The organism is Polaribacter reichenbachii (assembly GCF_001975665.1).
Taxonomy (GTDB): domain Bacteria; phylum Bacteroidota; class Bacteroidia; order Flavobacteriales; family Flavobacteriaceae; genus Polaribacter; species Polaribacter reichenbachii.
In genome coordinates, this window is sequence record NZ_CP019419.1 from 2,191,073 (window position 1) to 2,248,743 (window position 57,671).

Below are 57,671 nucleotides of genomic sequence, written 5' to 3' on the forward strand. Positions count from 1 at the left end.
ATTTTGATGATAAAAGTCAGATTAAAAAATCATTTTAAGAATGTCAGTAATAGTAAGGTTTTAAAGAGGTTATGTCTTTTAATTAATTGATAATCAGCCGTTAATAAAAAACGAAAAAATGGTAAGAATAGATAAAAAAAAACACTTTTGTTAAAAACTTCAAGGGTTTTGTGAATAAGTAGGTCTTTCATTTTTTAGATAAAAAACCAATCTTTGTAGAAGTCGTTCTTAACGATTAAATAACATTCATAAATATTCAAATTTCCCGAAAAAATGTCTAAACTAGAACCAATTTTACAACCAAATGATAGCAGATTTGTTATTTTTCCTATTCAACATAACGATTTATGGGAATGGTACAAAAAACAACAAGCGTGTTTTTGGACGGCAGAAGAAATCGATTTGCATTCTGATATTGTAGATTGGACAACTAAATTAACAGACGATGAACGTTATTTTATAAAACACATCTTAGCTTTTTTTGCAGCATCAGACGGAATTGTAAACGAAAACTTAGCAGAGAATTTTGTAAATGAAGTACAATATTCTGAAGCGAAATTTTTCTACGGATTTCAAATAATGATGGAAAACATTCACTCAGAAACTTATTCATTATTAATTGATACTTATGTAAAAGACGAAGTAGAAAAAGATCAATTATTTAGAGCGATAGAAGTTTTTCCTGCTATTAAGAAAAAAGCAGATTGGGCTTTAAAATGGATAGAATCAGACTCTTTTGCAGAGCGTTTAATTGCTTTTGCAGCAGTAGAAGGTATTTTCTTTTCAGGTGCATTTTGTTCAATTTTTTGGTTAAAGAAAAGAGGTCTATTACCAGGATTAACGTTTTCTAACGAGTTAATTTCTAGAGACGAAGGTATGCACTGTGATTTTGCTGTGCATTTACACAATAACCATATGGTTAATAGAGTAGCGCCAGAACGTATCAAAGAAATTATTGTTGATGCTTTAGATATAGAAAGAGAGTTTGTAACAGAGTCATTACCAGTAAGTTTAATTGGTATGAATGCACGTTTAATGACACAGTACTTAGAATTTGTAACAGATAGATTGTTGTTAGAATTCGGATGTGAAAAAGTGTATGATGCAACAAACCCATTTGATTTTATGGAAATGATTTCTTTAGAAGGAAAAACAAATTTCTTCGAGAAGAGAGTATCTGAATACCAAAAAGCAGGTGTAAAATCTGGTGGAACTGGAAGTATTAGCTTTGACTCTGATTTTTAGAGCTTTTGCATACCCTTTTCCCCCAACAAATAATAAATTAAAACTAAAAATAATATAGCCTTCCAAAATTTGGAGTTTTTGTTGGCTTTAATAACTAGTGAATAAATCGTAAACCTTTAAATCGTAAATCTAAATTATGTTTGTATTAAAAAGAGATGGCAAAAGAGAGCCAGTTATGTTTGACAAAATCACAGCTAGAGTAAAAAAGATGTGTTATGGATTAAACAAAATTGTTGACCCAGTAAAAGTAGCAATGCGTGTTATAGAAGGTCTTTATGATGGTGTAACAACATCAGAATTAGATAACTTAGCTGCAGAAACTGCTGCAACAATGACAACTGCTCACCCAGATTATGCAAGATTAGCTGCAAGAATTGCTGTTTCTAACTTACATAAAAACACAAAGAAATCTTTTTCTGATACTATGGATGATTTATATTTCTATGTAAATCCACGTACAGGAAAAAAAGCACCTTTATTGGCAGATGATGTATATAAAATTATACAAGACAATAAAGAAAAGTTAGATTCTACGATTATTTACAACAGAGATTTTAATTACGATTATTTTGGTTTTAAAACACTAGAACGTTCCTACTTATTAAAGTTAAATGGCCAAATCGCAGAACGACCACAACATATGTTAATGCGTGTTTCTATTGGTATTCATAAAAACGATATTGATGAAGCTATTGCTACTTACGAGTTAATGAGTAAAAAATACTTTACACACGCAACTCCAACTCTTTTTAATTCTGGTACTCCAAAACCACAAATGTCTTCTTGTTTTTTATTACAAATGCAAGATGATAGTATAGAAGGTATTTACGATACATTAAAACAAACCGCTAAAATTTCGCAATCTGCAGGTGGTATAGGTTTGTCTTTACATAACATTAGAGCTACAGGTAGTTATATTGCTGGTACAAATGGTACATCTAATGGTATTGTGCCAATGTTACGTGTTTTTAATGATACTGCACGTTATGTAGATCAAGGAGGAGGTAAGCGTAAAGGTTCTTTTGCAATGTATTTAGAGCCTTGGCATGCAGATATTTTCGATTTCTTAGATTTAAAGAAAAACCATGGTAAAGAAGAAATGCGTGCTAGAGATTTATTCTATGCAATGTGGATTTCAGATTTATTTATGGAACGTGTGCAAAATGATGCAGAATGGACCTTAATGTGCCCTCATGAATGCCCGCATTTATTCGATACTTATGGTGAAGAGTTTGAGCGTTTATACACAAGTTACGAAGCTGCAGGAAAAGGTAGAAAAACTATTAAAGCACGTGAATTATGGGAGAAAATCTTAGAATCTCAAATAGAGACTGGTACTCCTTATATGTTGTATAAAGATGCTGTAAATAGAAAAACAAACCAGAAAAATTTAGGTACAATTCGTTCATCAAACTTATGTACAGAAATTATGGAATACACTGCAAAAGATGAGGTTGCTGTTTGTAACTTAGCATCAATTGCATTGCCAATGTTTGTTTCTGAAAGAGAAAATGGAGAAAAGTATTTTAATCATAAAAAATTATATGATGTTACAAAAAAGGTAACTCGTAATTTAGATACGGTTATTGATGCAAACTTTTATCCTGTAAAAGAAGCAGAGAATTCTAACTTTAGACACAGACCTGTAGGTTTAGGTATACAAGGTTTAGCAGATACTTTTATCAATTTACGTTTACCATTTACTAGTGAAGAAGCAAAAAAGCTGAATCAAGATATTTTTGAAACAATGTATTTTGCAGCTGTAACATCATCAATGGAAATTGCAAAAGCAAAAGAACCATATTCGACATTTAAAGGATCTCCAATGTCTGAAGGAGAATTCCAATTTAATATGTGGGGAATTAAAGATGATGAATTAAGTGGAAATTGGGATTGGGCTAAATTGCGAACTCAAGTAATGAAACACGGAGTTAGAAACTCATTGTTAGTTGCACCAATGCCAACAGCATCTACATCTCAAATATTAGGAAACAATGAAGCTTTTGAGCCTTATACTTCTAATATTTATACAAGAAGAGTTTTGTCTGGTGAGTTTATTGTAGTTAATAAACATTTATTAGAAGACTTAGTAGAGTTAGGTTTGTGGGATAATGATATGAAAGAAAGTATTATGCGTGCAAACGGATCGATACAACATATAGAAGAAATTCCTGCGGATTTAAGAGAGTTATATAAAACAGTTTGGGAAATGAGTATGAAAGATATTATTGATATGTCTCGTCACAGAGGGTATTTCATAGATCAATCTCAGTCTTTAAACTTGTTTATGAAAGATCCAGATTATGGTAAATTAACTTCAATGCACTTTTATGCTTGGAAATCTGGCTTAAAAACAGGAATGTATTACTTAAGAACTAAATCTGCAGTAAATGCAATTCAGTTTACAATTTCTAAAGAAAAGAAAGCAGATTTAGCAGATAAGCCAATGAGCGCTGCAGAATTTAAAGCAATGGTAGATGCATCTAGAAATGCAGAACCAGATGATTGTGAAATGTGTGGTTCTTAAAAGTTGAAATAATTAAAAAAGAGAAGTCGAAAGACTTCTCTTTTTTATATTAATCATTAAAATTAAATGCTGAGGTAGAAAAAAAATATAAAAAAAAGGGACACTTGAAATATCCCCTTGGTTTTTTAATAAAATTTGGATTTCGACAGCCAATTATATTATAAATAGATGAAGAAGAGTTTACTTCAACTCCATTTTGTTACCTCAAAAGTACAAAACTAGAAGCTTCCTACCAAGTTAAATATTTCTAAGGTTATTGTAAATTTTAGAAACCCTTATATAAGTAGGGTTTTTAAGGTGTAATTTTTATCAACATAAAAAATATTGATGTTGATAACTTAATAATTATTATAAATGCATAGAAATTTATTTATCAGATCAATTAACGAAAAGTTAATTATAAAACTGACATTTAATTCAATTGAAAAAGGAATTTTAACTAGGAATTGTATTCCTTTTGATTTTGGACCAAGTAGAAGGTTTAGAGATAAATCTCAACGTTACCATTTTTTAGTTTTAGATGGAGCATCTGGAAGGCACAATCTTTCAATTTTGCCAATACAAATTGTAAAAATAGAATTGACTGAGAAACACTTTAGTCCTTCTGATTTTATTAAGTGGAAACCCAATTGGTTTATTAAAAGAAATTGGGGGGTCTATTCTTAATTAAATCAAAAGTAATTAAAAGAGAAGTAGCAATACTTCTCTTTTTTTGTATTTTCGAAAAATGAAAAAAATAATTTATCTCATTGCTTTTTTGTCTTTTTATTCTTGTAAAAAGAATGTTGAAAAGCAAAGCGACATTATATCAGAAAAAGAAAACAGTATTAATTGGAATCAAATAAATTTTGATAACTATTTGTTTAATACTCTAAATAATCAGCAAGATAAAATTGAATTAGAAAAAGGAAAGAATTATATTTTAGATTTCTGGTATTTAGAATGCCCTCCTTGCGTAAAACAACATCAAGAAATTAAAGAGCATCAAAATTTACTTACCAAAAACAATATAGAAATCATTGGTGTTTCTATTGATAGAAGTCTAGAAGATTGGAAATCTTATATAGACAAACATCAGTATAAATGGAAAAATTATAATCAGTATAATGTAGAAAATGAATTAAAATTCGATTATAAAATTAAACTTTTTCCTACTTATTTATACATAAATGATGAAGGAGTAATCTTAAAGAAGTTCAATTCTTTTCAAAAATTAATTACTGCTCTAAATTTAGAAAACAATAACAAATAAAATTAAATGTTGAATTTAAATTATGAGTTCAACATTCATAAATCAAGAAATAAATGAATTGGGAACAACTCCTTTCTTTAAAACGTTTTGGTGATACACAAAAACGACCAAGAATAGCACAAGATGAAACACGTTTAGGCTTTGAAGTAGATTTTGATAGAATTATATTTTCATCAGCATTTAGAAGTTTACAAGACAAAACGCAGGTAATTCCGTTATCTGAAACCGATTTTGTGCATACAAGATTAACACATAGTTTAGAAGTCTCTGTTGTGGGGAGAACTTTAGGTAGAAAAGTAGGTAAGGTATTATTAGAACGTCATCCTAATTTAGTTGATTTAGGTTACACATTTAATGATTTTGGGGCAATTGTAGCAGCAGCTTCTGTTACTCACGATATTGGGAATCCACCTTTTGGGCATTCAGGAGAAAAAGCAATTGGCGAGTATTTTAAAACAGGAAATGGAGTAAAATATAAAGACCAATTATCAGAAAAAGAATATCAAGATTTAATTGATTTTGAAGGGAATGCAAACGGATTTAAAATACTTACAGAATCTAGAGAAGGCATTTCTGGTGGCTTACGATTAAGTTATGCAACTTTGGGTGCGTTTTTAAAATATCCAAAAGAGAGTTTACCTAAAAAGCCAACCAATCATATATCAGATAAAAAATACGGATTTTTCCAATCAGAAAAAGAAGAATTTTTAGATGTAGTACAAGAATTGGGTATGCAGTCTAAATCAACAGAAAGTCATTCTTTTTTCAGACATCCTTTAGCTTATTTAGTAGAAGCTGCAGACGATATTTGCTATACAATCATCGATTTTGAAGATGGAATTAATTTAGGTCTAATTGATGAAGATTATGCTTTAGAATATATGTCTAAATTAATTCACGGTATTAATAGAGATAAATATTACGCTTTAAAACATACAAAAGATAGAACAGCATATTTAAGAGCAATTGCTATTAATTCTTTGATTGATGAAGCTGTTTCTATTTTCTTAAACAATGAAGAAGCAATTTTAAACGGTGATTTTGATAAGTCTTTGTTAGATAAATGTAAGTACGAAGCACAAATAAATGACATTATTAAAATAAGTATCGATAAAATTTACAGAAGCAAAGAAGTGATTGAAAAAGAAGTTGCCGGTTATAGAATAATTGCAGATTTACTTGATGTTTTTGTTACAGCTTTAAACAATAAATTTTCTGACTCGCAATCTAATTTCGATAAGCTAGTTTTGAATTTAATGCCTAAAGAATATCAAACAGAAACAGCAAACTTATATCATAGAATAATGCAAGTGTGTAGTTATGTTTCTAGAATGTCTGATAGTTATGCTATAAAAATGCATAAAAAAATAACTGGGAATATTATTTAATTCCTTTAATTTATTAACGAAACGTTAAAATTTAACATAATTATTAACTAATTATAGTTAATTTAGTGGTTCTATTTTAAATTTTTAAGACTTATGAAAAAAAAAATACTTGTTTTACTAACGTTAGTTTTAGCAGCTTTTGTTAGTGTAGTTTCATTAACAAACATTAATGAGGCTAAAAATGAAGTAGCTTCTTTAAAAAAGATAAAGAAGAAAAAGAAAACTATCGAAGAAAAAATGCTTTATGCCAAAGAAAGAGAATTGTACGAGTTAGGTTTTCAAATAAACCCACTAACTGGTAAAATTCCCTTAGAAGAAAAAGATCAAGAATATAAAACATCCATTAATTTAATTAATACAAAATCTAAAAGTAGTGCAGTAAGTAGATCATTTACATCTAGAGGGCCTTCTAATTTAGGTGGAAGAACAAGGGCTTTAAAATTGGATGTTTCAGATGCTACAGGAAACACAATTATTGCTGGTGGAGTAAGTAGTGGTGTTTTTAGAACAACAGATGGTGGTGCAAGTTGGATAAAAGTTTCTAGTAACGATGAAATTCATAATGTAACTGCAATTGCTCAAGATTCAAGACCAGATTCTCAAAATATTTGGTATTATGCAACAGGTGAGTGGTCTGGAAATAGTACTTCTTTAGGTTCTCCATACAGAGGTCAAGGTATTTGGAAATCTATTGATGGTGGATTGACTTGGTCACAAATTTCAATAACAGATTCAGATCATCACGTTTTTGATTCAGATTTCGATTATGTAAATACATTAGAAGTAAGCCCTCTTAATGGTGATTTATTTATTGCTGCTACTGGTAAAATTATTAGGTATGATGGTTCAACTATGAGTACAGAATTAGAAATCGCTGATGATGGTACTGGATGGACTGATGTTAAAATTGCAAGCGATGGTAGAGTTTTTGCTGCTGTAGAAGGTACATCTAGAGCTGGAGGTATTACTACTTCTGCAACAGGAAATGGTGGTTGGTCTGTTTTAGCAAAAAATGGTAATCCTTCTGGTTGGTCTGCTGCGGGTAGAATAGTATTAGGTGTTGCACCTAGCAATAGCAATATTCTATATGCGTTGTTTGAAAACGGAAAAAGATCTGATGCTGCATCTGACACCTATGAAATAGAAGCAGATTTATGGAAATATGATTTTGCAACTACATCTTGGACAAATTACTCAGATAAATTACCAGACGAATCTGGTGGAGATTCTGAAGGTAATGACCCTTTTGCTATTCAAGGGGGGTATGATTTAGTGGTTTCTGTAAAACCAGATAATGAAAACTTTGTTGTTGTTGGTGGTACAAATCCTTATAAAATAGAAGATATTACTTCAGATGTTATGTTTTCCAGAATTGGTGGTTATGTAAATAACTTAAGTTATGGTACATATAGTGTTGGTGGTACAGATCATCATCCAGACATACATCAACTATTCTTCGATCCTCAAAACCCAGGTACTCTTTATAGTGGTACTGATGGTGGTATTCATAAAGCAAATGTAGCAGTGCCAAGTGTTGCTTGGACAAGTTTAAATAATAACTATCAAACTTATCAATATTACCACGTTGCTATGGATCCGCAATCAGGTAAAGATATTGTATTAGGAGGTGCACAAGATAATGGAACAACTGTTGGTGGTTTAGATTACAGTACAAGTATTACAGATAAATCGACTATGGTAAGTATGGCTGGTGGAGATGGTGTGGCTGTTGGAATTGGTAGAAATGATGGTAGTTTAAGATATTATTTAGGCTTTCAAAACGGAACAATGTATCAAAGAAAAAGTGGTTTCTTAGAAATAACTCCAGATGAATCTTCTAGTCAATTTGTTACTTATTTTTACTTAGATCCAGATAATAACGAATCTTTATATTATGCTGGGCAATCAAATTTATTTGTAACTCACGATGCAGAAAATATTACAAGTGAAACATGGACTAATATAGGTACACTGTCAACAAACGAGTTTATAAGAACAATTGCTACTACAAGAGGTGCTTATAATGCAGCAACTAGTCAATTATTTATTGGTGGTCAAAGTGGAGGTGTTTTTAGAGTATCAGACCCTCAAAATGTTACTTCATTATCTACAGAAGCTGTAAATATAACACCTGCTAGTGCAACTAAATCTAGCAATACTATTGTTAGTGATATTGCTATACACCCAACAAATCCAGATATTGTTTTAGCGGTTTATGCAAATTATGGAATTAACAATATTTACCTAACAAAAAATGCAACGGCACCATCTCCTACTTGGCAGTTAGTAGAAAGAAATTTAGAAAACCATTCTATAAGATCTGCAGCAATTACACAAGTAGGTTCTGAAATAACATATTTTGTAGGTACAGCAAGAGGCTTATATAGTTCTACAGATCCAGCAAGTATAAACTGGACAATTGAAGGAGCTAACGATTTAGGTTTAGCCGTAATTAGTTCTTTAGTATATCGTCCTTCAGATAATAAACTATTAATTGGAACACATGGTAATGGTATGTTTGAAACTACAATAGAAGAAACACTTTCTGTGAGTTCTTTTAATGATGATTTAAAATTATCTATTTATCCTAACCCAACAGCAAATAATATTTTTCTAAAAAGTAGTTTGATTAATACCAACGATGATGTTACTTATGAGATTTATAATTTAATTGGTAAATCTGTTAAAAAAGGTCAGCTTAAAGATGCTCAAATTAATGTAGGAAATTTAACTGCAGGTGCTTATATTTTAAATGTTAAATCAAATGATTTAAAACAATCTGTTAAATTTATTAAAGAATAAAAATATGATAAAGAAGTTTTATAGCTTTTTTTTAACTTTTGCCTTTCTTTTTGGATGTGCTAGTGGTAAGATGAAATTAGAAGATAAACCTTTAGTGGAAATTAATGATGCTTACTTTTCTAAATATTCATCAGGAATAAAAGGAGGTGGTGCAGGTTTTAATATTCATATTTCTATTATTGATGAATTAGAACAAAATGAAAAACTTTCAGGTATATATTTTAAAGAAAAATTTGCTAATTTAAAGATTAACGAACCTAATGTCTATACAGCTTTTATAAGAACAAAAAAGCAAGAAGAAACAAATTTAGATGTTATAAACAGTTCTAAAGAGGACAAAAATGCATTAGAGATTTCTAAAGATGATTTTCCTTTTGAATTGAAATCAAATGAAGCTGTTTTGGTTTATCAAATTAAAGAAAAAAAGAAGTATTTTAAAATTCTTTTAAAGAAACGAAATGCTGGTATACCTCAGTAATTATTAAATAAAAAAGACGCAGAAATGCGTCTTTTTTTTTGTTTTATATCAATCTAGAAAAAACTTCAGATAGTGTTCTTGAATCTAGTCCGTTTTTTAAAAGCAACCTTTCTTTTGAGCCTTGCTCAATAAAATTATCAGGTAAACCTAAAGATTTAATTTTATTTTGATAACCATTTTCAGCAGCAAATTCTAAAATAGCAGAACCAAAACCACCTTTAATTACTCCGTCTTCAATTGTAATTATTACTGAATGTTTCTCAAAAACAGAATGCAATAAATTTTCATCTAAAGGCTTTACAAAACGCATATCATAATGCGCAATTAAAGAACTTGTATTTTCTTTTTCAAATATATCAATAGCTTTAGAAACCTTTTCTGCAACGGTTCCAATACTTAAAATGGCAATAGTATTACCTTCTTTTAAACAAATACCTTTACCAATTTCAATTTCCTGAAAAGGATTTTGCCAATCAATAATTTCTCCATAACCTCTTGGGTAACGAATTGCAATTGGTTGTTTTAAATCCAATTGGGCTGTATATAAAATATTACGTAGTTCAATTTCATTTCTTGGAGCAAAAATAATCAAGTTTGGTATGCATCGTAAATACGCTAAATCAAAAACCCCATGATGTGTAGCTCCATCTTCGCCCACTAAACCAGCTCTATCCAAACAAAAAATGACAGGTAAATTTTGCAAAGCCACATCATGAATAACTTGGTCGTATGCGCGTTGTAAAAAAGTGGAATAAATATTACAAAAAGGCACTAAACCTTGAGTAGCCATTCCTGCAGCTAAAGTAACTGCATGTTGTTCTGCAATACCAACATCAAAAGTTCTGTTAGGAAACTTTTTTAGCATCAAGTTTAAAGAGCTACCAGTTAACATAGCAGGTGTAATGGCTACAATTTTATCATTTTTTTCTGATAATTCAACTATGGTTTTACCAAAAACATCCTGGTATTTTGTAAATAAACTTGCTTCTTTTTTTATTCGTTCTCCAGAAATTTTATCGAACTTTCCAGGAGCATGATAGGTTATTTGGTCTTCTTCAGCCTTTTTTAAACCTTTACCTTTTGTGGTAATTATATGTAAGAATTTTGGACCTTTTACCGATTTTAATCGTTCTAATTCAGTTAATAATTTTGGTAAGTTATGACCATCAATAGGGCCAGAATAATTAAAATTTAAAGCTTTAATAATATTGTTTTGTGCGGCTAATTTTCTGTCGGATTTTACCTTTGTTAAGTATTCTTTTAAAGCACCAACAGCAGGATCAATTCCAATAGCATTATCATTTAAAATGATGAGTAAATTTGCTTTAGAAACACCTGCGTGATTCAAAGCTTCAAATGCCATTCCGCTTGCAATAGAAGCATCACCAATAACAGCAATATGTTGTTTCTCTTTTTCGCCTTTTAAGTTAGAGGCAATTGCCATACCTAAAGCAGCAGAGATAGAAGTAGAAGAATGCCCAACTCCAAAAGCATCAAATTCACTTTCTTTTCTTGATGGAAAACCAGAAATACCTCCAAATTGTCTATTGGTATGAAAAATGTCTTTTCTACCGGTTAAAATTTTATGGCCATAAGCTTGATGACCAACATCCCAAACTAATAAATCATTAGGAGTATCAAACAAAAAATGGAGGGCAATTGTTAATTCTACAACACCTAAACTAGCCCCTAAATGACCTTCTTTGGTTGATACAATATCAATTATAAATTCCCTTAAATTTTTGGCTAATTCAGGTAATTGCTCAGGATTTAATTTTCTTAAATCAGATGGATTTGATATGTTATCTAACAAATTTTTTGACATTCTACAAAAATACAATAATCCTTTTTTGTAATATTGATTTTTGTTTTCTTTAAATTATGATACAACCTTTTGATGATGCTTATTTTATGAGAAAAGCCTATCAAGAAGCAGAAATTGCTTTTGATAAAGGCGAGGTTCCTGTTGGTGCTGTAATTGTTTTAAATAATAGAATTATAGCAAGGGCACATAATTTAACAGAGACTTTAAATGATGTAACAGCGCATGCAGAAATGCAAGCATTTACTGCAGCAGCAGACTTTTTAGGAGGTAAGTATTTAAAAGATTGTATTTTGTATGTTACTTTAGAGCCCTGCCAAATGTGTGCAGGTGCAAGTTATTGGGCACAAATTGGTAAAATAGTTTACGGAGCTTCTGAGCCAGAAAGAGGTTTTGTGAATTTAAAGACTACTTTACATCCCAAGACAAAAGTTGTGTCAGGAATTTTAGAAAACGAATGTTCTCAAATTTTAAAACGTTTTTTTATCGAAAAACGCAATTTAAATTAAACGTAAACTGTTAAAATTTTAACAAACTCTTCTTAAAAAATTTGTAGTGTTATTTGTTTTAATCAACTTTATGGTTAATTCAAATCTAATCAAACACTACAAATGAAAAATTTCATCTTGTTTTTTGTGTTTTTATTGACTACTTCAATAAGTTTTGCACAAGAAACTCCAAAACCCAATTACAGAGCTGCAGCTAAATATTCGCCTAAAAATTTAGCAAAAATGGTACATTCTACGAGTGTAAATCCTCATTGGTTAAAAAAAGGAAATCGCTTTTGGTATGCTTACAAAACCTCAGAAGGTTCAAATCATTACATTGTAGATTTAGACAAAAAAACTAAAAAACTTTTGTTCGATAATGTAAAAATGGCAAAGTGGTTAACAGAAATTACTAAAGATCCTTATGATGCTAAACACTTGCCTCGTTTTAGTTTTAAGTTTAACAAAGCCGAAAATGCAATTCGTTTTAGAGTAACATCTACAGAAGAAGTTGAGGTTGTTGATGAAAAGAAAGAGGATAAAAAGGAAGAGAAAAAAGATTCAATATCAACAAAAAAAGATAAAAAAACGAAACCTAAAAAGCCTAAAATGGAGAAAAAGGTTTACCATTTAGAATATAAATTAGGTGGAAATGGGTTAACAATTATCGATACTAAAAAGAAAGAAAAAGAACCTTGGAAAAAATGGGCAAATATTGCTCCTGATAGTTCAATAGTATTGTATGGTAAAAATCATAATATCTATTGGATGGACAAAATTAACTTTAAAAAGTTTATAAAAGATGAAAAAGACACGACTGTTGTAGAAAACCAATGGACCAAAGATGGTGAAGAAAATTACGGTTACACTTGGGGTGGTAGAGGACAAGACAATGTTGATAAAGAAAAAAAGAAAGATGATAGAAAAGGCGTTTGGGGTACTTGGTCTCACGATTCTAAAAAGTTTGTTTTTCAAAAATCAGATTCTAGGCATATTAAAGATTTATGGGTAATTAATTCTACAGGTAAAAAAAGACCAACTTTAGAAACCTACAAATACCATATGCCAGGAGAACAAGAATATTACAAGTCAGAATTGTTAATTTTTGATATTCCTACAAAAACACATATTAAAGTGCCTTTAGACACAGTTCGTCAGCAAAGTATTTCTGTGTATAGAGCTCCAAGAAAACAGTCTGATAGAGATGACGATTTTAAACCAACCTTGCTTTTATCAAAAAAAGGAAAAGTATATTTTAGTGTAATTTCTAGAGATAGAAAAAAGTTAGATATTAATGTTGCTGATATTAATACTGGTGAATATAAAACCTTGATAGAAGAGCGTTTTAATACTTATATAGAATCTAGACCTTTGGTTTTGTTTAATAATGAAACAGAAATGTTGCATTGGGCAGAACGTGATGGTTGGGCACATTTTTATTTGTATGATGCTAATGGTAAATTAAAAAACCAAGTTACAGAAGGCGATTATCACGTTGCTAATTTCGAAGGTTTAAACGAGAAAACAAGAACTTTATATTTTTCTGCAAACGGTGTAAACAAAGAGCAAGATCCTTATTATGCACATTCTTATAGCATCAATTTAAATGGTACAGGATTAAAAACTTTAAATCCTGGTGATTTTACAGCAAGAACAAGTATGTCTGATTCTAATCAGTATTTTGTGAGTAATTTTTCTAGAGTTAATACAGTGCCAAAATCGGAAGTTAGAGATGCAAACGGTCGTAAAGTAATGGATTTAGAAACTGCAGATTTATCGCAATTATTTGCATCAGGATATAAATTTCCAGAACCTTTTAAAGTAAAAGCAGATGATGGAATTACAGATATTTACGGGGTTATGTACAAGCCTTTTGATATGGACTCTACAAAAGTTTATCCGCTTTTAGAATACGTTTATCCTGGGCCACAAACAGAAGCTGTAAACAAATCTTTTTCTTACAGAATGGATAGAGTGGATAGAATGGCGCAAGTTGGTTTTATTGTAATTACGTTAGGAAACAGAGGTGGGCATCCAGACAGATCTAAATGGTATCATAATTATGGTTATGGTAATTTACGTGATTATGGATTGGCTGATAAAAAATATGCAGCACAACAATTGGCAAACAAACACAAATTTATTGATATCGAAAAAGTAGGAATTTACGGTCATTCTGGAGGTGGATTTATGTCTACAGCAGCAATGTTAGTGTATCCAGATTTCTTTAAAGCTGCAGTTTCATCCGCAGGAAATCACGATAATAATGTGTATAATTCTTGGTGGAGTGAAACGCATCATGGAGTTAAAGAAGAAATTGATGCTAAAGGAAAGGTTTCTTATAAATACAAAATTGATAACAATCAATCTTTGGCAAAAAACTTAAAAGGACATTTAATGTTAATTCACGGAGATATGGACAATAACGTAAATCCTGCAGGAACCATTAGAATGGCAAACGAATTAATTAAAGCAAATAAACGTTTTAAATTTATGGTAATGCCAGGACAAAGACACGGTTTTGGAAGTATGACTGAATATTCTTTTTGGCTAAGAGCAGATCATTTTAGTAAATATCTATTGGGTGAAGAAAATACAAGTGCAGATTTTATGTTTATGAATTTAGATAAACCTTTAAAAAGATAATCTGTCTGTTCGAGCGCAGTTGAGAACTTATATTATAAAAAACTCCGAATTAAAATTCGGAGTTTTTTGTGTTTTAAGTTAATATGTTCTCGATACAATTTTTCTTCCTTTGTCAGAAAAACCACTCGAACTGACAATTAGAGTTTTTTAAAGGTTCGTCTGTCACATTTAGTGATTTTGCTTTTTTGCAAAATTGTATCGAGATGTTTTTAATCCTGCTGATATTCTAAAATATCCGAAGGTTGGCAGTCTAAAGCTTTACAGATAGCTTCTAAAGTAGAAAAACGAATTGCTTTTGCTTTACCCGATTTTAAGATGGATAAGTTCGCAGTGGTAATACCAATAATTTCTGCCAATTCTTTACTTCGCATTTTGCGTTTGGCAAGCATTACATCTAAATTTACTATGATTGCCATATTATATTGTTAAATCGTTTTCTTGCTGAATGTAATTTCCTTTTCTGATTAAATCTAAATAGAAATATAGAAAAAAGGCAAGAATTAAATGTATTAACACAAAGAAGTGAGGTTCATCAAAACGTAAAGTGTTATGCATAAAATATCTGATTGTAATTCCGATAAAACCAATAATTACAGGGATATAATTTATTCTGTAAAACAAAGTTAATTTCTTTAAAGAATTTTCTTCAAAGGTTTTTTGTGTGATAAAAATTTTGAAAAATCCTTTTAAAACATAGAAATAAATAGAATAATATATTAAAGTTCCCCACATTAAAAATACGGTGTAGGTTAGCCAAAACTCAACTCCTATATTTTTAATTTTTGCAAAATTAAGTCCATCTCTTTTTACAATATCTACAAAAGGAAGATCCCAATTAAAATAATATTCTAGAAAAGAAAATGCAGAAAGAGGTATGAGTATAAGAGAAAATATTAGAAATCCCCAGAAAGTGAGTTTAGAGATTAAGTAAGCTAGTTTTTTCATAGTTATATGGTTAAATCGTTTTCTAGTTTTGTGTTTTTTGCAATTTTAAAAATTTCACTTAGCGTTAAAAAGAACAATCCTAAACAGATAATTACTAAATGTTGATTCAAACCAAATTCTAAAGAAACTTTTTGCTCAAAGTATATTTTGCTTGTAAATGAGATTAAGAGAGAAATAATGCCAGAAATAGCTAATAAATTCCCTGTTTTTTTGAAGGATGTAATAACAGTTTCTTCAAATATTTTTACTCTTATAAAAAAGTGTAATACTTTTCTAAAGAAATATAAAGCAGCAATAATCAGTAAATAATTTATAGCAGAAACTGAAAGTAATATTTTTGATAATAAAGTATCGTTATTAAAATTTATTGAATTCATTTTGATATTTAAATTGCCTAAATCAACAAAGAAAATAGCAATTGATAGACCAATTATAATTAATACTACAGGGATAGAAAATATCCAAAGTAAATCTACAATTGCTTTAAGAATATTAAGTTTTCGCATAGCTTTATATTATTTGATATCACAAATATATAAAAATTATCGAAAAACAATAATAAAATATTAAAAAAAGGTAATTTATACTTTTTTAATAACGTTTGTTACAATGCCCCAAATCACAAAATCGTTATCTTCTGTAATGTTTATAATTGGGTAATTAGGATTTTCAGGTTGTAACCAAACTTCATTTTTTTCTACTCGTAAGCGTTTTACAGTAAACTCGCCATCTAAAAAGCAAACCGCAATTTTGTTGTTGGCAGGTTCTAAACTTCTATCAATAACTAGTAAATCGTTATCGTCTAAACCAGCATCAATCATAGATTGCCCTTTTACTTTTGCAAAAAAAGTAGCGTCTTTATTCTGAATCAATTCATCATCTAAAGAAATTCGAGTTTCTCTAAAATCATCTGCAGGCGATGGAAAACCAGCCGAAATTCCTGTATCTACCAAAATTGCTCCATTACCAGACGAAGCTTTTGGCGTAAAAAATGTAAGATTTTTAGATGCATTCATAATACTTTGCAAAGTAAAACTTTTCTTTAAATAAAAGAATAAAAAAGTTTCAGGCTATTTTATAGCTTTTACAATTAAAACATCATTAATATTTGTGGTGAATTTAGGCGATAATCTTTCTTGACGCATTTTCCAGGTACGTTTTAAATCTTGATTCCCTAATTTAATTTTGTCTGCTTTAAATTTACGATTTAAATGATCAATTGCAGACATTAAAGGTTTATGTTTTGGGTTTTCTTCAGAAAATAAGTTCAATTGAAAATTATCATTAGGCACTAAACCTGTAACAATTACACCTGCTCTTTTGTATTTAATTCCGGGTTTAAAAATACTCTTTACAGCTTCTACAGCAGCTTTAGAAATAGTTAATGTAGAATCTGTTGGATACGAAAAAAAGACTGTTTTACTTTCTCTATGTTGTGCTAAATCTTTTTGATGACGATCGCTAGAAAGTTGCACAATTAACATATGGCAACTCGATTTTTGTGTACGTAATTTTTCTGCACAACTTACAGCAAATGTAGAAATGCGCTCTTTAAGGTTATCAATATCAGAATAGGTATATTCAAAACTACGAGTTGTGGCAATCATTTTTTTTGATGAAACTTCTTCTAACGGAATTTTAGAAATGCCTTGTAAATCTTTTTGTAAACGCCATTCTACAATAGAAAATTCTTTTAAAACCCAGTTGCTTGGTAATTGTGTAAAATCGTAAGCGGTTTTACAGCCTTTGGCTTCTAATCTGTTTTTTAAACGACGACCAATTCCCCAAACATTGCCAATTTTGGTCCATTTTAAGGCTTTAATTCTGTTTTCTTCACAATCAATTACGCAAATTCCTTTTGATTGTTTTAGGTTAGAACGCGCAATTTTATTGGCAACTTTACTCAAAGCTTTGGTTGGCGCAATTCCTACACAAGTTGGTATGCCTGTCCATTTTAAAACTCGATTTCTCATTTTGGTTGCATATGCTGCTAAATCGTAATTTTCAAAACCTTTTAATTGTAAAAAAGATTCATCTATAGAATACATTTCTATATCTGGCGAAAAATCTGACAGAATATTCATTACTCTTGCACTCATATCTCCATATAAAGGATAATTGGATGACAAAACCGTAATATTTTTTTCCTTACAAAACTGATCCCATTTAAAAACTGGCGCTCCAAAAGGTAATTGTAATTTCTTAGCTTCATCGCTCATAGAAATAACACAACCATCATTATTGCTTAAAATAGCAACAGGTTTATTTTGCAAGTTTGGGTTAAAAACTCGCTCGCAAGAAGCATAAAAATTATTACAATCTACAAGTGCAAACATCTTATAAAAATACCTAAAAATAGCAGACAAAATTACAATGTTAATATCTTAATCTATTAAAATCGATAGCAAAATATCAACTTAACTTAAAGACAGATTGTTATAAGCACTTTTTAATTTATGAATAACAATTTCGATTTCTTCTTCATTTAAATGCCCAAAACCAAAGCGAATGGCACAGGTGGTTTTATTCTGATATAAAATAGTTTTGGGTAAAAATAAATCGTTTTTTTCTGCTTGCTCTGCCAGTTTAACTAAAGGTATTGTTGGGGTAAAAGTTAACCAAATTGCCAAACCACCTTCAGGAATTTTCCAGGCTGCAATTTTATCAAAATGTTTTAATAATAATCGATTTAAGTAATCTCTTCTTTTTTTATAGATAACAATATTCTTTTGCATTAATCTATAAATTTCTCCTTCATTAATGAGTTCAGATAACATTTGCTGCTGAATTAAATCTCCTTGTTCATCTAATAAATACAAATAATTTTTTGCTTCTTGAATTAAATTTTCTGGCGCAATTACAAATCCGGTTTGGAAACTAGGAAATAAAGATTGACCCAATTTACCTAGATAAATGACCATTCCATTTTCATCAGAATTTGTCATTGGTAAAACAGGAGAATTATCAAACTGAAAATCATAATCAAAATCATCTTCAATAATGGCAAAACCAAATTCTTTGGCAAGTTTTAATAATGCTGTTCTGCGTTTTTCGCTTAAGGTAACTGTGGTTGGGTAATCTCTATGTGCACAAATATATACGCATCGAATACTGTTTTTGATGAAATTTTTTCTGATAAAATCAATATCCAAACCTTCATCATCAACAGGAATTGTAATGAGTTGAGCACCTACTTGCTGAAATATCATATTAGAAGCGTAATTACTTAAATTACCAACCAAAACAACATCATTTTTTTGAATTAGAAGTTGAGAAACAATGTACAAACTCATTTCTGTACTTCTGGTACTAATTAAGTTTTTTGGGCTTACATATAATCCTCTTGTGGCATTTAAATAATTACACAGTTGTGTTTGAAACATAGAAAGTGAGGCTTCTTGAGGTCTGTTCCATTTTTGAATTAAAGTTTTACGTTTCATAGCTGCACTATACCATCTTGTAAATTGGTTAACAGGGTGTAAGCGTAAATCTGGTTTACCATCGTTAACAGAATATTTCGCTGTTGTTAATTGTACAGTAGATGCCAAATGAAACGATTTTTGGAATTCGAAACCAGTAGTTTTTGCTAAACTTTGGTTATTGATAAATTCAGTTTTTTTGTTTTTATTCGTAAATCTCACCTTTCTAGTAGATACAAAAGTTCCTCTGTTAGGTTTAATATCTACCCAGCCTTGAGAGGCTAATTCATCATAAATAGCAACAGCAGTATTTCTGTGAATTTGTAGTGTTTTTGCAAGCGCTCTAGTGCCTGGTAGTTTTGTTTTTTTTAGAATGATATTCCTTTGAAACAAATTTACAAATGCTTGAGCACCCTGAATGTAAATAGCCTGTGTTTTAGATTTATCAAAATTGATATTCTTTTGGATTATTGATAAAAGTGGACTGTCTGTCATTTAAAAACCGGACTATTTTAAGCGGTTATAAAGTTACGACTTTTGTAGCCTATTTAAATCACTATTTATGAAAATTAGAATTACGTTAATAATTGTAGGCTTGTTATTTGTTTTACAAGTAAAAGCACAAGAAAAAGTTATAAAAAGAGATACTTTAAAAGAGGTTGTTATTACATCAACAAGAATAGATTTACCTTTTAAAGCAAATTCTAGAACTATAAATGTTATTTCATCTGAAGACATAAAAAATAGTGCAGCTACAAATGTTGCAGATTTATTACAGCAAGTTGCAGGTGTAGATATTAGAAGAAGAGGAACTGCTGGTAGCCAAGCAGATTTGTATATTAGAGGTGGTGGTTTTGATCAAACTTTATTGTTAATAGATGGTATTAAAATGGATGATTCTCAGACAGGACATCATACATTAAATGCAGCTTTACCAATAGAAGTTATTGAAAGAATAGAAGTAATAAAAGGGCCTGCAGCAAGAGTTTTTGGGCAAAATGCATTTACTGGAGCTATAAATATTGTAACTAAAAAGAAGCTGAATAATGTTGCTTCTGTAAATGTAGAAACAGGTTCTTTTGGGCAATTAAATGGTTCTGTAACTGTTGGTAAAGAATTTGAAAATTCATCAATAATTGCGCACGTTGGTGCATTAACATCAGATGGTTATAGAGAAAATTCAGATTATAATAATTACAATTATTTCTTAAAAGGAGTTTTCAATAAAAAGAACCAGCCAATAGAAGTTTTGGCTACTTTTTTCGATAAAAAATTCGGAGCAGAAAATTTTTATACCACGAACGAAACTTTTCACGAATATGAAGAAACTCAGAATAGTGTAATTGGGGTTTCTACTACTTTTAAATCAGAAAAATTAAAAATTACACCAAGAGTTTATTGGAGAAGAGGTCAAGATATTTTTCTGTTAAGAAGAGATGATCCTAGTTTTTATAGAAACTTGCATATTACGAATAAAGTAGGTGTAGAAACAAATGCAGCTTACACATCTAAAGCTGGTGTTACAGGTTTTGGAGTTGATGTTTCTAGAGTTTCTATTAGTAGTAATAATTTAGGTGATAGAAATAGAACAATGGCTAATTTGTTTTTAGAACATCGTTTTAGTTTGGCAGATGATAAGTTAGATATTACACCAGGTATTGCAGTTACTTATTTTTCTGATTTTAAATTCCACGCTTTTCCAGGGTTAGATTTAGGTTTTCAAATATCAGATAAAGTAAAAGCTTACGGAAATATTGGTTATACTTACAGAATACCAACCTATACAGATTTGTTTTATAGTGATCCTGTAACTGTTGGTAACGAAAACTTAGAGCCAGAAGAAGCTTTTGCACAAGAAATTGGTTTTAAATTTGATGATACTCGATTTAATGCATCTGTTGCTTTCTTTAACAGAGATTCTGATAATTTGATAGATTATGTAAGAGAAAATACAGGCAATAGCGCATTTACAGCAACAAATATTGCACAAGTAAATACCAAAGGTTTAGAGTTTGATGCAGGTTATAATTTTAAAATAGGAAGCTATACACAAACAATTTCTGCAAACTATACTTTTTTAGAGGATGATATTTTAGATCAAAATAAAGATTTATCTCGTTATTCTTTAAATACTTTAAGACATCAATTTACAACACGTTTTACAAGTAAGTTGTTTAAAAATGTGCATCAGAATATTATTTACAAATACGCAGAACGTACAATTGGTACTTCTTATAATGTTTGGGATGCATCTATTATTGTTGCTATAAATAAAATCAACTTTACAATTACAGCTAATAATATTTTTAATGCAGATTATATAGAATCTGGTTTTGTACCAATGCCACCAAGTAATGTTTTATTTGGATTGAGATACAATTTTTAAGGAATCAAAATTTCCCGTTTTCACTTTAAGCCTTGATAAATTTTTATCAGGGTTTTTTCTTTTTTAGAACTTTTATGTAACAAAAAATAGTTTTTATCTACTAATAATATACAATCACTTTTTTTATTTTTTCAAGAATATAAATTGATCTTTTTTGCCGAAGATAAAGTCAATTTATAAACGCAAAAAGCAGTATATTTATTCACTTTAAAATTAATTTTCTATGATGGAATGGTTTCAAGAATTAGCGTCTTTCCCTAAAACGTATTGGATAATTACAGGGATCTCTACACTTATTTTTCTGTTTGTTTTAGTCAGTACATTTATTGGTGCAGATACAGATGATATTGGTGATGTAGATATGGAAGTTGATGCAGATACAGGAGCAAGCTTTCAGTTTTTTACCTTTAAAAATGTAGTTGCTTTTTTCGCCATTTTTGGTTGGAGTGGAATAGCTTGTATAGATGCAGGTTACTCAAGGTCTACCACCATAATTGTTTCCATAATTTGTGGTTTGGCAATGATGTTTGTAATGGCAGCAATGTTTTATTACATCAGCAAATTAACTTCTAGTGGAACTTTAAAAATGCAAAATGCACTAAATTCTATTGGTGAAGTGTATTTAACAGTTGGTGCAAACCGATCTAAAATTGGTAAGGTGCAAATAAAAGTACAAGGTGCTTTAAGAGAATTAGAAGCTTTAACAGATTGCAATGAAGATTTAAAACAAGGAAATGTTATAAAAGTGATTGAAGTAACCAACAACGGAATATTAATTATAGAACCTCAAAAATAATAAATTACTATGCTAAATTTAATGATATTACAAAGTAGCCCATTTGCGGGTTTAGTAGGAATAGGAATTGCAATTCTCTTTATTTTTATATTGATAGTTGCTATGATAAAACGCTATAAAAGATGTCCTTCAGACAGAATTTTAGTAGTGTATGGAAAAGTAGGTGGTGGCGAATCTGCCAAATGTATTCACGGTGGTGCAGCATTTATTTTTCCTGTAATTCAAGATTATGAGTTTTTAGATTTAACGCCAATGTCTATAGAAGTTAATTTGGTAAATGCATTATCTAAACAAAATATTCGTGTAAATGTACCATCAAGATTTACAATTGGTGTATCTACAGAACCAGGTATTATGCAAAATGCAGCAGAACGTTTGTTAGGTTTAGGCTTGCCAGATATTCAAGAATTGGCAAAAGAAATTATATTTGGTCAGTTACGTTTGGTAGTTGCCTCTATGGATATTGAAGAAATTAATAATGATAGAGATAAGTTTTTAACCAACATTTCGCAAAGTGTAGAAACTGAGTTAAAGAAAGTTGGTTTAAAATTAATCAACGTAAATATTACAGATATTGTTGATGAATCTGGTTATATAGAAGCTTTAGGTAAAGAAGCAGCAGCACACGCAATTAACGCAGCAAGAAAATCGGTAGCAGAAAAAAATAGAGATGGTTCTATTGGAGAAGCAAATGCTGTACAAGATCAAAGAACTCAAGTTGCAGCTGCAAATGCACAAGCAGTAGAAGGAGAAAATACCGCAAAAATTGCAGTAGCAAATTCAGATTCATTACGTAGACAGAGAGAAGCTGAGGCAGAACGTACAGCAATTGCATCAGAAAAAGTACAAACAGCAAACGCTTTAAGAGAATCTTATGCTGCAGAGCAAGAAGCAGAGGTTGCAAGAGCAGAAAGAGAACGTTCTTCTCAATTAGCAGATGTTATTGTACCAGCAGAAATAGATAAACGTAAAGTTGAGATTGATGCAGAAGCACAGGCCGAAAATATTAGAAGAATAGCAAAAGGTGAAGCAGATGCTATTTTATTTAAAGCACAAGCAGAAGCGCAAGGTTTGTATGAAGTTTTAACAAAACAAGCAGCAGGTTTAGACGAAATAGTGAAAGCAGCTGGTAACGATTCGCAAAATGCAGCATTATTATTAATTGCTGATAAATTACCAGAATTGGTAAAAACACAAGCAGAAGCTATTAAAAATATTAAGATTGATAAAGTTACAGTTTGGGAAAATGGTGGAGGAAAAGATGGTAAAACATCAACATCTAACTTTATTTCTGGTATGTATAATGCAGTACCACCTTTACAAGAAATGTTTAATATGGCTGGTATGCAATTGCCAGAATATTTAAAAGGTAAAGATATAAATACAGAAAAAATTAAAGAATCTACAGATGATGTATCTTCTTAAAAACAAAGTAAATATTAATGAATTCTTTTTAAAAGTCACGTAATTTAAATTGCGTGACTTTTTTTTAATTATATCTTTTCGTAACGTTTTCTTAACTTTGCCTTTTAAATTTTTTAAGCATGAGTTTAAACTTATCTCAAATAGATAGAGTAAAAACAATTACCAAAGAAGACTTTATAAAAAACTATTTTAAACCACAAAAACCTGTGGTTATAGAAAAATTTATAGAAGATTGGCCTGCATATAAAAAATGGAATTTAGAGTATATAAAAGAAGTTGCAGGCGATAAAACTGTGCCTTTGTATGATGATAGACCTGTAGATTATAAAGAAGGTTTTAATGAGCCTCATGCTAAAATGAAAATGTCTGAATATGTAGATTTACTAAAACGTGAACCTACTAAATTTAGAATTTTTCTTTGGAATATTCTAAAAGAAGTACCTGTTTTACAAAAAGACTTTTCTTATCCAGATTTTGGTTTACGCTTAATGAAAGGATTACCAATGTTGTTTTTTGGCGGAAGAGATTCTTATACTTTTATGCATTATGATATTGATTTAGCTAATATTTTTCATTTTCATTTTGAAGGTGAAAAGAAAGTTATTTTATTCGATCAAAAACAAAATAAACATTTATATAAAATTCCTTATTCTTTAATAACAAGAGAAGATATCGATTTTAATAATCCTGATTTTAAGAAATGGCCAAAATTAAAAAATGCTAAAGGCTACGTTACAGAATTAAATCATGGTAATGTTTTATATATGCCAGAAGGTTATTGGCATTATATGAGGTACATAACACCGGGCTTCTCTTTAAGCTTAAGAGCAATTGCTAGAAATCCGAAAAATTTAGGTAAAGCAGTCTATAATGTGTTTATAATGCGGTCAATAGACAATGTTATGCGAGCTATTAGAGGTGAAAAATGGATAGAGTGGAAAAATAAGCAAGCCTTATTAAGAAATCTTTAATAATTAAAGTCTTTTAGTTTAATTGTTTGGTTTTAAGTATATTCGTAAAATCTAAACAAATATAAACTAACCTATGAAAGCTTGCCCAAGATGTAAATCTGAGTCTAGGCACAGATTAAAAAGAAAGGCGGTTGTAAAGATGATTCCAGGCACAAGAAGTTATGGTTGTGATAAGTGTAACACCTATTATACTTGGTTTCCTGTTATTAATCGTTCTTTAAGACTTTAACAAAAAAGGCCTCGCATTTGCGAGGCTTTTTTTGTTGATTTTATTAGGATATTAAGCTAGCAATAAGCTCATTTCTGATTGTAATTCTTCTGCTTTTTTAGCTGCTGCTGTTGCAAAATCTTTATTTTTTGATGTATAAATAATTCCGCGAGAAGAATTAATTAGCAAACCAATATTATCATTTAAACCATATTTGCACACATCTTTTAAATTACCCCCTTGTGCGCCAACTCCTGGAACTAATAAAAACGAATTAGGTACAATCTTTCTTATTTCTTTAAAATATTCAGCTTTTGTCGCACCAACAACGTACATCAAGTTTTCAGAATTTTTCCAGTTTTTAGAAGTTTCTAAAACTTGTTGATATAATTCTTTATCATCAACTTTTTTAGTTTGAAAATCAAAAGCACCTTCATTAGATGTTAAAGCCAACATAATAGTATGCTTGTCTCTAAAAGCTAAAAAAGGCTCAACAGAATCTTTACCCATATAAGGAGCAACAGTTACAGAATCAAAAGCTAAATCGTTAAAAAAAGCTTTGGCATACATCGTTGAGGTATTGCCAATATCACCACGTTTTGCATCAGCAATTGTAAAGATTTCAGGATAATTGGTATTAATATAAGCAATCGTTTTTTCTAAAGCTAACCAGCCTTTAATGCCATAAGCTTCATAAAAAGCAGTATTAGGTTTGTAGGCAACACATAAATGATGTGTAGCATCTATAATTGCTTTATTAAACTCATAAATAGGATCTTCTAAATCTAATAAATGAGTTGGAATTTTCTCTAAATCTACATCTAAACCAATACATAAAAATGATTTTTTTAGATTTATTTGTGATACAAGTTGTGCTGTTGTCATTACTTTTGTTTAAAGTTTTACAAAAATACTATTTTAAACTTTTAAGATTTGTAAGAAAGTTATTTTTTAATGGACAAATTTGATATGAAAAAAATCTTTATTCTATTTGCTGTTTTCTTATTCTTTAGTTGCTCAGAAGACCCAAAACAGTTTTCTGAAGAAGCAAACTTAGAAATGTTAGTGGGTTTAGATAATTCTAAAATTACCTTAAGAGAAGTATTGTATCAACATAAAGAAAAAAAAGTTTTAATTGATGTTTGGGCTTCTTGGTGCAAAGATTGTATTGTTGGTTTTCCGAAAGTAAAAGCTTTGCAAAAAGAATTTCCTGAAGTTGTTTTTTTATTTTTATCCGTAGATAGAAGTAATCCTTCTTGGAGAAAAGCTATCAAAAAATATAATTTAATAGGCGAACATTATAATTTACCTCAAGGTCAGAATGATGGTGATTTTGTAGATTTTATCAACCTTGGTTGGATTCCTAGATATATGGTTATCGATGAAAAAGGACAAATTTCTTTGTTTAAAGCCACAAATGCTTCAGACAAAAAAATAAAAGAAGCACTTAAAAAATAGTAATAAATCGTTTTAGTAAGTATTTCTAATTCTACTAAATATTTAGGTTTCATTTCTTAAATTTACAGAGTAATAAAAGTATATAATTATGAGACAAAAAATAGTAGCTGGAAACTGGAAAATGAATAATGATAAAAATCAAACTGAGGTACTAATTAGCGGTATCAAAGAAGAGATTAAAGATTTATCATTAGATAACACAAGAGTTATCATTTCTCCTTCGTTCATAAATTTAGAATCTGCTGTAAAAAGTACTGAAGGTTCTAGCATAGAGGTTGTTGCTCAAAATATGCATCAAGCTAAAAGCGGAGCTTACACAGGTGAGGTTTCTGCAGATATGTTAAAATCTATTGGTATTAAAACTGTTATTTTAGGGCATTCTGAAAGAAGAACTTATTTTGGCGAAACAGATGAAATTCTTGCAGAAAAAGTAAATGCAGTTTTAGAAAATGATTTAGAAACTATTTTTTGTTTTGGTGAATTGTTAGAAGATAGAAAATCTGACAATCATTTTAACGTAGTAGAAAGCCAGTTAAAAAATGCTTTATTTCATTTAGAAGCTAAAGATTGGGCAAGTATTGTTTTAGCTTACGAGCCTGTTTGGGCAATTGGTACAGGAGAAACTGCAAGTGCAGAACAAGCACAAGAAATGCATGCGTTTATTAGAAGTATTGTTGCTGATAAATACAATGCAGAAGTAGCAGAAGCTGTTTCTATTTTATATGGTGGTAGTGTAAAACCTGCAAATGCAGAAGAAATTTTCTCTAAACCAGATGTAGATGGTGGTTTAATTGGTGGTGCAGCTTTAAAAGCATCAGATTTTTCTGCAATTATAAAAGCGATTTAAAAGAACTTAAATTTAAAACTAATAAATTTGCGTCAAGATTTAATTCTTGACGCTTTTTTTATGATGGATAATATATATATAGAATACAATTTTACAGTAACACCGAAAGAACCAGCAACAGAAATTTTAATTGCTGAATTAGGTAATGTAGGTTTTGAAAGTTTTGTTGAAAACGAAAACGGAGTAACAGCTTACATTCAAAAAGAAGCATATTTTGCAGATATTTTAGAAAATATTTTCGTTTTACAATCTGATGAATTTACTATAAATTATCAAAAGAAAGAAGTTGAACAAACCAACTGGAATGCAGAATGGGAAAAGAATTTTACACCTATTCAGGTAGATGAGTTAGTGAGTGTAAGGGCTCCCTTTCACGAAAATCCTAATCTTAAATATGATATTGTAATTGAACCAAAAATGAGTTTTGGTACTGGGCATCATGAAACCACACATATGATGATTCAGCATTTATTACAATTAGATTTAGAGGGTAAATCTGTTTTAGATATGGGTTGTGGAACTGGAATTTTAGCCATTTTTGCAGAAATGAAAAACGCAAAATCAATTGATGCTATTGATATTGATAACTGGTGTTACGAAAATTCTTTAGAAAATGTACAGCGTAATAATTGTAATCATATTACCGTTTATGAAGGCGATGCATCACTTTTAAATGATAAAAAGTACGATGTTATTATAGCAAACATCAATAGAAATATTTTATTGATGGATATGAATACGTACACCAACTGTTTAAATGAAAATGGTGTGTTGTTATTAAGTGGTTTTTATAAAGAAGATATATCAATTATTGATGAAGAAGTTTCTAAATATAACTTAAAATTAGAGACATTTATTGAAAGAAATAATTGGGTTGCATTGAAATACAATAAATTGTAATTTTGTTGATATGAGTACAAAAGAAAAAATTAAAGAAGAAGTAGATGTTCTAGAGCAAAGAACAAATCAGCATGAAATTGTATTGCATAATGATGAGGTTAATACTTTCGATTTTGTAATAGAATCTCTAATAGATGTTTGCGACCATACTTTAGAGCAAGCAGAACAATGTACTATTTTAGTGCATTATAAAGGGAAATGCACAGTTAAATCTGGCGAGTATAAAGATTTAGAACCAAGATGCTCTAAATTATTACAATTGGGTTTATCTGCAGAATTGGTTTAGTTTATGGAAAATGTTTTAAAATATTATGAATTTTCAGAGTTTTTTAAAGATAACTCTTCAGCTTTTTCTGGAAATGAAATTGCATATACCGAATTAAATGCAACCCATTTTTTAATTTTCGAAAAAAATAATGCAACCTATAATTTATATGTTTCTAAATATCAACAAAGAAAAGATATTGGTCTTAAACCCCCAGAAATACTAGAATTATTGGTAGAAAATTACGACAAAAGTATACCAGAACACAGAATAGCAATAAAACAATATTTAAATTAAAACCTGAGAACTTCTCAGGTTTTTTTGTTTTTATAAAAAGTTTGTGACTTATTAAGTTTTGTGGTGTCATATAAATAGAGAACGATACAAGAAAAAGATAGTAGTTAGTTTTTATACTAAGTTTGGTTAGACGAAAAAGCTCTTAACAATTGTTAAGAGCTTTTTCTATTTTATTACCTGTGGATATCTTATAATCTCTTTAACCATTCCGTAAACCAGCGTATCTTTATTGTCTTTTATATCGCGCCATTTTATCACTTTTAGCTTTATAATTTTTCCTTCTTTATCTATAGCTTCTTCTATACTTTCAATTCTACTTCCTGTAATAGATACAGCTACATCATTTTCATAATATAGTTGCGCAATTTTCTTAGAAAAAATTTCAAAATTGTTTTTACCTATTAAAGCATATTGATCGTTATTAAAGATATGGCCGAATTCAGTAACATAATTTGGGTTTATATACTGTATTATAAATTCGTCTCCTCTTTTTACTTTTTGCCAAACAGGTAAAGGGAAATCTTCATAGTTACTATTAAAAATTATCATGTTCTGTTTTAAATTAGAACTTTTTTCTTGTAAAGTAGCATGCTGTATTTTTACTTCTTGGTTTTCTGATCTTAAGAAATAAGTTGATACAGTTAATAGTAATAAAGAAGCATTCGCAATAATTTTACGTTTTTTCTCTAAACTTGTTATTTTAAGTATAATGTTTTTTGATTTTACGGCTAATTTATTCATGCTTTCTGGTTTTTAGAATTCATAAAATAATTAGTACAATCTGTACTTTCTATTCTTAATAAATTAAGTTGAGTGTTGTTTTTTAAATTATATGTTTTAGAGCTTTTAAAAGCAAATAAGGTTGTGTGTATATTATCTAATATATACTTTAAACCAAAATCTTTAACTAGAATAGGTAAGAAGTGGATTTTAATTTTAAGGGTAGTTTTTCTTTGCATTTTTGGGGGATTAAGGTTGTTGTTATGAGTTATGATCGTTTAGTTTTGGTAGGTATTATTTCTTTAACCATACCATAAATTAGGGTATCTTTATTGTCTTTTATATCTCGCCATTTTATTACTTTTAGCTTTATAATATTGCCAAATTTATCAATAGCATCTTCTATATTTTCTATTTGTATTCCTGTTATAGCTACAGCCACATCATTTTCGTAATATGCTTGTGCTATTTTTTTAGAGAAAATTTCAAAATTGTTTTTGCCTATTAAAGCATATTGATCGTTATTAAAAATATGACCAAATTTCTTTACATATTCAGGGTTTATATACTGAATTATAAATTTATCTCCTCTTTTTACTTTTTGCCAAACTGGTAAAGGAAAATCTTCATAATTTCTATTAAAGATAATCATATTACGTTTTAAGCTTTTACTTTTTTCTTGTAGCCTAGCGTAATCAATTTTAACTTGTTGGTTTTCTGATCTTAAAAAATAAGTAGAAACTGTTAAAAATAATAAAGAAGCATAAGTAATAATTTTATGTTTTTTCTCTAAATTAGAAACATTGAACAAAACTTTTTTAGATTTTACAGTTAGTTTATTCATACCTCCTTTATTTTAGAAATTATAAATAAAGTATAGTCTGCTCTATGTTTTAAGCTAAAATTATTTTTAGGGTTGTTTGTGATATCCATATTTAGGGGAATTAGGATTTATTTATTATTATCTATATGTCAATTAGTGTTTTTAAAAGGGATTATTTCTTTAACCATACCATAAATTAATGTGTCGTTATTGTCTTTTATTTTTCGCCATTTTATAACTTTAAGTTTTAAAGTGTTGCCAAATTGATCAATAGCTTCTTCTGCACATTCTAGTTCTTTACCGTTTTTTGATACTTCTAAATCGTATTTATAGTAAACTTCTGCCAGTTTTTCTGGAAACAATTCAAAATTGTTTTTACCAATAAATGCATACTGGTCTTTATCGTAAGCCTTACCAAATTTTTCTACGTATTCTGGGTTTACATATTGCATTACAAACTCATTGCCTCGTTTAAGTTTTTGCCAAACAGGTAAAGGAAAACCTTCGTAATTTCTATTAAAAAGCACCATATTTTGTTTTAAGTTGGTACTTTTTTCTTTTAAAACTTTGTAATTACCCTTTACGTTTTTATTTTCCGTTCTTAAAAAATAGGTAGATACTGTTAAAAATAATAAAGAGAAATAGGTTACAATTTTATGCTTTTTCTCTAAATTAGATACAGTAAATAATATCTTTTTAGGTCTAACAACTAACTTTTTCATACACTTTCAATTTTGTTGGCAATAAAAATTGAGCATCATTTAAAAATCTATTTTCTTGAAAAATAAATTCTAAATTTAACAAATTAACATCGCTTTTTCTATACTGTTTGTGTTTATTGATAAAAATTTCAAATACATAATTCGATTTTTTTAAGAATAGGATCAGCAAAGAATAAACCGCCAAAAAGAGATTGAAAATAAAAAAGTGTGTTTTAAAGTTTATAGTTTCTTCAATAGGAATTCTGTTAAAATATTGATTTTTAACCAATAGAAGAAGGAGTTCAATAAAATTAGTTTTTATAATATCCATAATTGGGGGAATTGGATTCTTTAAATAACTAATTATCTATAATTATTACAGATAAATGTATTTGTCAAATATATACATTAATAAAGGTATCTACAAATTTTTATTTGATTCAAATAAAGGTTAAGAAAGATAAATGATAAATATGTAAATTTTAGGTGGTTTTAACTTGTAATATGTGATTTAATAGTATGATTATTGAGATATTATCAATGATTTAGCTGAAAAAGCTTAAAAAATATATCCAACTTAAACATTATTTTGCAATAATTTTATCATAATTGCATAAGAAATAAAGTTTTATAGATTTAAAAATGTTGTTTATTAACTATTTGTTTAATGTAAGTTTAGGCTTCTATTTAAAGGAATAGGTATTTGTAAATGCTAAAAAGTTTAAAGGATTTTAAAATATTGATACCCTGAAATTATTGTTTTTTTATCAATTAAATTTTAAAAGTTGTAAAACTTACAATGAATTATTCTATCATTTTTGGTTCTTTTAAAAAAGAAAAAACCAGCAATTACTAAAAATATAGTAAACTACTGGTTTTGTTGTGACCATGCTAGGATTCAAACCTAGAACCTCTTGAGCCGTAATCAAGTGCGCTATTCAGTTGCGCCACATGGCCTTTAAGCGGCTGCAAATATAATATCATTTTTTTGAATTAGAAAGTCTATATTCATTTTTATGAATTTATTTTTTCTTTATAGGTAGAAAGTATCTTTTCTGCTGTTTCTAAATCATCATTTAAAACGTGTAATTCTACAGCTCCCATAGATTCTCCAAAGCCTCCTAATCTAGCAGATTCGAATCTGTCTTTAATAATGTATTTAATGTTTTCCTTATCTAAAAGGTGTTGTAAACCGTGTACTATAATATTAGTGTCTGTAAATAATTTAACATAGGTAGCGTTCATAATTTTCTGTTTTTAGTCAAGAGAATTTATAGTTACAAAAGCTCTATAACCAATTATTGCCAATTGTAATTTAGTAGCTTTAGAGATATCTAACTCCTTTTTTGTAAAAGAAGGTAAAATGGCTTTATTAACTTTTGCTAAAGTTTTAAAAACTTGTTTTTTCATTTATGTTAGATTAGTCGTCAAATTTAATGAAAAATAACAATTTAAAATTCTAGCGAAGAACAGTTAATGTAAAGATAGCTTTTTCATAGGTATTTTTTTAGTTAGTTGATTCTGTTTTGGTTGTTGTAGGTTTACTAGTTAATTTTTTAGGTTATTTAAAAGAATAAAAGAAATATTAAATCAGCAATAAATTTAATAAATTTAATAGCAAGAACAATCATAATAGTAGTATTTAAAAGTTAGTAAATTGGGTTGTTTGTGTAATTGTTTTTTGAATATACAATGATTGAAATATGTCTTCCAAAGGTTTATATTAAAATCTTTTAAATTGATTTTACATATAAAACCAAAAAAGTGATTATTGTTTTAATGTATAGTAGTTGTGTCTACAAAAGTATTAGTGTCTATTACTTTTTTAAGGTAAAAAGAGTAATACTGTAATCAAGTAAAGGGATTTTTATGAGGTTTTTGTAAAGGCAAAGGAAACCCCATTAATTTAAAGAGCTAAAAAGGCTTTTTGATTTTTTGTTCTCGCTAGAAAGTGATAAAAATGTATCTTCGCAAAAAAGAGAATAAATGAATTTTTTACTAATTATTGCAGGTTTATTTTTATTGGTTTTTGGCGGAAACTGGTTGTTGAAATCTGCGATAGCTATTTCATTAAAATTAAATATATCTAAAGTTGTTGTGGGGATGACAGTGGTTTCTTTTGCAACCTCTGCACCAGAACTTATTGTAAGTATAAATGCGGCTTTAAATGGCGCATCAGATTTGGCATTAGGTAATGTTATAGGTTCTAATATTGCCAATTTAGCTTTGGTTTTAGGTATTACACTACTTTTAGGTAAAATGGAAGTAGAAAAAAGCTTTTACAAAATAGACTGGCCAGTTATGATGGTTGCATCTGCCTTGCTTTTTTTATTTTTAGCGAATGACAACATTATTCTAAGACATGAAGGAATTTTATTATTTACTTTTTTAATTGTTTTCTTAGTCTACTTATTACGTGCTCAAAAAAATATTGAAGTAGAAGAATTAGAAGGTGAGGTATCTTTATCTGGTTTTAAAACAACACTTTTCTTATTAATGGGTGGTTTAGGTTTATGGGCTGGTTCAGAATTATTAATAAAAGGAGCAACGTCTCTAGCGTTAGACTTTGGAGTAACAGAACGTGTAATTGGTGTAACTGTGGTTTCCATAGGTACAAGTATTCCAGAATTAGCAGCATCTATTATAGCTGTTATAAAAAAGGAAAAAGCTATTTCTTTGGGTAATTTAATTGGCTCTAACATTTTTAATATTTTAGCTGTAATTGGTATAACTTCTATAATTACACCAATTTCTTTGTCTGATGAAAGGTTATTAACCAGTGATATTTATTGGATGCTTGGTATTTCTTTTATTATTTTACCAATGGTGTTATTGCCAAAAAAATATACATTAAACTTTAAGCAAGGTGCGATTTTATTATTAGCTTATTGTATTTTTATTTATTTAACCTTGTAAAATTCCTTTGGTTTTGGTTGCTTTTTTTCTGAAGGATTTTCAGTAGAAAAACTAGAATACCAACACCTAAAAATGCAAAAGCTGACATAAAATACCAGGTGAATTCGTAGCCAAATTTATCAATCATTTGCATACCTGTATTATGGCTGAAAATACTGGCTAATGAAAAAGACATGGCATACATTGCCATATATTCTCCTTGATTTCCTTTTTTGCCTCTCTCTAAAGCAAAAGAATTAGAAAACGGAAAAGCAATCATTTCACCAACTGTCATAAACAACATTCCAATTAGTAAAATACCTAACCAACTTGTAAAGTTTAGCACAACAAAACTTATAGCAACTAACAATAAACCCAAAGCTATCAACTTAACTTTAGAATGTTTAGAGTTTACCAACCAACTAATTAATGGCATTTCAAAAACAAAAATAAAGAAACCATTAAACCCCATTAACAACCCAATTTCGAATTCTGATAAAAAACAAATGTCTTTATAATACAAAGGCATTGTAGAAAAATATTGCATAAATGTAAATCCGAAAATAAACATCGCTATAAAAAATAGCCAAAATATTTTATCAGAATAAACAGAAACCGGTTTCTCTACTTTAACTAAATCTAACACTTTTGCTTTTTTAGGATGCAATACTTTTAATAACAAAATTGCGGCTAAAACACAAGTAATTCCATCAACCCAAAACAAACCATTATAGCCAATATTTGTAATAATTAAACCGCCAACAGCAGGTCCTGCAGAAAAACCTAAGTTTATTGCCAAACGAATTAAAGTTACAGAACGAGTTTTGTTTTCGGGTTTACTATAGGCACTTAAAGCTACAAACATTGCAGGTCTAAAAATATCTGCTACTAACATGACAATAAAAATTCCAAAACAAAACCCTACAAAAGTGGTGATGTATTGCAATAGAAAAAAGAAAATACCAGTAAAAAGTAAACTCACAAACATTACTTTATAATAACCAACTTTATCGGTTAATTTACCTCCTAACCAAGTGCCAACAACAGAACCTAATCCCCAGAAAGATAAAATCCAACCTATATTTTCTAAAGAAAACCCTAAACTTTTGTTTAAATATAAAGACAGAAAAGGAATAACCATTGTACCTGCTCTGTTTATAAGTGTTATTAAAGATAACCACCAAACTTCTGTAGAAAGCCCTTTAAAGGTGTTTATGTAATTTGTAAATAATTTTTTCATTTTGTTTTTGTTGATGTCAATTGCTGATAAAAATTCTACAATTTCATTTTCTGTTGTTTGATTGATGTATAAAAAAAGTCCGACTTTTTTAAGTCGGACTTTTAGTAATCATAATATTTTATAGAGAAACTATCAAAATAGATTTATAGACCGAACTTGGTGGTTCTTCCACGAAATTTGAGTACATAAAATAATGACAGTTTTCATTTTTGTTTTTATTGATGTTTCAAAACTACATAAAATATATGAATGTTGTATTTTTGAAAAGTGAAATTTTAAATAAAATGAAAAAAATAATTTTGATTTTTAGTTTTTTAGTACTTACAATTTCTTGTGGAAGTAGTAAATCTTTTCAAAGCTTTTTTAATGATCATAAAAGAGATTTTGGAGTTACAGCTTTTCAGGTTCCTAACTTTATGATGTCTTTAGTGCAAAATATTTCACCAGAATTAAATAATTTATTTGGTAATGTTAGTGACTTTAAATTCATCACTTTTGATGCAATTTCCAGAGAAAAACAAAATTTATTAATTTCTGAAATGAATTTAGTAACAAACAATAATTTTACAGATGTATTAAGAAAAAATACAATAGAACAAACAAAAATTGTTTCTGTAAAAGAAGATGGTAATGTAGTTACTCAAGCCATTATTTTTAATTCTACACTCGCTAAAACATCTGTTTTTTATTTAAAAGGACGTTTTAATCCGAATAGAATTAAAGAATTGTCAGAAACAAATCAGTTTGAAAATTTATCGTCTAAATTGATTCAAAATTATCAAAAAACACCTTTAACACCTGGTTTTAATCCTAATTAATGATGAAGAAATTATGCTTTTTAGTAGTTTTAATATCAATGCTTTCTTGTAATTCTCAAGGCAAAAGAGCATTAGTTGGCAAAACTGAATATCAACAAAAATTAAATTCGAGTTATAAAGATGCAACAACATCACCTTTAAAAAAGAAAGACTTAAAAAACTTTAAAGGATTAGATTTTTTTCCTGTAGATTCTGTATTTATTACTACAGCAAAATTAATAAAAACAGAAAATGCACCTACATTTCAAATGGCAACTACTACAGATAGAAAACCATTGTACAAAGAGTATGGAAAGTTGTATTTTACACTTAAAGGCAAAGAGTTAGAATTAACTATTTATCAAAGTCAAGATGATTTAGAAGATGAAAAATACAAAGATTACTTGTTTTTACCTTTTACTGATGACACTTCTGGAGATGAATCTTATGGAGGAGGTCGTTATATGGATGTAATGCTGTATGATATTAATGCTGATGGTACCGTAATTTTAAACTTTAATAATACGTACAATCCTTACTGTGCTTATAATGATAAATATTCTTGCCCATTAACGCCAAGAAAAAATCATCTAGATATAGAAGTAAAAGCAGGGGTAAAGGTTTTTGAAAAACATTAGTTTCTATTTGAAATTATTTAAAGATTTCTCTACAATTTCGAAATTATATCCTTTTAATTTTTATCAAAATAAATCTGTGTATTCGTGGCGAAAAAAAGCGTCAAATCTTTTTATGTTAGATTTCTTCATAAAATTTCCAGTTTTATTTGATAATTATATTTTTACAAAATCATTACAATTTTAAATATATATCAAACAAATTCAAAGAAATAGATAGTACTATCAATTCAATTTGCATAACATCTAGTAAAATCGTAACATTACGCTAGAAAATTTAGAAAATGCAAGACAATAAAAACTTATCTGAAATAGAAATAGAAGATCAAAAAATTATAGAGAATAAAGAATTGAATCTTTTAGAGTCTCTAATTCCGGTAGTTATTTTAATGTGCTTGTTGGCTTATAATATTTTTTTGGTTGAAGATCAAGAATGGTTAGGAGGTTACACAAATCAATATATATTATTAATGGGTGGTGTAGTTGCAGCAGCTGTTGGTTTTTATAATAAAGTTTCTTTTAAAACAATGATTGCCGAAGTTTGGGAAAACTGGAAAAGTGTTTTTGTACCAATAATGATTCTTTTTTTAGTAGGTGCATTAGCAGGATCTTGGTTGGTAAGTGGTATAATACCTGCAATGGTTTATTATGGTTTACAAGTATTGAGTCCTGCAATATTTTTACCAGCATCAGTAATCATTGCAGCTATAATTTCGATTGCAACTGGTAGTTCTTGGACAACTTCTGCAACAGTAGGTATTGCATTAATTGGTATTGGTAGTGCTTTAGGAATACCAACAGGAATGATTGCAGGAGCCGTAATTTCTGGTGCTTATTTTGGCGATAAAATGTCTCCACTTTCAGATACTACAAATTTAGCGCCAGCAATGGCTGGTACAGATTTATTTACACATATAAAATATATGGCATTAACTACAGTGCCTACAATTGTAATTACACTAATCGTTTTCGGAATTTTAAGCAGCACAATTGATACTTCAGGTAATGCAGATGTTAGTAATTTACTAGCATCAATAAATAATACATTTAATATTACACCATTATTATTTATAGTTCCAGCAGTTGTAATTGCAATGATTTTAATGAAAACAAAGCCATTAATTGCACTTGGAAGTGGAGTTTTGCTAGCAGCAGTTTTTGCTTTTATTTTTCAAGGTGATGTTTTATTGAGTTTGTCTGATTCTAAATTCAATACAGTGATAACTTCTATTTTAAGTGAAACAAGTATAGAAACTGACAATGAAAAATTAACTGAACTGTTTTATGCAGGTGGAATGAACGGAATGCTTTGGACAATTTTTCTAATAATTTGTGCAATGGTTTTTGGTGGAATTATGGATGCAATTGGTGCTTTAGCAAAAATTACTAAAAGTTTGTTGTCTATAGCTTCTTCTGTTTTCGGGTTATTTACGAGTACAGTTGTAAGTTGTTTAGGTTTAAATGTTGTGGCATCAGACCAATATTTGGCGATTGTTATTCCAGGTAAAATGTTTAAAAAAGCTTATGAAGATAAAGGTTTAGCACCAGAAAATTTAAGTAGAACTTTAGAGGATTCTGGTACAGTAACATCAGTTTTAATTCCTTGGAATACCTGTGGTGCTTATCAATCTAGTGTTTTAGGAGTTGGAGTAGGTGAATACTTTTTATACGCTATCTTTAACTGGTTAAGTCCGTTTATGACCTTAATTTTTGCAGCCTTTAATTTAAAAATTAGAATGCTTAGAGGTAAATAATGATTGTTGCTGCAACAATTTCTGATGCAAAATTGCTCACAGAAATTGCGTTAAAATCGAAAGCTTTTTGGGGTTATACTGTTGTTGATTTAGCAAGTTGGAAACCAGATTTATCAGTTTCAGAAAAAATGATTGATGAGCTGTTTGTTTACAAATTTATTATTGATGATAAAATTGCTGGTTTTTATATTTTAAATCCGCCAAGAAAAAAAGGCATAGAATTAGAAATGCTTTTTGTTTTACCAAAGTTTATTGGGCAAGGAATAGGTAAACAGTTACTTTTGCACTCATTAAAGAAGGCTTTGCAGTTAAAAGCTGATTTTATTACTTTATTGGCAGATCCAAATGCGGTTCCTTTTTATCAATCTCAAGGTTTTGTAATTATTGATAAAAAACAAAGTTCAATTCCGAGGCGTTTTTTACCAATTATGAAATTAGAGTTAACAAACAAAAAATAAAACTTTACTGAAAAACAATATTTTATGTACAAACAATTAAAGTTTATTATTTCTAGGTTTAAAGGATTTTTATCACGAAAATTCCATAAATATGATGGTAAGATTCCTTATTTAGTTACAGTTTTAATTACTGCTATAGTAGTTGTTTTTGGGATAAAGTTTTTTGTAAAACTTACTAAAAATCTTCACACCGATATTTTATCAGATTTTGATACCAATGTAAGCGATTATATTACAAGTTTTAGAACAGATTTTTTAACAAGCTATTTTAAAATTGTTACAGATATTGGCGATACTTTTGGGTATTTAGCAGCTTTATTAATTTGCGCTATCTTGTTTAATTTATTTTTTAAAAACTGGAAATATGTTTTACAACTATTATCAGTATTAACTTTGGCATTAAGTTCTAATTTAATTTTAAAACAATTAATAAACAGACAAAGACCAACTTTAGAGCATTTAGTAACCGTAAAAACTTTGAGTTACCCAAGTGGTCATGCTATGACAGCAATGGCTTTTTATGGTTTTTTAATTTATTTAATTGTAACTTTTAAAATAAGTAAACTCTTTAAATTTGGATTAATTACTGTGTTTACAATTCTAATTTTAAGTATCGGAATTAGTAGAATTTATTTAGGTGTACATTTTCCCTCGGATATTGTTGGTGGTTTTGTAGCCGGCTTTATTTGGGTGGTGTTCTGTATTTTGATATTAAATTTATTTAAAATATTTAGAGAAGACCCAAATACGATAAACTTATACTGATTTTTTAGAATACAACAAATTTAGAATTCCAGAAATCAGTAAAAGGAACCAAGGCAAACCGTGTAAAAGAACATCGAACCAATCTTGGGGTTGTAATCCTTTTTGGGTGTCAAAAGCATTTCCGCCTAAAATCCATTGTAATTTACCCCAAATATGAGGTGGATTGAAAGGAGCCAAGCCTAAAGTTAAACTTGCAATTAAAAAAAGTTTCCAATTATTTTTAAGTTGATTTTTCATCTTCTCTAAGTTTAAAGCTTTTATACAATGCAAAAATAAACCCTATTATAGTGTGTGTTATAAATGCAAATATCAACCTAAAAATCATACCTAATCCAAATAAATCTTCATTCCAAAAAAATGAATCTCCAAAAATAATTACAGAAAAATAGATAACAATCACCAGAATATTAAAAAAAGCATACCAAAAAATATATTTCCAATAAGAGAGTAAGTAAATACTAAACAACCATATTGCTATACAAAAGAAAAGAAATAAAAGTACATACATAATATTCTATTCGTAAGGTTGTTAAAAGCCCTTAGATTAAGATAGTATTTTATATAAACCAATTCCAAACCAAACCAAAACGAATGGTAAAATCTCTATAAGGATAATTTGGTGCAGAAAAATAATTCTTTTCAGCAAAGCTAGAAGTTACATTATCAATTTTAAAATATATTCTTGTTCTACGCACTCTTGCATTAAAAAAAACATCAAAAGTTGGGTAGCCAATTTCATCAGTATTTTGCAGGGTAAATTCTGCTAATAAAGGGTTGTAAGCATTTACATTATACTTTGTAAAATACTTAAAAGTAACCCCAATATTTACCAACATTGGTTTTCCTTTAAACCAATCATCAGTATAATATAAAGTGTTTCTAGTAACAAATTCTGGGACTCTAAAAACATCTGCACCACTTGTTACATTTTGATACATGACTGTGTTGTCTAAACCTAATTTCCAAAACTTAAATTCTCTGTTTGCCTTTACCTTTAAATATGTAATTTGTTTTCCATATTGCTGAGGTAAATTGCTTTCATCAAAATAAGTGTAATTGTCAATATTGGTAAAGTTTAAGTTGGCGTTTATCAATTTAGAAGTAAATGCAAAACCTAAATCTCTTGTATTTACATTACTAAAATCGTTTTGCCAATTGTAATCGTCATATTTACTTTGATGTAATAAGGTGTTAAAATTTGGAGATTTAGAACTCAATAATAAAGTACCTTTTAAGCCAAAAACACTATCTTTTAAATACACAGCTTCACCTTTTAAATGGCTTCCAGATAATCTACCAGAACCAGGAGTTAAAGCAGCATCAGCATTTAGTTTAAAGTTTTTAATTTTTGCATTCCAATCTGCACCCACAGAAATTGCACTACCTTCTAATTTTAACTTATTTATAGAACTATTAGTATTTAAAATAGTATCATAACCATAAGAATAATTAATAAGATTTGCTTTTGCTTTAAATTTACCTAAAACGTATTTCGAATTAAATTCAAGATTTAGCTCATTGTTTGTAATAGAACTTTTAGCTTCGTTATCTGTAGCATCAGAAGCATTTGCAGAGCCAAAAATAGCGGTTGTAGTTGAGGTTTGATTAAAACTATAAAACTTATTCTCGCTTGTAAAAACATGACCGATTTTTAAATTACTAAAATCTTTATCGTTTATAGTGTCTTTACTAGAAAGTAGTTTGTAACTATGTTCTAGGTAAACTCTGTTACCATCGAACTGACTTTCTGCGTCTGTTAAATTAACATCTAATCTAGAACGTTGTGTAAAATCAGGATCTTCAGTAACAAAATAATCTAAAGCATCAGCAGTTAATCCACCACTTTCTTCATGAAAAAAATCTTGAGTTGTTAAATGCCCTCTAATTTCATATTGATTTTCTTTGGTTCTGTAATGAAAAGCACCTCTAAAATTACCATTACTTACCAAAGATTGTCTATACTCTCCTAAAGAACGTAAGCCTTTATAAGAAAGCGAAACGTTTAATCTTCTAGAAAAATTTAATGTAAAAAGTGCATCAACAACTTGTCCTTGTTGTAAACCAGTTCTGTATAAAATTTCGGTAGTTGGTGTAGGTACTTCGTAATATTTAATGTCTTCAACTTCTAAATAACTAACTTGTTTTGCTCTAAAACCAATATCAGGAAACTGACTAACATTATCAAAACTATATCCTAAATTGTTAAAGGTTTGGCCTTGATTATGGAATTCTAGTAACTCAAAATTATCCTTTCTAAGATAATTGAATTTGTATTCTTTTTGTAAAGTTAAAGTAGTGTCTATATAAGAAGTATCTCTCTTATGAGAAAAAATTTTGTAATCTGTGTACTTTGTTTTACCAGATAAAATTACTTTAGTTTCGTTAGAACTATTTAAAGTATCACTTCTAGAATTACCTAAAGATCCTCCTTCAATTTGTTCTTTTAATCGCTGTCCAAATAAATTATTAGAGCAGATAAGCAGTAAAAAAATGTAAAAAAGCGTTTTATTCATAGTAGATTAATACAAGAGCAAATGTAAAATAATAAAACGAAAAGTATAGTTAATAATTATGCTGAAATCTGTTAATTTGTAAAATGTTACAATCTAATTTTAGTGGTTTTACCTTAGAAGCTGGTACAGACGAAGCTGGTAGAGGCTGTTTGTCTGGTCCAGTTGTTGCTGCAGCTGTAATTTTGCCTAAAGATTTTACCCATCCTTTTTTAAATGATTCTAAGCAATTATCAGAAAAAAAGAGAGACGAATTAAGACCTTTTATAGAAGAAAATGCCTTGGCTTTTGGCGTTTCTTTTGTTTGGCAAGAAGAAGTAGATGAAATTAACGTGCTACAAGCTTCAATTACAGGAATGCACAGAGCTATAGATCAGTTAAAAATTAAGCCAGAATTTATAATTATAGATGGTAATAAATTTAGAGATTACAAAGATGTACCTCATAAAACCATTGTAAAAGGCGATGCAAAATTTTTAAGTATTGCAGCTGCTTCAGTTTTGGCAAAGACCTACAGAGATGAATATATGTTTAAAATTCATCAAGAATTGCCTGTTTATAATTGGCAAAAAAACAAAGGTTACCCAACTAAAGAACACAGGAATGCCATTCGCGAATTTGGTGCCACAAAATATCACAGAAAAACATTTAAGTTATTGCCAGAACAATTAAAGTTAAAATTGTAGTTTTTTTAGAAGCTATTTCCTGCTTTTCGCACTCGCTTTTTTGCCTGAAAAAGGCAAAAAGAGCTCAGACAATTGCTACAATCAGGGCTAAGGCTACTTGCTGACTTTTAGAGAAATTTACACTTTTTTCTATTCTAAATATAATTCGTGAATTTCGGCGGTTTTTAAAAGTTTCAACAATTAAAATCTGTGAAATCAGTTTAGAAAATATCTAAATCATAAACAAACTTTTTCTATTTTTACGCTCCAAATTTTCAAATGATGATTAAAAAAACAAGAGCAGAAATCACAAAATGCATTTTGCACAAAGTCGCTAATAAATTCAATAGTGGTCAGAATGTGTTTTCAGAAGATTTAATTCGTTTCGATCAAGAAGGTTACGATTTAATGAAAGGTTTTTTATTAAAACCATTTGGTAGTTTAACACAAAGTTATCGATTTTCTCATCATGCAGATGTACGTTTAAATGAGTTAAATAACTATGCATCCGAAATTTTTAAAGACGAAAATACGTTTATAGAATATTCTAAAAACATCGTAAATCATTTGTACGAACAATCGAATTCTGCACAAATAAAAACAGGAGATGTAATTGTTGTTTTTATAGAAGGTATAGAATATAAAGATGTATTAACAGAAGCAATTGGTGTTTTTAAAATAGAGAATAAAGTCGACTTTTTTCAGACCTATTTAGATGATAATGACAGTTTTGATGTTGTAGTTCAAAAAGGAATATCAACCAAAAGAATAGATAAAGGTTGTTTAATTTTAAACACATCAGATGTAGAAGGTACAGTTGTTTTTTCTGTAGATAATAATAATTACGATGCACAATATTGGATAAAGAATTTTCTTTCTGTAAAATTAGCAGATGATTACAATTCGCATACACAAAACTATTTAGAGTTGTGTAAAGAGTTTTCAGAAGAAGTTATAAAACCAGAATTTGGAAAACATGAACAAGGTAATTTCTTGGCAAATACCGTAGATTATTTTAAAGAACACGAAGCTGTAGATTATCACGATTTTAAAGACGAAATTTTCGAAGAAGACAAACACAAAGATTTATTCGAAGATTATAAAAAACACTACGAAGATTTAAACGATGTGTTAATCAGAAATAATTTTGATGTTTCTGGTGTTGTTTTAAAGAAAGAAAAAAGCAAGCTAAAAACCGAAATTAAGTTAGATACCAACATCAACATAAAATTAGATGTAGATGCACCAGATGCAGCTTCAGAATATTTAGAAAGAGGCTATGATGAAGAGAAAAAAATGAAATATTACAAAGTATATTTTAACGAGGAAAAGTAATCTTGTTAGGTGTTAGGTGTTAGGTGTTAGGTGTTAGGTGTTAGGTGTGAAATTTTTTCCAACTTCAAGCATAACACTTCACACTTTCATCTTAAGAAATAAACTCATTCACCTCAAAAAGTGTTTTAAAATGCTTTAAAATTTTAGTTTTCACTTCTTCTAAATCAACTTTTTTACCCAATTCAGCTTCCATAGAAGTAACAGCTTTACCACGAATTCCGCAAGGAATTATATTATCAAAATAACCTAAATTCACATTTGCATTTAAAGCAAAGCCGTGCATTGTTACCCATCTAGAAGAACGAATACCCATAGCACAAATTTTACGAGCAAAAGGCGTTCCAACATCCAGCCAAACTCCAGTTTCTCCTTCACTTCTTGTACCTTTTATACCATATTCTGCAATGGTTAAAATTATAGTTTCTTCTAATAAACGCAAGTATTTATGAATATCAGTAAAGAAATTTTCTAAATCTAAAATTGGGTAACCTACAATTTGTCCTGGTCCATGATAAGTAATATCTCCACCTCTATTAATTTTATAAAAAGTAGCACCTTTTTCTTTTAGCTGATTTTCATTCAACAATAAATTACTCATATCACCACTTTTTCCTAAAGTATACACATGCGGATGCTCAACAAACAAAAAGTGATTTTTAGTAGTTTCTTGTAAATCATTTCTACGATTAGAAATCTTAACGTCTACGGTTTCTTGTAGTAATTCAGTTTGATAATCCCAAGTTTCCTTGTAATCCTTAACTGATAAGTCTTTTAATTCGATGTTTCTGTTCATAATCTAAAGCGCAAAGGTAAATATTTCATTATATTTGAAGGGTTAATATTAAAACGATATTATGAAAATTAAAAGTCCCCTTTTTTTATTACCAATAGTGTTTTTTTTGAGTGTTTTCCAAATCAATGCACAAGAAAACTGGCAAAAGATTTCTAAAACAAATTATACAAAGAAAGAAACTGCTGTTTTTAGTAAAAAACATTTCCCAAAGCAATACAATTTGGTTTCTTTAAACTTAGAAAGTTTTTCTTCTAATATCAAATCAAAATCAAAAAAAACAAACAATATTATAGAATTACCAGATGCAAATGGAGAGTTGCAGAAATTTCGTGTAATAGAATCTTCAAATTTTGAGGTGGAATTACAAGAGAAATTTCCAGAAATAAAATCATATTCAGCACAAGGTATTGATGACCCAACTGCAATTGCTAAAATAAGTATGGGTACAGATGGTTTTCATGGAGTTATTTTTTCTGGTCATCATAAAACAACTTATATAGATCCTTATTCAAAAAATAATCAAGATTATATTGTTTACAATAGAAGTAGTATTTCTAAAGAAAAAGATGATTTTGAATGTATAGTAGAAGAAACAGCAAGTAAAGAACTTGCTTTTTCTGAAGCAGCAAAAAATGCAGACGATGGTAAATTAAGGACCTTTAGATTGGCATTGGTTTGTAGTGGAGAGTATGCACAGTTTCATTTAACAAGACAAAATATTTCATCAGCAGCAACAGATGCCGTGAAAAAAGCGGCAGTTTTATCAGCAATGAATACATCAATGTCAAGAATTAATGGTGTTTTCGAAAAAGATTTGTCAGTTAAATTAGTAATTGTAGGTAATAATGATGATGTAATTTTTTTAGATGAAGATACAGATAATATCACTGATGGTAATGCTGATACTATGATAGATGAAGTACAATCTATTTGTGATTCGCAAATAGGTTCATCTAATTATGATATTGGACATATTTTTAGTGTTGGTGGAGATGGTTTGGCAGGTTTAGGAGTTGTTTGTATTGCTGGGCAAAAAGCAAGAGGGGTTACAGGTATTGCTGCTCCTGTTGGAGATCCTTATGATATTGACTATGTGGTTCATGAAATGGGGCATCAATTTGGGGCAACACACACACAAAATAACGATTGTAATAGAACAAGTTCTACAGCAGTAGAGCCTGGTAGTGGTTCTACGATTATGGGTTATGCAGGTATTTGTACTCCTAATGTAATTGGTACTGGTTCTGCAACTGGTAATAGTGATGATTATTTTCATGCAGTAAGTATCGCTCAAATGTGGAGCCATATTCAAACTTCAGGTAGTTGTGCAGTTACTTCAAATACAAATAATACAGCACCTACAGCTAATGCAGGTTTAGATTATTCAATTCCAAAATCTACACCTTTTAAATTAGAAGGTGTAGCTACAGATACAGATGGTTTAACCTCTTTAACTTATAATTGGGAGCAGATAGATAATGAAGTTTTTTTAGATGTAGATGATAATCCTGTAATGCCACCCATGTCTGTAAATGATATTGGGCCAATGTTTAGATCTTTGCCTTCTAAAACTACACCTGTTAGATATATGCCAGAATTGGCAACGATAATTGCAGGTAATTCTTCTACAACTTGGGAGGTTTTACCTTCTGTTGCAAGAGATTTAAATTTTTCTTTTTTAGTAAGAGATAATAATGTTGGTGGAGGAAGCACAGCAAGAGACGATGTTAAAATTACAGTTACAGATGCTACTGCGTTTACAGTAAATACTCCTAATTCTGCTGTTATTTGGGATGTAGGTTCTACACAAAACATTACTTGGAATAATGGAACTACAAATCAGGCACCTATTAATTGTTCATCAGTAAATATTAGATTGTCTACAGATGGAGGAATTACTTTTCCTATTTTATTAAAAACCAATACATCAAATGATGGTTCAGAAAGTATTATAATTCCAGATAATGCAACTTCTAGTGCCAGAATTATGGTAGAAGCTGCAGATAATATTTTTTATAATGTAAATAGCACAAACTTTACTATAAAATCGACTACACCTACTTTTGTTCTAAATAATAGTAGTGGTACGCAAATTGCTTGTAATTCAGGAAACGAAACTATAGATTATACTTTAAATTTCGATTTTGTAAATGGTTTTTCAGAAACGGTTACACTTTCTGCAACTGGTCAGCCATCAGGATCTGCAGTAACATTTAATCCAACCACTATTAATAATGATGGTAATGTAACAATGTCGGTTTCTAATTTAGATGGTAAAACAGCCCAAGATTATATAATATCGGTTCTTGGATCATCAATAAGTGTTACTCAGAGTTTAGATGTAGATTTAAAATTAACATCACAAACATTTAATACTTTAAATCTAACTTCACCAACAAATGGTGCAACAAATATTGTTTTAACTGGAGATTTAATTTGGGATGCTAATTCAAATGCAACTTCATATGATGTCCAAATTGCAACAGAGGCAGGTTTTACAAATATTGTTTCTTCTGGTAATGTAGCTACAAACTTATATACAACAGATAATTTATCTGGGTTAACAGAGTATTTTTGGAGAGTAAAACCTAAAAATGATTGTGGAGAAGGTTCTTATTCTACTGTATATAGTTTTACAACATTCTCACCAAGTTATTGTGGGTCTACTTTTACAGATGATGCAGGTGGTGCAGAACATATACAAAACGTTACTTTTGGATCAATTAATAATACTTCTAACAATGATATTTTAGACGGTTATGAAGATTTTACAACTTTAAACACTAATGTTCTAAGAGGAGATACTAGCCAAATAAGTGTAACTTTTGATACAGCTGGATTCCAAGATCATTGCTATGTTTTTATAGATTGGAATCAAGATTTTATTTTTGATAATGATACAGAAAGATATGATTTAGGTTCAGAAACTGAAGATGTTGGTACACGAACTTTTAATATTACTGTGCCAAGTGATGCTAGGTTTGGACAAACAAGAATGAGAGTTATAATTGAATATGATGACCCTACAAATGGTTTTGGTTTGGGAGCTTGTGATTCAGATCATTTAACAGAATGGGGTGAAACCGAAGATTATTCTGTAACAGTTGCAGAAATAGGAGGATATTCTATCTTAACTACTTCAGAAACTTGCGTAGATGAAAATGATGGTATTATTCAAATAGAAAATAAGCAAGATAATCTTATAAGACAGTTGTTAATTACTGGGCCATCAACCAATATTAATCAATCATTTAATTCTAGTAATTTTAGTTTGTTTGATGTGGCTCCAGGAGATTATGAAATTTGTATTACCACAAATAGTTTAGAAATTACCAATTGTTTTGAGGTAACTATAAAAGAAGCTCAGCCAATTAGTTTAAAACTAACAACAGCAAAATCTTTAAATACATATTCGTTTAAAATTGAAGAAGGTACACCTCCCTTCAATGTATATTTAAATAGCGAACTTATTGCAGTTTCTAGTGAAAAGGAATTTGATTTAGAAATAAATAAAACTGGTAAACTAGAAGTAAAAACAGCTAAAGAATGTGAAGGTTTATTCAAAAAAAGTATTGGAGAAGTAATTTTAAAACAAAACCCAGTATCAAGTTTTATAGAATTACAGTTACCTATGGGCATTGAAAAGACTATGATTGAAACCACAGTTTTCGATATTAATGGTAAACTTATTTTTAGAAAAGAATTTAAAAGAGAAAATGATGTATTACAAATTCCTTTTAAAGAATATGTAAACGGATTTTACATTCTTAAATTATCGTTAGAAAACGCAACACCCATTAAAATTTTAAAACAATGAAAATAGTAAATATAAAATCACTAGTAATCGTTTGTTGCTTTTTATTGGTGAACTGTTCAAAAAAAGCAAATCAAGCTCCAAGTGAAGTAGATTTGATTTTTCCATCAGAAAATTTATTGTGTATAGATAATACAATTTCTTTTAATTGGTCAGAAGCTATAGATCCAGATGATGATGATTTAGAATACAACATCATTATTGCAAAAGACAGAGCTTTAACAAATGTTGTAGAAAACAGAACAATAACAAAAAGTCAGGTTGACATTACTTTAGAAAAGGAAACTGCTTATTATTGGAAAGTAGATGCGCTAGATATAAACAATAATTTAGGAAGTTCTTCTCAGGTTTTTGCATTTTATACAAAAGGTGAAGCAGATGAAAATTATGTGCCATTTACTTCACAATTAATATCACCTAATAACAACACTTATATTTCAAGTGGGACAGCAGAGTTAACTTGGAAATCTGGTGATCCTAATTTAGAAGATGTTTTATCTTTTGAAGTTTATTTTGGTGAAGATTCAGACCCTGTTTTGGTAGATGATAATGTTGTTACAGAAAATTATTCTGTAAATGTAGTTTCTGGTACAACATATTATTGGAAAGTGAATGTAAAAGATGAAGATGGTGCCAAATCAATTGGTCAAATTTGGTCTTTTTCTGCAAATTAAAATATATTTTAAAAACAAAAAAAAAGCCTCATCAATTGCTGATGAGGCTTTTTTTTGTTAGTAATTATTTTTTATCCTAAAAAAGGATATTTATAATCTGTTGGTGTTACAAAAGTTTCTTTTATCAACCTAACAGATGTCCATCTCAATAAGTTTTGTGCAGAACCTGCTTTATCATTTGTACCAGAAGCTCTAGCTCCTCCAAATGGTTGCTGACCTACAACTGCTCCTGTTGGCTTATCATTAATATAGAAGTTTCCAGCAGCATTTTCTAATGCTTTAGAAGCTTGTTCAACAATATATCTATCCGTAGAAAAAATTGCACCTGTTAAAGCGTATTCTGTAGATTCGTCTACTAATTTTAAAGAAGCTTCCCATTCTGCATCTTCGTAAACATAAACTGTCATTACTGGGCCAAAAAGCTCAGTAGTCATTGTAGAGAATGTTGGCGATTTTGCAAGTATTACTGTAGGCTCAATAAAATAACCAACAGATTTATCATAATTACCACCAATAATTATTTCTGCATTATCATCAGCTTTAGCTTCATCGATATATTTTGCAATTTTATCAAAAGAACCTTCGTGAATAACAGCATTTATAAAGTTATCAGGATTTTCTGGTGACCCCATTTTTAATTCTGATGTCTGTGCAATTAAGTGTTCTTTTACATCGCCCCAAATAGAAGTAGGAATATAAGCACGTGAAGCTGCAGAACATTTTTGACCTTGATATTCAAAAGCACCTCTTGTTATTCCTGTTGCAACTTGTAAAGGGTTTGCAGAGTTATGAGCCCAAATAAAATCTTTACCACCAGTTTCACCAACAATTCTCGGGTATGTTTTATAAGTATGAATATTTGCACCAATTTGTTTCCATAATTCTTTAAAAACAAAAGTAGAACCTGTAAAATGTAATCCAGAGAAATCTGGAGATGATAAACAAGTATCAGAAATCATTACAGGATCTCCATAAACAACATTAATAACTCCATCAGGTAAACCAGCTTCTTTAAACAAATCTACAATTACTTGTGCAGAATATGCTTGATGATCAGAAGGTTTCCAAACTACAACATTACCCATTAAAGCTGCTGCTGCAGGTAAATTTGCTGCAATAGACGTAAAGTTAAAAGGTGATATTGCATAAACAAATCCTTCTAACGGTCTGTATTCAACTCTATTCCAGATTCCTGGAGCAGATGCTGGCTGATCTTTGAAAATATCAGTCATATATTGTACGTTAAAACGAAAGAAATCGATCATTTCACAAGCTGCATCAATTTCTGCTTGGTGTACATTTTTAGATTGCGCAATCATTGTTGCAGCATTCATTTTTGCTCTATAAGGTCCTGCTAATAACTCAGCAGCTTTTAAAAAGATAGATGCTCTTTCCATCCAAGAAACAGAAGACCAAGCTTGTCTTGCAGCTAATGCAGTTTCAATGGCTTCATCTATATGTTTTTTTTCTGCTGTATGATATTGCCCAACTACGTGTTGATGATCGTGAGGAGGTGTAACGTTTTTTGTGATACCTGTTCTAACTTCTGCACCATTAATATGCATTGGTATATCTACAGAACCATTAAACATTTCTTTATAAGTTGCTAATAATTCTTCTCTTTCTGGAGACTCAGGTGCATAGCCTTTTACAGGCTCATTTACTGCAACTGGAACATTAAAAAATCCTCTTGCCATTTTGTATGTTTTTTAAATTTGAATCGACTAATTTTGTCGATGCAAAGTTACAGTTTTTGTTTCAATAAATTTAATGGTTCTTAGGTGTCTTTTGTTAAGGAAAATTTAAGAACTATATTAATATTTAAGATTTATCATAATTTTTTAAAAGATTTTTATGTGTACAGTAACCTATCTTCCTTTAGGAGATAATAATTTTATTTTAACGTCTAATAGAGATGAAACTCCGTTAAGAGAAACAATTCAGCCAAAAACTTATCTAGAAAACGGAGTAGAAATTACTTATCCAAAAGATGAATTAGCTGGAGGAACTTGGATTGGCACAAGTAATAAAAACAGATTAGTTTGCTTGCTAAATGGTGGTTTTGAAAATCATAAAAGGCAATTACCTTATAAAATGAGTAGAGGTGTTCTTGTTAAGAATATACTTTCTGCGGATGATGCTATAGCTTATATAGATAATTTTGATTTTATAAACATAGAGCCTTTTACGTTAATTTTTGTTGATTGGAATACCACTTTGAAAACCTATGAATTAGTTTGGGATGGATTAAAAAAACACTTTAATAAATTACCACAAGAACCTAAAATCTGGTCTTCATCGACTTTGTATACTTTTAATATGAGGCAATCCAGAAAAGGTTGGTTTGCTAATTGGTTAGCTCAAAACAAATTGTTTACTCAAGAAAGCATATTACAATTTCATAATAATTCAACTTTAGGAAATGTAGAAACATCAATTAAAATGAAACGCGAATTTGTAGAAACTGTAAGTATTACATCAATTTTAAAAACAGATAATGATGTTACTTTTAATTATTTTGATTTTATAAAGGCTAAAGTTTAAAACAGCGCAAAAGAAATTAGAAAAACAAAAATAATACCAATTGTAGCTACTATAGAATAGCTAATATTTAAGAGTATAAATTTAAAAAATGTTTTTATGTAGCCTTGCTGATAAAATTTTTTCATAGCAATAAGTAAATAGAGTAAAAATAGAATGGTAAAAATCCATAACTCTGGTTTTAATCCAAATAATTTTAATAAAAAGAAAATGGCAAACAACATGAAAAATACAGTTTGCACGTGAAAAACAAAGATTAAATGATCTACGTACCCAAATTTTCTTCGGATGTAAAAGAACTTTAAAAACAGCGTAAAAAAGGGTAAAAGTATAAAGAGTGAAATTGAGCCAGAAGATAAAATCTGACTAAAAAATTTATCTCTACTATCTTCATCTTCAGTAAAAGAATATAAGGTTTTAGCTCTTGTAAATAAAAAACGATTTGTAAAATTTTTCTCAAAGCCCAAAGAATCTAAAGCAACATCCATTTTAGAATTTGGATATTCTTTTACATAATCTGTAAATGTATCTAACCTAGTCATACCACCAAAATTAAACGTTATGTCGTCTTTCTCTTTAGTTGCAGTAGTATCTCTAGCTTCTTTTTCTACCTCTTCTAATATCTTTTTTCTGGCAGATGCTGGTATAGGGACAAATGATTTTTTTAATTCACTATCTAGTTTTTGTTTAATTGAATCTATTTCTGCATCAGTTGGTATTTCTTTTTTCTTTTTTATAGAATCTTTTTTAACAACTTCTGTAATTTCTGCAACACTCTCGTTTGCCAATTGTTCGTATTTTTCTATAGACTTAAATAGACCTACAATTAAAAAAAATAGAATAGATACTGTTAAATAAAAACGAAAAGGGTTCGAATAGCGTTGTCTTTTACCATCTATATAATCTCTAGAAACCTTACCTGGTTTTATTAAAAGAGGAACAATAGTTTTCCAAAACTTTGCATCAAAATTGAATAATCCATTAAAAACTTCATGAATAAAACTTTTAAAAGTAATTCTATTCCCTTTATTGGTTTGGCCACATTCTGGGCAAAATTTTTCGTAGCCCGAAAAAGGGTAACCACAATTTAAACATTCTGGATCTTTAACTTTTACTACTTTATTTTTCTTTTTTTTTAGTTTGATAAGATTTGAGTTGAAAGTTGAAATGTGGGTATAATAACCTTAAAATGTTCTGATGTGTTTAAGTTTTTCATCGAATAAAAACCTTTCATAGCACCAATATTAGATTCTAAAAAGCAACCAGAACTGTAAGAATAAGTGTCGTTTGGTTTTAAAACAGGAGTTTGGCCAACAACACCTTCGCCTTCTACAACTTCTGTTTTATTAAGCGAATCAAAAATTTGCCAAAAACGATCTTTTAATTTAACCGTTTGTAAAGAATGGTTTTCTATGGTAATAAAATAAGCAAAGACATAATACAGCCTGTTATTTTTATAGCTTGTACCATTGTATTTCGTGTTTACAGAAATTTTAATGCCTTGTGTAATTTTTTCTACCATTGCTGGTAAATGTAGTTTTTTTGAATAAAAAATGCAAGTCAAAAATTAATTATCTATTTTGATCAAAATAAGTAGTACCAACTCCAATAACTCTATCATATAAACCACCAAAAGGTTTGTAATAGGCAATTACTGTATATTGGTTTTCTGTTTGATAAAAATTACCATTTATAGCATTCGTATCTACTTTGTTATATTTATCTACAGTTGCAAAAGTATAATTGTAAAAACCTTGTTTTAGTAAAATGCTTCCTTTGTAGCTTAGGTCTTTAAAATCATATTCCATTTTGGCATTTTCATCAATTTTAAAATTATTGAAAGCACCATAAATATATACGTCTTTATCTAAAAAAGGAGTATCAGCAAATAAAGTAAAATGCATCATTGCATAATCTGCTTCTGTATTTGTGTCAGTACCTTCTAAAGTTCTAATTACAAATTGCCCATTAATATCAGGATTGTATCTGTAAGATAAATACTCATTATATGTATAAGGATATAAATAGTGATGAAAAATATCTTTCATTTCAATTCTAACTGTATTTACACTTCTATTTCTAATGAGTTTACTATCAAAATTTAAATATTCATTGCCACCTTCAAAATTGGTTTTGTTGGTATAAGTGTATAATAATTGATTTTGTTTGAAAAAAGTAGGTTGTAAATCTGTAATTTTTTCATTCCAATTTTCATTTTTTAAGACAACAACATTTATTTCTTGTGATGGATTATTGATACGTAAATTAGGATGATTAATAGAAAACTGAACCGTTTGTTGCGTGTTTGTAGTTTTAGCATCTCTACTTCTGGTAACATTTGCAGCAACAATAGCTGCATTTTCATAGAGCACAAATTTTCTTGTAAAAACAACTTCATCATCATTATTTAAAACCGATAACAGATAGTTGCCACTTTTAGTAATCACAGTATTTATATTCGGAATTTTTACTGAATAATGAGAGTAGCTCTGAAAAGTATTAAATGAATTGGTAACATCTATAATCGAATTTTCATCAAACCCGTCTATAAACTGACTAGACAATAATCTGCTCTTTTGCCAATCGTGAGTCATATGCTGAATCCTGTATCTGTAATCTTTAGCATCAGCATCTAAATCATCAAAAGACAATTCTAAAACAGTGCCTAAAGGCACAATAGAAGAATAATTATTTTCTTGTAAAGGTCTAAGTTGAATCGATTTTATGTTTTGAGATGAAACATTTAAACACAAAAAGACTAAAATAGGTAGTAAGATTTTCTTTAACATATTGCAAAAATAAGTATTCATTTTTCAGAATAATCAAAATTTAAGCCAAAAATTAACACTATAACGTTTTCATTAAATTTTATTTATTTAGAATTGTTATAAATAATGAATTTAAGCTTTAAATTGTGTCTAAAACACGATGTAAAATCCGTAAATTTGCGTGATTTTTTTAGATAATTAAAATTCCAAATTTACTATGTCAAAAGACATTCGTATTAAAAGAGGCTTAGATATTAAGCTTGTTGGTGTTGCAGAAAAAACTACTACAAAAATTGCTTTGAGTAGTGTTTATGCAGTAAAACCAGAAGATTTTCACGGAATTGTACCTAAGCTTGTTGCCAAAGAAGGGGCAGAAGTAAAAGCAGGAGAAACACTTTTTTATTCAAAAAGTGACGAACGCATTTTATTTCCTAGTCCTGTTTCTGGTAAAGTAGTAGAAGTAATTCGTGGAGCAAGAAGAAAAGTTTTAACCATAAAAATTGCTGCTGATGCTAGCCAAGTTCATACAGATTTTGGTGTAGTCGATGTTGCTAAAATGTCTGAACAAGAAGTGAAAAATCATTTGTTTACTTCAGGTTGTTGGCCATTTATTAAACAACGTCCTTACGATGTTGTAGCAAATCCAAACCAAGCACCAAAAGCAATATTTATTTCTGGATATGCAAGTGCACCTTTAGCTGCAGATTTAGACTACACTTTAGCTGGTAAAGAAGCTGAGTTACAAGCAGCAATTAATGCTGTGTCTAAATTAACAGAAGGTAAAGTTCATTTATCAGTTGGTGCTAATTCAAACTCTGTTTTATCAAAATTAACAGGTGTAGAATTGCATAAAGTTTCTGGACCACATCCATCAGGTAATGTAAGTACTCAAATTGCAAACATAGATCCTATTAATAAAGGAGAAGTTGTTTGGGTTGTTACTCCACAAGATTTAGTTGTAATTGGTGAGTTATTGTTAACAGGTAAGTATAATGCTGAAAGAACAATTGCATTAACAGGTTCTCAATTTAGCAAGCCACAATATGTTACTGCAATTGCAGGAGCAGCAATCGAAGATATTACTAAAGATAATTTAAATACTGATAATACAAGAATTATTAGTGGTAACGTTTTATCTGGTAGTCAAGTTACAGAAGAAGGTTTTATAGGTTTTTACGATAATCAAATAACTGCAATTCCAGAAGGAGATGATTATGAGTTTTTTGGTTGGAACAAACCAATCTTTAATAAAATTTCTACTTCTAGAGCGTTTACTTTTTCTTGGTTAAGCCCAAATAAAAAGTACGATTTAAATACCAATACAAATGGAGAGCATAGAGCTTTTGTTGTTACTGGTTCTTATGAAAACGTTTTTCCTTTAGATATTTATCCAATGCAATTATTAAAAGCATTTATGTATAAAGATTTAGACGAAATGGAAGCGTTAGGTGGTTATGAAGTAGCTCCAGAAGATTTTGCATTAACCGAATTTATTTGTGTGTCTAAACAACCACATCAAAAAATAATTCGTGAAGGTTTAGATTTAATGAGACAAGAATTAGGATAAGATTATGAGCTTAAAACAAAACTTACATAATTTAAAAGAGAAATATAAAGGGACCAAAATGGCACCTGCATTTAATGCAATCCATACCTTTTTATATTTACCAAATGAAGTTACTCATGGAGGAACTCATATAAAAGCAGCAGACGATTTAAAGCGTACAATGAATATTGTAATTATGGCTTTAGTACCTTGTTTGCTTTTTGGAATGTTTAATGCAGGTTACCAACACTATGCAGCTATAGATGGTTCTTTAAGAACAGATGTTTTAGCTAACTTTTTTACTTGGGATAACCTTTGGATAGGAATCATAAAAGTATTACCTCTAGTAATCGTTTCTTATGGAGTTGGTCTTGGTGTAGAATTTATTTTTGCAATTATAAAAGGGCATGAAGTAGAAGAAGGTTATTTGGTAACGGGTATGTTAGTGCCATTAATTGTACCAATTGACACACCTTTATGGATGTTAGCTGTTGCTGTTGTTTTTGGAGTTGTAATTGGTAAAGAAGTTTTTGGAGGTACAGGTATGAATATCTTAAACCCTGCATTAACAATTAGAGCATTCTTATTCTTTGCATATCCAACGTGGATGTCTGGAGATAAAGTTTGGGTTTACGACGCAGTAAAAAGAACAGGTACAGAAGATGCAATTTCTGGAGAAACTATTTTAGGTAGTTACGCACAAAACAATGATGTAGTTTATTCTACTTGGGATATGTTTATGGGATTTATTCCTGGTTCTGTTGGTGAAACATCAACTTTATTAATCTTATTAGGTGCAGCTTTCTTAATTTTCACAAAAATTGGAAGTTGGAGAATTATAGTATCAACTTTTATTGGTGCTGCTGTAATGGGATTAATTTTTAACGGAATTGTAAATGCAGACATCATTACAGAATCTAGTAAGTTCTACGGATTAATGAACACTGATTGGTGGCAACACTTAATAATTGGTGGATTAGCATTTGGAGCAGTGTTTATGGCTACAGATCCTGTAACTGCATCACAAACAAATAAAGGAAAATGGATTTACGGTTTCTTAATTGGTTTTATATCAATTATGATTCGTGTATTTAACCCAGCATATCCAGAAGGTGTATTTTTAGCAATCTTGTTAATGAATGTTTTTGCACCAACAATAGACCATTATGTGGTTCAAGGAAATGTAAAAAAGAGATTAAAACGTACTAAAGTTAAAACTGCCTAATTATGAGTAAGAGAACAGATAGTAATAGTTATACAATGATTTTCGCTGTAATTATGGTGTTAATTGTTGGTTCTTTATTGGCTTTTATGTCATCTTCTTTAAAGCCAGCTATTAAAGAAAACGAAAGAATAGAAAAGCAACAGAATATTCTGTATGCAATGGGTGTAAATGAAAATGATGAATCTAGTGCTAATTTTGTGTCAGCATCAATAGCAGGAGAGGAGTTTGCAAAATATATTACCAAGCAAATTGTTATAGAAGGTGATAAAATAACTGAAAGTGACGATGCTTATTTAATTGATGTAAAAAAGCAACAAGCCAACGCAAAAGAAGGTAAAACTAGAAAGTTGCCTTTATTTGTTGGTGAAAAAGATGGTAAAACATTTTATGTAGCACCAATTAGAGGTAAAGGTCTTTGGGATGCAATTTGGGGTTATGTTTCTATGG

The 57,671-nt window shown here is 29.5% G+C and carries 53 protein-coding genes, 1 tRNA gene and 1 pseudogene (1 of these 55 cut by a window edge); 32 read left to right on the forward strand and 23 right to left on the reverse strand.

Translation table 11 applies throughout. From position 1 onward, the window contains the following. Positions 1 to 273 precede the first annotated feature (273 nt). The 7 genes from BW723_RS09135 to BW723_RS09165 all read left to right on the forward strand — a co-directional run bounded on the left by BW723_RS09135 (position 274) and on the right by BW723_RS09165 (position 9,692). A complete protein-coding gene (locus tag BW723_RS09135) occupies positions 274 to 1,245 on the forward strand; it encodes a ribonucleotide-diphosphate reductase subunit beta (RefSeq protein WP_068355662.1) in 972 nt (323 codons plus the stop codon). 136 nt (positions 1,246 to 1,381) lie between these two features. Beyond that, a complete protein-coding gene (locus BW723_RS09140) occupies positions 1,382 to 3,772 on the forward strand; it encodes a ribonucleoside-diphosphate reductase subunit alpha (protein ID WP_068355659.1) in 2,391 nt (796 codons plus the stop codon). A gap of 354 nt (positions 3,773 to 4,126) precedes the next feature. Then, positions 4,127 to 4,438, forward strand: coding sequence for a hypothetical protein (locus BW723_RS09145; protein ID WP_068355655.1), 312 nt, complete (start codon positions 4,127 to 4,129; stop codon positions 4,436 to 4,438). Positions 4,439 to 4,499: 61 nt separating this feature from the next. Next, positions 4,500 to 5,024, forward strand: a complete 525-nt coding sequence (locus BW723_RS09150) for a TlpA family protein disulfide reductase (protein ID WP_068355652.1) — start codon at positions 4,500 to 4,502, stop codon at positions 5,022 to 5,024. Positions 5,025 to 5,077: 53 nt separating this feature from the next. Continuing rightward, positions 5,078 to 6,412, forward strand: coding sequence for a deoxyguanosinetriphosphate triphosphohydrolase (locus tag BW723_RS09155; RefSeq protein ID WP_068355649.1), 1,335 nt, complete (start codon positions 5,078 to 5,080; stop codon positions 6,410 to 6,412). A 93-nt stretch (positions 6,413 to 6,505) separates the two neighbouring features. Next, positions 6,506 to 9,214, forward strand: a complete 2,709-nt coding sequence (locus BW723_RS09160) for a T9SS type A sorting domain-containing protein (protein ID WP_068355645.1) — start codon at positions 6,506 to 6,508, stop codon at positions 9,212 to 9,214. Between the two features lie 4 nt (positions 9,215 to 9,218). Next, positions 9,219 to 9,692: a hypothetical protein gene (locus BW723_RS09165; protein ID WP_139059046.1), complete on the forward strand. Its 474-nt coding sequence runs from the start codon at positions 9,219 to 9,221 to the stop codon at positions 9,690 to 9,692. Between the two features lie 43 nt (positions 9,693 to 9,735). Here BW723_RS09165 and dxs read toward each other — a convergent pair whose 3' ends face one another. Next, complete coding sequence (dxs, locus tag BW723_RS09170) at positions 9,736 to 11,517, reverse strand: 1-deoxy-D-xylulose-5-phosphate synthase (RefSeq protein ID WP_068355641.1); 1,782 nt, start codon at positions 11,515 to 11,517, stop codon at positions 9,736 to 9,738. A gap of 56 nt (positions 11,518 to 11,573) precedes the next feature. Here dxs and BW723_RS09175 point away from each other — a divergent pair, with 56 nt between their 5' ends. Then, positions 11,574 to 12,023, forward strand: coding sequence for a nucleoside deaminase (locus BW723_RS09175; RefSeq protein ID WP_068355638.1), 450 nt, complete (start codon positions 11,574 to 11,576; stop codon positions 12,021 to 12,023). Positions 12,024 to 12,125: 102 nt separating this feature from the next. Next, positions 12,126 to 14,648 carry a S9 family peptidase gene (locus tag BW723_RS09180; RefSeq protein WP_068355636.1) on the forward strand — a complete coding sequence of 841 codons (2,523 nt, stop codon included), beginning with the start codon at positions 12,126 to 12,128 and terminating at the stop codon, positions 14,646 to 14,648. Positions 14,649 to 14,857: 209 nt separating this feature from the next. On the opposite strand, the gene BW723_RS09185 is transcribed toward BW723_RS09180, so the two are convergent. The 6 genes from BW723_RS09185 to BW723_RS09210 form a co-directional block, all read right to left on the reverse strand. Next, a complete protein-coding gene (locus tag BW723_RS09185) occupies positions 14,858 to 15,064 on the reverse strand; it encodes a helix-turn-helix domain-containing protein (protein WP_068355633.1) in 207 nt (68 codons plus the stop codon). Between the two features lies 1 nt (position 15,065). Next, positions 15,066 to 15,593: a DUF2975 domain-containing protein gene (locus tag BW723_RS09190; RefSeq protein WP_068355630.1), complete on the reverse strand. Its 528-nt coding sequence runs from the start codon at positions 15,591 to 15,593 to the stop codon at positions 15,066 to 15,068. A gap of 2 nt (positions 15,594 to 15,595) precedes the next feature. Next, positions 15,596 to 16,099 carry a DUF2975 domain-containing protein gene (locus BW723_RS09195; protein ID WP_083139503.1) on the reverse strand — a complete coding sequence of 168 codons (504 nt, stop codon included), beginning with the start codon at positions 16,097 to 16,099 and terminating at the stop codon, positions 15,596 to 15,598. A gap of 75 nt (positions 16,100 to 16,174) precedes the next feature. After that, positions 16,175 to 16,609, reverse strand: coding sequence for a LexA family protein (locus BW723_RS09200; protein WP_068355627.1), 435 nt, complete (start codon positions 16,607 to 16,609; stop codon positions 16,175 to 16,177). A gap of 54 nt (positions 16,610 to 16,663) precedes the next feature. Beyond that, positions 16,664 to 17,929 (reverse strand): Y-family DNA polymerase, encoded by a 1,266-nt coding sequence (locus tag BW723_RS09205; RefSeq protein ID WP_068355625.1) that lies wholly within the window; start codon positions 17,927 to 17,929, stop codon positions 16,664 to 16,666. 81 nt (positions 17,930 to 18,010) lie between these two features. Continuing rightward, a complete protein-coding gene (locus tag BW723_RS09210) occupies positions 18,011 to 19,507 on the reverse strand; it encodes an aminotransferase-like domain-containing protein (RefSeq protein WP_068355622.1) in 1,497 nt (498 codons plus the stop codon). A gap of 67 nt (positions 19,508 to 19,574) precedes the next feature. On the opposite strand from BW723_RS09210, the gene BW723_RS09215 reads away from it, so the two are divergent. From BW723_RS09215 to BW723_RS09230, 4 genes are all read left to right on the forward strand, one after another. Next, positions 19,575 to 21,398, forward strand: coding sequence for a TonB-dependent receptor plug domain-containing protein (locus tag BW723_RS09215; RefSeq protein WP_068355620.1), 1,824 nt, complete (start codon positions 19,575 to 19,577; stop codon positions 21,396 to 21,398). 223 nt (positions 21,399 to 21,621) lie between these two features. Next, complete coding sequence (locus BW723_RS09220; protein ID WP_068355617.1) at positions 21,622 to 22,194, forward strand: hypothetical protein; 573 nt, start codon at positions 21,622 to 21,624, stop codon at positions 22,192 to 22,194. Positions 22,195 to 22,215: 21 nt separating this feature from the next. Continuing rightward, on the forward strand, positions 22,216 to 23,619 hold the full coding sequence (locus tag BW723_RS09225; RefSeq protein WP_139059045.1) for a flotillin family protein: 1,404 nt from the start codon (positions 22,216 to 22,218) through the stop codon (positions 23,617 to 23,619). A 119-nt stretch (positions 23,620 to 23,738) separates the two neighbouring features. Further along, positions 23,739 to 24,590, forward strand: a complete 852-nt coding sequence (locus tag BW723_RS09230; RefSeq protein WP_068355613.1) for a cupin-like domain-containing protein — start codon at positions 23,739 to 23,741, stop codon at positions 24,588 to 24,590. A gap of 280 nt (positions 24,591 to 24,870) precedes the next feature. Here BW723_RS09230 and pyrF read toward each other — a convergent pair whose 3' ends face one another. Further along, positions 24,871 to 25,683 (reverse strand): orotidine-5'-phosphate decarboxylase, encoded by an 813-nt coding sequence (gene pyrF, locus BW723_RS09235; protein WP_068355610.1) that lies wholly within the window; start codon positions 25,681 to 25,683, stop codon positions 24,871 to 24,873. Between the two features lie 84 nt (positions 25,684 to 25,767). Here pyrF and BW723_RS09240 point away from each other — a divergent pair, with 84 nt between their 5' ends. The 5 genes from BW723_RS09240 to BW723_RS09260 all read left to right on the forward strand — a co-directional run bounded on the left by BW723_RS09240 (position 25,768) and on the right by BW723_RS09260 (position 28,565). After that, complete coding sequence (locus BW723_RS09240; RefSeq protein ID WP_068355877.1) at positions 25,768 to 26,256, forward strand: TlpA family protein disulfide reductase; 489 nt, start codon at positions 25,768 to 25,770, stop codon at positions 26,254 to 26,256. A gap of 88 nt (positions 26,257 to 26,344) precedes the next feature. After that, positions 26,345 to 27,103, forward strand: a complete 759-nt coding sequence (tpiA, locus tag BW723_RS09245; protein ID WP_068355608.1) for a triose-phosphate isomerase — start codon at positions 26,345 to 26,347, stop codon at positions 27,101 to 27,103. Between the two features lie 63 nt (positions 27,104 to 27,166). Continuing rightward, entirely contained in the window at positions 27,167 to 28,003 is an 837-nt protein-coding gene (prmA, locus tag BW723_RS09250) for a 50S ribosomal protein L11 methyltransferase (RefSeq protein ID WP_068355606.1), read from the forward strand. 10 nt (positions 28,004 to 28,013) lie between these two features. Then, positions 28,014 to 28,289 carry an ATP-dependent Clp protease adaptor ClpS gene (locus tag BW723_RS09255; protein WP_068355603.1) on the forward strand — a complete coding sequence of 92 codons (276 nt, stop codon included), beginning with the start codon at positions 28,014 to 28,016 and terminating at the stop codon, positions 28,287 to 28,289. Positions 28,290 to 28,292: 3 nt separating this feature from the next. Beyond that, positions 28,293 to 28,565, forward strand: a complete 273-nt coding sequence (locus BW723_RS09260; protein ID WP_068355599.1) for a hypothetical protein — start codon at positions 28,293 to 28,295, stop codon at positions 28,563 to 28,565. Between the two features lie 165 nt (positions 28,566 to 28,730). On the opposite strand, the gene BW723_RS09265 is transcribed toward BW723_RS09260, so the two are convergent. The 6 genes from BW723_RS09265 to BW723_RS09300 form a co-directional block, all read right to left on the reverse strand. Then, complete coding sequence (locus BW723_RS09265) at positions 28,731 to 29,306, reverse strand: hypothetical protein (protein ID WP_068355597.1); 576 nt, start codon at positions 29,304 to 29,306, stop codon at positions 28,731 to 28,733. Positions 29,307 to 29,553: 247 nt separating this feature from the next. Beyond that, a complete protein-coding gene (locus tag BW723_RS09275) occupies positions 29,554 to 30,129 on the reverse strand; it encodes a hypothetical protein (protein ID WP_068355591.1) in 576 nt (191 codons plus the stop codon). A 128-nt stretch (positions 30,130 to 30,257) separates the two neighbouring features. Continuing rightward, entirely contained in the window at positions 30,258 to 30,830 is a 573-nt protein-coding gene (locus BW723_RS09280; RefSeq protein ID WP_068355588.1) for a hypothetical protein, read from the reverse strand. Positions 30,831 to 31,692: 862 nt separating this feature from the next. Further along, positions 31,693 to 31,766: transfer RNA gene (locus BW723_RS09290), tRNA-Arg, on the reverse strand. 57 nt (positions 31,767 to 31,823) lie between these two features. Next, positions 31,824 to 32,054, reverse strand: coding sequence for a putative signal transducing protein (locus BW723_RS09295; RefSeq protein ID WP_068355581.1), 231 nt, complete (start codon positions 32,052 to 32,054; stop codon positions 31,824 to 31,826). A gap of 12 nt (positions 32,055 to 32,066) precedes the next feature. Next, positions 32,067 to 32,219 carry an SsrA-binding protein gene (locus BW723_RS09300; RefSeq protein ID WP_068355578.1) on the reverse strand — a complete coding sequence of 51 codons (153 nt, stop codon included), beginning with the start codon at positions 32,217 to 32,219 and terminating at the stop codon, positions 32,067 to 32,069. A gap of 576 nt (positions 32,220 to 32,795) precedes the next feature. Here BW723_RS09300 and BW723_RS09305 point away from each other — a divergent pair. Further along, positions 32,796 to 33,725, forward strand: a complete 930-nt coding sequence (locus BW723_RS09305; protein WP_068355576.1) for a calcium/sodium antiporter — start codon at positions 32,796 to 32,798, stop codon at positions 33,723 to 33,725. On the opposite strand, the gene BW723_RS09310 is transcribed toward BW723_RS09305, so the two are convergent. After that, a complete protein-coding gene (locus BW723_RS09310; RefSeq protein ID WP_068355572.1) occupies positions 33,706 to 34,944 on the reverse strand; it encodes an MDR family MFS transporter in 1,239 nt (412 codons plus the stop codon). The genes BW723_RS09305 and BW723_RS09310 overlap by 20 nt on opposite strands. 284 nt (positions 34,945 to 35,228) lie before the next feature. Between BW723_RS09310 and BW723_RS09315 the strand changes: the two genes are divergently transcribed. The 5 genes from BW723_RS09315 to BW723_RS09335 all read left to right on the forward strand — a co-directional run bounded on the left by BW723_RS09315 (position 35,229) and on the right by BW723_RS09335 (position 39,353). Continuing rightward, complete coding sequence (locus tag BW723_RS09315; RefSeq protein ID WP_162274033.1) at positions 35,229 to 35,762, forward strand: DUF4252 domain-containing protein; 534 nt, start codon at positions 35,229 to 35,231, stop codon at positions 35,760 to 35,762. A gap of 2 nt (positions 35,763 to 35,764) precedes the next feature. Next, positions 35,765 to 36,379 carry a DUF1684 domain-containing protein gene (locus BW723_RS09320; protein ID WP_068355567.1) on the forward strand — a complete coding sequence of 205 codons (615 nt, stop codon included), beginning with the start codon at positions 35,765 to 35,767 and terminating at the stop codon, positions 36,377 to 36,379. A gap of 281 nt (positions 36,380 to 36,660) precedes the next feature. After that, complete coding sequence (gene nhaC, locus BW723_RS09325; RefSeq protein ID WP_068355542.1) at positions 36,661 to 38,130, forward strand: Na+/H+ antiporter NhaC; 1,470 nt, start codon at positions 36,661 to 36,663, stop codon at positions 38,128 to 38,130. Continuing rightward, the gene (locus BW723_RS09330) at positions 38,130 to 38,588 is read left to right on the forward strand and encodes a GNAT family N-acetyltransferase (RefSeq protein ID WP_068355539.1); all 459 of its coding nucleotides are present in this window, start codon (positions 38,130 to 38,132) and stop codon (positions 38,586 to 38,588) included. The genes nhaC and BW723_RS09330 overlap by 1 nt, the downstream gene beginning before the upstream one ends. Positions 38,589 to 38,612: 24 nt before the next feature. After that, positions 38,613 to 39,353 carry a phosphatase PAP2 family protein gene (locus BW723_RS09335; protein WP_068355536.1) on the forward strand — a complete coding sequence of 247 codons (741 nt, stop codon included), beginning with the start codon at positions 38,613 to 38,615 and terminating at the stop codon, positions 39,351 to 39,353. Here the strand turns inward: BW723_RS09335 and BW723_RS09340 are convergent. Further along, complete coding sequence (locus tag BW723_RS09340; protein ID WP_068355532.1) at positions 39,345 to 39,590, reverse strand: hypothetical protein; 246 nt, start codon at positions 39,588 to 39,590, stop codon at positions 39,345 to 39,347. The two genes, BW723_RS09335 and BW723_RS09340, sit on opposite strands and share 9 nt — an antisense overlap. Positions 39,591 to 39,910: 320 nt before the next feature. Next, on the reverse strand, positions 39,911 to 41,866 hold the full coding sequence (locus tag BW723_RS09350; RefSeq protein ID WP_068355526.1) for a putative porin: 1,956 nt from the start codon (positions 41,864 to 41,866) through the stop codon (positions 39,911 to 39,913). 83 nt (positions 41,867 to 41,949) lie between these two features. Between BW723_RS09350 and BW723_RS09355 the strand changes: the two genes are divergently transcribed. Further along, positions 41,950 to 42,549, forward strand: coding sequence for a ribonuclease HII (locus BW723_RS09355; protein ID WP_068355524.1), 600 nt, complete (start codon positions 41,950 to 41,952; stop codon positions 42,547 to 42,549). A 261-nt stretch (positions 42,550 to 42,810) separates the two neighbouring features. After that, positions 42,811 to 43,863, forward strand: a complete 1,053-nt coding sequence (locus tag BW723_RS09360; RefSeq protein ID WP_068355521.1) for a nucleoid-associated protein — start codon at positions 42,811 to 42,813, stop codon at positions 43,861 to 43,863. Positions 43,864 to 43,954: 91 nt separating this feature from the next. Here the strand turns inward: BW723_RS09360 and lipB are convergent, their stop codons facing one another. Beyond that, on the reverse strand, positions 43,955 to 44,656 hold the full coding sequence (lipB, locus tag BW723_RS09365) for a lipoyl(octanoyl) transferase LipB (protein WP_068355518.1): 702 nt from the start codon (positions 44,654 to 44,656) through the stop codon (positions 43,955 to 43,957). Positions 44,657 to 44,753: 97 nt separating this feature from the next. Here lipB and BW723_RS09370 point away from each other — a divergent pair, with 97 nt between their 5' ends. Together BW723_RS09370 and BW723_RS09375 are read left to right on the forward strand one after the other, a co-directional pair. Next, positions 44,754 to 48,473 carry a reprolysin-like metallopeptidase gene (locus BW723_RS09370; RefSeq protein ID WP_226789160.1) on the forward strand — a complete coding sequence of 1,240 codons (3,720 nt, stop codon included), beginning with the start codon at positions 44,754 to 44,756 and terminating at the stop codon, positions 48,471 to 48,473. Then, on the forward strand, positions 48,470 to 49,144 hold the full coding sequence (locus BW723_RS09375; protein ID WP_068355513.1) for a fibronectin type III domain-containing protein: 675 nt from the start codon (positions 48,470 to 48,472) through the stop codon (positions 49,142 to 49,144). The genes BW723_RS09370 and BW723_RS09375 overlap by 4 nt, the downstream gene beginning before the upstream one ends. A gap of 71 nt (positions 49,145 to 49,215) precedes the next feature. Here the strand turns inward: BW723_RS09375 and pruA are convergent, their stop codons facing one another. Then, positions 49,216 to 50,841, reverse strand: coding sequence for an L-glutamate gamma-semialdehyde dehydrogenase (gene pruA / locus BW723_RS09380; protein WP_068355510.1), 1,626 nt, complete (start codon positions 50,839 to 50,841; stop codon positions 49,216 to 49,218). A gap of 157 nt (positions 50,842 to 50,998) precedes the next feature. Between pruA and BW723_RS09385 the strand changes: the two genes are divergently transcribed. After that, positions 50,999 to 51,688, forward strand: coding sequence for an NRDE family protein (locus BW723_RS09385; protein ID WP_068355507.1), 690 nt, complete (start codon positions 50,999 to 51,001; stop codon positions 51,686 to 51,688). Here the strand turns inward: BW723_RS09385 and BW723_RS09390 are convergent. The 4 genes and pseudogenes from BW723_RS09390 to BW723_RS09405 all read right to left on the reverse strand — a co-directional run bounded on the left by BW723_RS09390 (position 51,685) and on the right by BW723_RS09405 (position 54,474). Further along, complete coding sequence (locus BW723_RS09390; protein WP_068355504.1) at positions 51,685 to 52,473, reverse strand: hypothetical protein; 789 nt, start codon at positions 52,471 to 52,473, stop codon at positions 51,685 to 51,687. The two genes, BW723_RS09385 and BW723_RS09390, sit on opposite strands and share 4 nt — an antisense overlap. 102 nt (positions 52,474 to 52,575) lie before the next feature. Continuing rightward, a pseudogene (locus BW723_RS18155) lies at positions 52,576 to 52,854 on the reverse strand (DUF3667 domain-containing protein); the annotation flags it as partial. Next, on the reverse strand, positions 52,821 to 53,207 hold the full coding sequence (apaG, locus tag BW723_RS09400; protein ID WP_068355874.1) for a Co2+/Mg2+ efflux protein ApaG: 387 nt from the start codon (positions 53,205 to 53,207) through the stop codon (positions 52,821 to 52,823). The gene apaG and the pseudogene BW723_RS18155, both read right to left, overlap by 34 nt. 49 nt (positions 53,208 to 53,256) lie before the next feature. After that, on the reverse strand, positions 53,257 to 54,474 hold the full coding sequence (locus tag BW723_RS09405; RefSeq protein ID WP_068355501.1) for a type IX secretion system plug protein: 1,218 nt from the start codon (positions 54,472 to 54,474) through the stop codon (positions 53,257 to 53,259). 196 nt (positions 54,475 to 54,670) lie between these two features. Here BW723_RS09405 and BW723_RS09410 point away from each other — a divergent pair, with 196 nt between their 5' ends. The 3 genes in view from BW723_RS09410 to BW723_RS09420 are tightly spaced (at most 4 nt apart) and all read left to right on the forward strand, a layout consistent with a single transcriptional unit that may run on beyond the window. Continuing rightward, positions 54,671 to 56,020: a Na(+)-translocating NADH-quinone reductase subunit A gene (locus BW723_RS09410; RefSeq protein WP_068355498.1), complete on the forward strand. Its 1,350-nt coding sequence runs from the start codon at positions 54,671 to 54,673 to the stop codon at positions 56,018 to 56,020. A gap of 4 nt (positions 56,021 to 56,024) precedes the next feature. Then, complete coding sequence (locus BW723_RS09415; RefSeq protein WP_068355495.1) at positions 56,025 to 57,224, forward strand: NADH:ubiquinone reductase (Na(+)-transporting) subunit B; 1,200 nt, start codon at positions 56,025 to 56,027, stop codon at positions 57,222 to 57,224. 2 nt (positions 57,225 to 57,226) lie between these two features. Then, positions 57,227 to 57,671 carry the 5' portion of a Na(+)-translocating NADH-quinone reductase subunit C gene (locus BW723_RS09420; RefSeq protein ID WP_068355492.1) on the forward strand. 320 nt of this gene lie beyond the right edge of the window, so 445 of the gene's 765 nt are visible here — the first part of the coding sequence; it begins with the start codon at positions 57,227 to 57,229; its stop codon lies off the right edge, out of view.

Excerpts from the sequence above, each read along its gene's own strand:
- BW723_RS09135 (WP_068355662.1), top strand. The coding sequence starts at position 274 with ATGTCTAAACTAGAACCAATTTTACAACCAAATGATAGCAGATTTGTT.
- BW723_RS09140 (WP_068355659.1), top strand. The coding sequence starts at position 1,382 with ATGTTTGTATTAAAAAGAGATGGCAAAAGAGAGCCAGTTATGTTTGAC.
- BW723_RS09145 (WP_068355655.1), top strand. The coding sequence starts at position 4,127 with ATGCATAGAAATTTATTTATCAGATCAATTAACGAAAAGTTAATTATA.
- BW723_RS09150 (WP_068355652.1), top strand. The coding sequence starts at position 4,500 with ATGAAAAAAATAATTTATCTCATTGCTTTTTTGTCTTTTTATTCTTGT.
- BW723_RS09155 (WP_068355649.1), top strand. The coding sequence starts at position 5,078 with ATGAATTGGGAACAACTCCTTTCTTTAAAACGTTTTGGTGATACACAA.
- BW723_RS09160 (WP_068355645.1), top strand. The coding sequence starts at position 6,506 with ATGAAAAAAAAAATACTTGTTTTACTAACGTTAGTTTTAGCAGCTTTT.
- BW723_RS09165 (WP_139059046.1), top strand. The coding sequence starts at position 9,219 with ATGATAAAGAAGTTTTATAGCTTTTTTTTAACTTTTGCCTTTCTTTTT.
- dxs (WP_068355641.1), bottom strand. The coding sequence starts at position 11,517 with ATGTCAAAAAATTTGTTAGATAACATATCAAATCCATCTGATTTAAGA.
- BW723_RS09175 (WP_068355638.1), top strand. The coding sequence starts at position 11,574 with ATGATACAACCTTTTGATGATGCTTATTTTATGAGAAAAGCCTATCAA.
- BW723_RS09180 (WP_068355636.1), top strand. The coding sequence starts at position 12,126 with ATGAAAAATTTCATCTTGTTTTTTGTGTTTTTATTGACTACTTCAATA.
- BW723_RS09185 (WP_068355633.1), bottom strand. The coding sequence starts at position 15,064 with ATGGCAATCATAGTAAATTTAGATGTAATGCTTGCCAAACGCAAAATG.
- BW723_RS09190 (WP_068355630.1), bottom strand. The coding sequence starts at position 15,593 with ATGAAAAAACTAGCTTACTTAATCTCTAAACTCACTTTCTGGGGATTT.
- BW723_RS09195 (WP_083139503.1), bottom strand. The coding sequence starts at position 16,099 with ATGCGAAAACTTAATATTCTTAAAGCAATTGTAGATTTACTTTGGATA.
- BW723_RS09200 (WP_068355627.1), bottom strand. The coding sequence starts at position 16,609 with ATGAATGCATCTAAAAATCTTACATTTTTTACGCCAAAAGCTTCGTCT.
- BW723_RS09205 (WP_068355625.1), bottom strand. The coding sequence starts at position 17,929 with ATGTTTGCACTTGTAGATTGTAATAATTTTTATGCTTCTTGCGAGCGA.
- BW723_RS09210 (WP_068355622.1), bottom strand. The coding sequence starts at position 19,507 with ATGACAGACAGTCCACTTTTATCAATAATCCAAAAGAATATCAATTTT.
- BW723_RS09215 (WP_068355620.1), top strand. The coding sequence starts at position 19,575 with ATGAAAATTAGAATTACGTTAATAATTGTAGGCTTGTTATTTGTTTTA.
- BW723_RS09220 (WP_068355617.1), top strand. The coding sequence starts at position 21,622 with ATGATGGAATGGTTTCAAGAATTAGCGTCTTTCCCTAAAACGTATTGG.
- BW723_RS09225 (WP_139059045.1), top strand. The coding sequence starts at position 22,216 with ATGATATTACAAAGTAGCCCATTTGCGGGTTTAGTAGGAATAGGAATT.
- BW723_RS09230 (WP_068355613.1), top strand. The coding sequence starts at position 23,739 with ATGAGTTTAAACTTATCTCAAATAGATAGAGTAAAAACAATTACCAAA.
- pyrF (WP_068355610.1), bottom strand. The coding sequence starts at position 25,683 with ATGACAACAGCACAACTTGTATCACAAATAAATCTAAAAAAATCATTT.
- BW723_RS09240 (WP_068355877.1), top strand. The coding sequence starts at position 25,768 with ATGAAAAAAATCTTTATTCTATTTGCTGTTTTCTTATTCTTTAGTTGC.
- tpiA (WP_068355608.1), top strand. The coding sequence starts at position 26,345 with ATGAGACAAAAAATAGTAGCTGGAAACTGGAAAATGAATAATGATAAA.
- prmA (WP_068355606.1), top strand. The coding sequence starts at position 27,167 with ATGGATAATATATATATAGAATACAATTTTACAGTAACACCGAAAGAA.
- BW723_RS09255 (WP_068355603.1), top strand. The coding sequence starts at position 28,014 with ATGAGTACAAAAGAAAAAATTAAAGAAGAAGTAGATGTTCTAGAGCAA.
- BW723_RS09260 (WP_068355599.1), top strand. The coding sequence starts at position 28,293 with ATGGAAAATGTTTTAAAATATTATGAATTTTCAGAGTTTTTTAAAGAT.
- BW723_RS09265 (WP_068355597.1), bottom strand. The coding sequence starts at position 29,306 with ATGAATAAATTAGCCGTAAAATCAAAAAACATTATACTTAAAATAACA.
- BW723_RS09275 (WP_068355591.1), bottom strand. The coding sequence starts at position 30,129 with ATGAATAAACTAACTGTAAAATCTAAAAAAGTTTTGTTCAATGTTTCT.
- BW723_RS09280 (WP_068355588.1), bottom strand. The coding sequence starts at position 30,830 with ATGAAAAAGTTAGTTGTTAGACCTAAAAAGATATTATTTACTGTATCT.
- BW723_RS09295 (WP_068355581.1), bottom strand. The coding sequence starts at position 32,054 with ATGAACGCTACCTATGTTAAATTATTTACAGACACTAATATTATAGTA.
- BW723_RS09300 (WP_068355578.1), bottom strand. The coding sequence starts at position 32,219 with ATGAAAAAACAAGTTTTTAAAACTTTAGCAAAAGTTAATAAAGCCATT.
- BW723_RS09305 (WP_068355576.1), top strand. The coding sequence starts at position 32,796 with ATGAATTTTTTACTAATTATTGCAGGTTTATTTTTATTGGTTTTTGGC.
- BW723_RS09310 (WP_068355572.1), bottom strand. The coding sequence starts at position 34,944 with ATGAAAAAATTATTTACAAATTACATAAACACCTTTAAAGGGCTTTCT.
- BW723_RS09315 (WP_162274033.1), top strand. The coding sequence starts at position 35,229 with ATGAAAAAAATAATTTTGATTTTTAGTTTTTTAGTACTTACAATTTCT.
- BW723_RS09320 (WP_068355567.1), top strand. The coding sequence starts at position 35,765 with ATGAAGAAATTATGCTTTTTAGTAGTTTTAATATCAATGCTTTCTTGT.
- nhaC (WP_068355542.1), top strand. The coding sequence starts at position 36,661 with ATGCAAGACAATAAAAACTTATCTGAAATAGAAATAGAAGATCAAAAA.
- BW723_RS09330 (WP_068355539.1), top strand. The coding sequence starts at position 38,130 with ATGATTGTTGCTGCAACAATTTCTGATGCAAAATTGCTCACAGAAATT.
- BW723_RS09335 (WP_068355536.1), top strand. The coding sequence starts at position 38,613 with ATGTACAAACAATTAAAGTTTATTATTTCTAGGTTTAAAGGATTTTTA.
- BW723_RS09340 (WP_068355532.1), bottom strand. The coding sequence starts at position 39,590 with ATGAAAAATCAACTTAAAAATAATTGGAAACTTTTTTTAATTGCAAGT.
- BW723_RS09350 (WP_068355526.1), bottom strand. The coding sequence starts at position 41,866 with ATGAATAAAACGCTTTTTTACATTTTTTTACTGCTTATCTGCTCTAAT.
- BW723_RS09355 (WP_068355524.1), top strand. The coding sequence starts at position 41,950 with ATGTTACAATCTAATTTTAGTGGTTTTACCTTAGAAGCTGGTACAGAC.
- BW723_RS09360 (WP_068355521.1), top strand. The coding sequence starts at position 42,811 with ATGATTAAAAAAACAAGAGCAGAAATCACAAAATGCATTTTGCACAAA.
- lipB (WP_068355518.1), bottom strand. The coding sequence starts at position 44,656 with ATGAACAGAAACATCGAATTAAAAGACTTATCAGTTAAGGATTACAAG.
- BW723_RS09375 (WP_068355513.1), top strand. The coding sequence starts at position 48,470 with ATGAAAATAGTAAATATAAAATCACTAGTAATCGTTTGTTGCTTTTTA.
- pruA (WP_068355510.1), bottom strand. The coding sequence starts at position 50,841 with ATGGCAAGAGGATTTTTTAATGTTCCAGTTGCAGTAAATGAGCCTGTA.
- BW723_RS09385 (WP_068355507.1), top strand. The coding sequence starts at position 50,999 with ATGTGTACAGTAACCTATCTTCCTTTAGGAGATAATAATTTTATTTTA.
- apaG (WP_068355874.1), bottom strand. The coding sequence starts at position 53,207 with ATGGTAGAAAAAATTACACAAGGCATTAAAATTTCTGTAAACACGAAA.
- BW723_RS09405 (WP_068355501.1), bottom strand. The coding sequence starts at position 54,474 with ATGTTAAAGAAAATCTTACTACCTATTTTAGTCTTTTTGTGTTTAAAT.
- BW723_RS09410 (WP_068355498.1), top strand. The coding sequence starts at position 54,671 with ATGTCAAAAGACATTCGTATTAAAAGAGGCTTAGATATTAAGCTTGTT.
- BW723_RS09415 (WP_068355495.1), top strand. The coding sequence starts at position 56,025 with ATGAGCTTAAAACAAAACTTACATAATTTAAAAGAGAAATATAAAGGG.